50 protein-coding genes (2 of these 50 running past the window's edge) are annotated in these 57,671 nt (G+C 54.2%); 11 read left to right on the top strand and 39 right to left on the bottom strand.

What is annotated here, in order from left to right; genetic code table 11:
* From VN577_08610 to glgP, 4 genes are all read right to left on the bottom strand, one after another.
* Nucleotides 1-583, bottom strand: the 5' portion of a protein-coding gene (locus VN577_08610; GenBank protein ID HWR14876.1) for an ATP-binding protein. 554 nt of this gene lie to the left of the window's left edge; 583 of the gene's 1,137 nt are visible here — the first part of the coding sequence; it begins with the start codon at nucleotides 581-583; its stop codon lies beyond the left edge, outside the window.
* Between the two features lie 92 nt (nucleotides 584-675).
* Nucleotides 676-2,757, bottom strand: coding sequence for an isoamylase (locus tag VN577_08605; protein ID HWR14875.1), 2,082 nt, complete (start codon nucleotides 2,755-2,757; stop codon nucleotides 676-678).
* A 51-nt stretch (nucleotides 2,758-2,808) separates the two neighbouring features.
* A complete protein-coding gene (locus VN577_08600) occupies nucleotides 2,809-3,642 on the bottom strand; it encodes a PIG-L family deacetylase (protein HWR14874.1) in 834 nt (277 codons plus the stop codon).
* A gap of 205 nt (nucleotides 3,643-3,847) precedes the next feature.
* On the bottom strand, nucleotides 3,848-5,686 hold the full coding sequence (gene glgP, locus VN577_08595; protein HWR14873.1) for an alpha-glucan family phosphorylase: 1,839 nt from the start codon (nucleotides 5,684-5,686) through the stop codon (nucleotides 3,848-3,850).
* Between the two features lie 251 nt (nucleotides 5,687-5,937).
* On the opposite strand from glgP, the gene VN577_08590 reads away from it, so the two are divergent.
* Nucleotides 5,938-6,591 (top strand): class I SAM-dependent methyltransferase, encoded by a 654-nt coding sequence (locus tag VN577_08590; GenBank protein HWR14872.1) that lies wholly within the window; start codon nucleotides 5,938-5,940, stop codon nucleotides 6,589-6,591.
* 100 nt (nucleotides 6,592-6,691) lie between these two features.
* Here the strand turns inward: VN577_08590 and VN577_08585 are convergent, their stop codons facing one another.
* From VN577_08585 to VN577_08505, 17 genes are all read right to left on the bottom strand, one after another.
* Nucleotides 6,692-7,624 (bottom strand): VWA domain-containing protein, encoded by a 933-nt coding sequence (locus tag VN577_08585; protein HWR14871.1) that lies wholly within the window; start codon nucleotides 7,622-7,624, stop codon nucleotides 6,692-6,694.
* A gap of 23 nt (nucleotides 7,625-7,647) precedes the next feature.
* A complete protein-coding gene (locus VN577_08580; GenBank protein ID HWR14870.1) occupies nucleotides 7,648-8,094 on the bottom strand; it encodes a hypothetical protein in 447 nt (148 codons plus the stop codon).
* Between the two features lie 354 nt (nucleotides 8,095-8,448).
* Entirely contained in the window at nucleotides 8,449-8,982 is a 534-nt protein-coding gene (locus VN577_08575; GenBank protein ID HWR14869.1) for a hypothetical protein, read from the bottom strand.
* A 76-nt stretch (nucleotides 8,983-9,058) separates the two neighbouring features.
* Nucleotides 9,059-10,255, bottom strand: coding sequence for a methyltransferase (locus VN577_08570; protein HWR14868.1), 1,197 nt, complete (start codon nucleotides 10,253-10,255; stop codon nucleotides 9,059-9,061).
* Nucleotides 10,256-10,418: 163 nt separating this feature from the next.
* Nucleotides 10,419-11,063, bottom strand: coding sequence for a tetratricopeptide repeat protein (locus VN577_08565; GenBank protein HWR14867.1), 645 nt, complete (start codon nucleotides 11,061-11,063; stop codon nucleotides 10,419-10,421).
* Nucleotides 11,064-11,082: 19 nt separating this feature from the next.
* The gene (locus tag VN577_08560) at nucleotides 11,083-11,412 is read right to left on the bottom strand and encodes a hypothetical protein (GenBank protein HWR14866.1); all 330 of its coding nucleotides are present in this window, start codon (nucleotides 11,410-11,412) and stop codon (nucleotides 11,083-11,085) included.
* 9 nt (nucleotides 11,413-11,421) lie between these two features.
* Nucleotides 11,422-12,174: an ABC transporter ATP-binding protein gene (locus tag VN577_08555; GenBank protein HWR14865.1), complete on the bottom strand. Its 753-nt coding sequence runs from the start codon at nucleotides 12,172-12,174 to the stop codon at nucleotides 11,422-11,424.
* A gap of 11 nt (nucleotides 12,175-12,185) precedes the next feature.
* Complete coding sequence (locus tag VN577_08550) at nucleotides 12,186-13,427, bottom strand: FtsX-like permease family protein (GenBank protein ID HWR14864.1); 1,242 nt, start codon at nucleotides 13,425-13,427, stop codon at nucleotides 12,186-12,188.
* 9 nt (nucleotides 13,428-13,436) lie between these two features.
* A complete protein-coding gene (locus VN577_08545; GenBank protein HWR14863.1) occupies nucleotides 13,437-13,874 on the bottom strand; it encodes a DUF2318 domain-containing protein in 438 nt (145 codons plus the stop codon).
* 154 nt (nucleotides 13,875-14,028) lie between these two features.
* Complete coding sequence (locus VN577_08540) at nucleotides 14,029-14,397, bottom strand: hypothetical protein (GenBank protein ID HWR14862.1); 369 nt, start codon at nucleotides 14,395-14,397, stop codon at nucleotides 14,029-14,031.
* Between the two features lie 24 nt (nucleotides 14,398-14,421).
* Nucleotides 14,422-14,940: a Fe-S-containing protein gene (locus VN577_08535; GenBank protein HWR14861.1), complete on the bottom strand. Its 519-nt coding sequence runs from the start codon at nucleotides 14,938-14,940 to the stop codon at nucleotides 14,422-14,424.
* Nucleotides 14,941-14,945: 5 nt separating this feature from the next.
* The gene (locus tag VN577_08530; GenBank protein ID HWR14860.1) at nucleotides 14,946-15,716 is read right to left on the bottom strand and encodes a lytic transglycosylase domain-containing protein; all 771 of its coding nucleotides are present in this window, start codon (nucleotides 15,714-15,716) and stop codon (nucleotides 14,946-14,948) included.
* Between the two features lie 8 nt (nucleotides 15,717-15,724).
* Entirely contained in the window at nucleotides 15,725-19,036 is a 3,312-nt protein-coding gene (locus VN577_08525) for an efflux RND transporter permease subunit (GenBank protein ID HWR14859.1), read from the bottom strand.
* Nucleotides 19,033-19,524, bottom strand: coding sequence for a hypothetical protein (locus VN577_08520; protein HWR14858.1), 492 nt, complete (start codon nucleotides 19,522-19,524; stop codon nucleotides 19,033-19,035). The genes VN577_08525 and VN577_08520 overlap by 4 nt, the downstream gene beginning before the upstream one ends.
* A 9-nt stretch (nucleotides 19,525-19,533) precedes the next feature.
* Nucleotides 19,534-20,967, bottom strand: a complete 1,434-nt coding sequence (locus VN577_08515) for an efflux RND transporter periplasmic adaptor subunit (GenBank protein HWR14857.1) — start codon at nucleotides 20,965-20,967, stop codon at nucleotides 19,534-19,536.
* A gap of 171 nt (nucleotides 20,968-21,138) precedes the next feature.
* Nucleotides 21,139-22,491 carry a TolC family protein gene (locus VN577_08510; GenBank protein HWR14856.1) on the bottom strand — a complete coding sequence of 451 codons (1,353 nt, stop codon included), beginning with the start codon at nucleotides 22,489-22,491 and terminating at the stop codon, nucleotides 21,139-21,141.
* A gap of 116 nt (nucleotides 22,492-22,607) precedes the next feature.
* On the bottom strand, nucleotides 22,608-23,012 hold the full coding sequence (locus tag VN577_08505) for a hypothetical protein (protein ID HWR14855.1): 405 nt from the start codon (nucleotides 23,010-23,012) through the stop codon (nucleotides 22,608-22,610).
* Nucleotides 23,013-23,299: 287 nt separating this feature from the next.
* On the opposite strand from VN577_08505, the gene VN577_08500 reads away from it, so the two are divergent.
* Both VN577_08500 and VN577_08495 read left to right on the top strand, forming a co-directional pair.
* Entirely contained in the window at nucleotides 23,300-24,583 is a 1,284-nt protein-coding gene (locus VN577_08500) for an ATP-binding protein (protein ID HWR14854.1), read from the top strand.
* 20 nt (nucleotides 24,584-24,603) lie between these two features.
* Complete coding sequence (locus tag VN577_08495) at nucleotides 24,604-25,989, top strand: sigma-54 dependent transcriptional regulator (protein HWR14853.1); 1,386 nt, start codon at nucleotides 24,604-24,606, stop codon at nucleotides 25,987-25,989.
* A gap of 269 nt (nucleotides 25,990-26,258) precedes the next feature.
* Here the strand turns inward: VN577_08495 and VN577_08490 are convergent, their stop codons facing one another.
* The 4 genes from VN577_08490 to VN577_08475 form a co-directional block, all read right to left on the bottom strand.
* Entirely contained in the window at nucleotides 26,259-26,678 is a 420-nt protein-coding gene (locus tag VN577_08490; protein HWR14852.1) for a hypothetical protein, read from the bottom strand.
* A 42-nt stretch (nucleotides 26,679-26,720) separates the two neighbouring features.
* Complete coding sequence (locus VN577_08485; GenBank protein HWR14851.1) at nucleotides 26,721-27,803, bottom strand: methyltransferase domain-containing protein; 1,083 nt, start codon at nucleotides 27,801-27,803, stop codon at nucleotides 26,721-26,723.
* Between the two features lie 16 nt (nucleotides 27,804-27,819).
* Entirely contained in the window at nucleotides 27,820-28,872 is a 1,053-nt protein-coding gene (locus VN577_08480; GenBank protein HWR14850.1) for a trypsin-like peptidase domain-containing protein, read from the bottom strand.
* A gap of 109 nt (nucleotides 28,873-28,981) precedes the next feature.
* Nucleotides 28,982-30,079, bottom strand: coding sequence for a M48 family metallopeptidase (locus VN577_08475; protein ID HWR14849.1), 1,098 nt, complete (start codon nucleotides 30,077-30,079; stop codon nucleotides 28,982-28,984).
* Nucleotides 30,080-30,398: 319 nt separating this feature from the next.
* On the opposite strand from VN577_08475, the gene VN577_08470 reads away from it, so the two are divergent.
* Entirely contained in the window at nucleotides 30,399-30,851 is a 453-nt protein-coding gene (locus VN577_08470; protein HWR14848.1) for a DUF302 domain-containing protein, read from the top strand.
* A 542-nt stretch (nucleotides 30,852-31,393) separates the two neighbouring features.
* Here the strand turns inward: VN577_08470 and VN577_08465 are convergent.
* Nucleotides 31,394-31,792, bottom strand: coding sequence for a hypothetical protein (locus tag VN577_08465; protein HWR14847.1), 399 nt, complete (start codon nucleotides 31,790-31,792; stop codon nucleotides 31,394-31,396).
* A gap of 800 nt (nucleotides 31,793-32,592) precedes the next feature.
* Between VN577_08465 and VN577_08460 the strand changes: the two genes are divergently transcribed.
* From VN577_08460 to VN577_08450, 3 genes are all read left to right on the top strand, one after another.
* The gene (locus tag VN577_08460) at nucleotides 32,593-32,925 is read left to right on the top strand and encodes a hypothetical protein (protein HWR14846.1); all 333 of its coding nucleotides are present in this window, start codon (nucleotides 32,593-32,595) and stop codon (nucleotides 32,923-32,925) included.
* 162 nt (nucleotides 32,926-33,087) lie between these two features.
* Nucleotides 33,088-33,411, top strand: coding sequence for a hypothetical protein (locus VN577_08455; GenBank protein ID HWR14845.1), 324 nt, complete (start codon nucleotides 33,088-33,090; stop codon nucleotides 33,409-33,411).
* A 130-nt stretch (nucleotides 33,412-33,541) separates the two neighbouring features.
* Nucleotides 33,542-34,096: a hypothetical protein gene (locus VN577_08450; GenBank protein ID HWR14844.1), complete on the top strand. Its 555-nt coding sequence runs from the start codon at nucleotides 33,542-33,544 to the stop codon at nucleotides 34,094-34,096.
* Nucleotides 34,097-34,771: 675 nt separating this feature from the next.
* On the opposite strand, the gene VN577_08445 is transcribed toward VN577_08450, so the two are convergent.
* From VN577_08445 to VN577_08410, 8 genes are all read right to left on the bottom strand, one after another.
* The gene (locus VN577_08445; GenBank protein HWR14843.1) at nucleotides 34,772-35,743 is read right to left on the bottom strand and encodes a hypothetical protein; all 972 of its coding nucleotides are present in this window, start codon (nucleotides 35,741-35,743) and stop codon (nucleotides 34,772-34,774) included.
* A 632-nt stretch (nucleotides 35,744-36,375) separates the two neighbouring features.
* Entirely contained in the window at nucleotides 36,376-36,594 is a 219-nt protein-coding gene (locus tag VN577_08440) for a hypothetical protein (protein HWR14842.1), read from the bottom strand.
* 494 nt (nucleotides 36,595-37,088) lie between these two features.
* On the bottom strand, nucleotides 37,089-40,664 hold the full coding sequence (locus VN577_08435) for a carboxypeptidase regulatory-like domain-containing protein (protein HWR14841.1): 3,576 nt from the start codon (nucleotides 40,662-40,664) through the stop codon (nucleotides 37,089-37,091).
* Nucleotides 40,665-41,189: 525 nt separating this feature from the next.
* Nucleotides 41,190-41,606 carry a hypothetical protein gene (locus VN577_08430; GenBank protein HWR14840.1) on the bottom strand — a complete coding sequence of 139 codons (417 nt, stop codon included), beginning with the start codon at nucleotides 41,604-41,606 and terminating at the stop codon, nucleotides 41,190-41,192.
* 722 nt (nucleotides 41,607-42,328) lie between these two features.
* Complete coding sequence (locus VN577_08425; protein ID HWR14839.1) at nucleotides 42,329-42,643, bottom strand: hypothetical protein; 315 nt, start codon at nucleotides 42,641-42,643, stop codon at nucleotides 42,329-42,331.
* A 14-nt stretch (nucleotides 42,644-42,657) separates the two neighbouring features.
* Complete coding sequence (locus VN577_08420) at nucleotides 42,658-43,272, bottom strand: c-type cytochrome (protein ID HWR14838.1); 615 nt, start codon at nucleotides 43,270-43,272, stop codon at nucleotides 42,658-42,660.
* On the bottom strand, nucleotides 43,269-44,894 hold the full coding sequence (locus VN577_08415; GenBank protein ID HWR14837.1) for a TolC family protein: 1,626 nt from the start codon (nucleotides 44,892-44,894) through the stop codon (nucleotides 43,269-43,271). The genes VN577_08420 and VN577_08415 overlap by 4 nt, the downstream gene beginning before the upstream one ends.
* Before the next feature lie 9 nt (nucleotides 44,895-44,903).
* Nucleotides 44,904-46,382, bottom strand: a complete 1,479-nt coding sequence (locus VN577_08410) for a copper oxidase (GenBank protein ID HWR14836.1) — start codon at nucleotides 46,380-46,382, stop codon at nucleotides 44,904-44,906.
* A gap of 590 nt (nucleotides 46,383-46,972) precedes the next feature.
* On the opposite strand from VN577_08410, the gene VN577_08405 reads away from it, so the two are divergent.
* On the top strand, nucleotides 46,973-47,611 hold the full coding sequence (locus VN577_08405; GenBank protein ID HWR14835.1) for a DUF305 domain-containing protein: 639 nt from the start codon (nucleotides 46,973-46,975) through the stop codon (nucleotides 47,609-47,611).
* A gap of 278 nt (nucleotides 47,612-47,889) precedes the next feature.
* On the opposite strand, the gene VN577_08400 is transcribed toward VN577_08405, so the two are convergent.
* From VN577_08400 to VN577_08390, 3 genes are all read right to left on the bottom strand, one after another.
* Entirely contained in the window at nucleotides 47,890-48,369 is a 480-nt protein-coding gene (locus VN577_08400) for a hypothetical protein (GenBank protein ID HWR14834.1), read from the bottom strand.
* Nucleotides 48,370-48,438: 69 nt separating this feature from the next.
* Nucleotides 48,439-49,266 (bottom strand): hypothetical protein, encoded by an 828-nt coding sequence (locus VN577_08395; GenBank protein HWR14833.1) that lies wholly within the window; start codon nucleotides 49,264-49,266, stop codon nucleotides 48,439-48,441.
* A gap of 476 nt (nucleotides 49,267-49,742) precedes the next feature.
* Nucleotides 49,743-50,234, bottom strand: coding sequence for a tetratricopeptide repeat protein (locus tag VN577_08390; GenBank protein ID HWR14832.1), 492 nt, complete (start codon nucleotides 50,232-50,234; stop codon nucleotides 49,743-49,745).
* A 459-nt stretch (nucleotides 50,235-50,693) separates the two neighbouring features.
* Between VN577_08390 and VN577_08385 the strand changes: the two genes are divergently transcribed.
* On the top strand, nucleotides 50,694-51,140 hold the full coding sequence (locus tag VN577_08385) for a cyclic nucleotide-binding domain-containing protein (GenBank protein ID HWR14831.1): 447 nt from the start codon (nucleotides 50,694-50,696) through the stop codon (nucleotides 51,138-51,140).
* Between the two features lie 238 nt (nucleotides 51,141-51,378).
* On the opposite strand, the gene VN577_08380 is transcribed toward VN577_08385, so the two are convergent.
* Nucleotides 51,379-51,825, bottom strand: coding sequence for a Fur family transcriptional regulator (locus tag VN577_08380; protein ID HWR14830.1), 447 nt, complete (start codon nucleotides 51,823-51,825; stop codon nucleotides 51,379-51,381).
* Nucleotides 51,826-52,071: 246 nt separating this feature from the next.
* Between VN577_08380 and VN577_08375 the strand changes: the two genes are divergently transcribed.
* Nucleotides 52,072-54,435 carry a TonB-dependent siderophore receptor gene (locus tag VN577_08375; protein ID HWR14829.1) on the top strand — a complete coding sequence of 788 codons (2,364 nt, stop codon included), beginning with the start codon at nucleotides 52,072-52,074 and terminating at the stop codon, nucleotides 54,433-54,435.
* Between the two features lie 113 nt (nucleotides 54,436-54,548).
* Here VN577_08375 and VN577_08370 read toward each other — a convergent pair whose 3' ends face one another.
* Entirely contained in the window at nucleotides 54,549-55,700 is a 1,152-nt protein-coding gene (locus VN577_08370) for a glycosyltransferase family 39 protein (GenBank protein HWR14828.1), read from the bottom strand.
* 1,804 nt (nucleotides 55,701-57,504) lie between these two features.
* Here VN577_08370 and VN577_08365 point away from each other — a divergent pair.
* On the top strand, nucleotides 57,505-57,671 hold the 5' end (the start) of the coding sequence (locus VN577_08365) for a DUF302 domain-containing protein (GenBank protein ID HWR14827.1). It continues 241 nt past the right edge of the window; 167 of the gene's 408 nt are visible here — the first part of the coding sequence; it begins with the start codon at nucleotides 57,505-57,507; its stop codon lies off the right edge, out of view.

The following is a 57,671-nucleotide window of genomic DNA, read 5'->3' as shown; positions in this document are numbered from 1 at the left end:
CGGCTTCGCTCAGCGCGAGAGTCGAGAATTCCTGGCGCGTCTCATCAGGCAGTTGTGGCCGGGAGACGATGCGGAGGGCTCCTTCGACCGAACCCAGCGGGTTGCGAATTTCGTGAGCCAACCCTGCGGCGAGTTCGCCGAGGGTGGAGAGTCGTTCCGAGCGGTGCAATTGCTCAAATGCGTCGCTAAGCTGGCGATTTAGCCGTGCCAACTGCACTGCTGTCTCTTCGATTCTCTTGCGCTGCCGACGTTCATAGTCAGCTAAAATCCCAGCCGTGACGGTAACGGCAAGAAACATCGCCATTTCGATCAACTGGGAGACCATGTACTCTTCATGCTCGCCGGCCCACGCGTGCAGGACATGCGGTGTGTACAGGATGGTCGTCAGGCATGCGGCAGCGAGGCCTGCTCTCCAGCCCCAGGTCAGCGCTATCACGATGAGCGGGAAATAGTAGGCGCTCGCATATAGAGGATGCAGCCACATGTAGCTGGTCGGGGTCAGGTAGTGAAGAATCGAAATTCCCACGATGCCGGCGTACAAAACTGCCAATTTCCAGGTTCGTGGCCGCAACCCAGTGCTCATGTGCATGCCCCAATGATAGTCAAGTAAGGTAGACTTTACGTCTAGCCGAACTGGCCCTCCATGTGTCTAATCACAGCGGGATGTGACGCCCCTCACATCATCGATGGGAACGGATTATCGCCCAATGTCCGGAATCTCGTCAAAACAACAACTGATCGGGTACGAACAAGATATTGCGGGGCACCGATTGGCGCCTCTTCGCCTGGTTCACATATGTCGAGCGGGCTCGGCAAACTGGTGTCAACTGCCCGTTTCCAATCGTCCTCGTCTCTCACTTGAATGGCGAAGGTCACCGGCGTCGAACTGCCGTTGACCATCACGTAAAGATCGGCAGCCTCGCACGCGGTGCCATCGAGAAAGAACGCTACACAACGAGAATCAGGGGAGAGGTCAGGGACACCGGCCACCCCGTACCATCGGACATCGTCGCGCCAATAGCGGCTGCGGCAAATGGAAGGATGAGCCTTACGAAAAGCAATCATGTTCTTGAAGAAGCGAAACATGTCCCGGTTTTTCGCAAGTCTATCCCAGTCCAACCAGGTAGTTTCGTTGTCCTGGTTGTAAGGATTGTTATTGCCACTCTGCGTGTTCATGAACTCGTCGCCCGCACAGAACATTGGCGTTCCATTGGACAGCAACAACAGAGTGCAAAAATTCTTGATCTGTTGCTTCCGCAGAGCCATCACCGCATCCGGGACGCCGTCGTCTCCCTCCCAACCGCAATTCCAGCTTACGTTGTAGTCGGTCCCGTCGCAATTTCGATGGCCGTTGGCTTGGTTGCGCTTTTCGTTGTACGACACCAGATCGTAAAGGGAGAAACCGTCATGAGAGGTTACGAAGTTCACACTCTGATAGGGCCGGTAAGCACTCATGAGGTCGTCGGGAAACAAATCACAGCTTCCGTACAGTCGAGACATCAAGCTCGGAATCATGCCCGGGTCGCCTCTTACAAATGCGCGTATATCATCACGAAATTGCCCGTTCCATTGCAGCCATGAAATTCCTGGAAAGTTACGCCCGAGTTGGTACGTCGCCGGGTCCCAAGCCTCTGCAATCAACCTCAATTTCTCCAACTCCGGAGTGCCACTGATTTCCGCAATGACGGGAGGATCGGACAGATTAATGGTACCGTCCTCGTTCCTTGTGAAGATGGAAGCAAGATCAAACCGAAACCCATCGACATGCATCTGGCCTCGCCAGAAACGCATGCTATCCAGGATCATCTTTCTTACATATGGGTTGCCGCAATTCAAAGTGTTTCCCGTGCCGCTGTCGTTACGATAACTACGACGATGCTGTTCGAGCAGGTAATACGTCGTGTTGTCGATTCCACGAAAGCTGTACATGGGTCCATTTTCGTTTCCTTCGGCCGTGTGGTTGTAGACAACGTCCAGCAACACTTCGATCCCTGCAGCATGTAACGCCTTAACCATCAGGCGGAATTCTTTGAGCGCATCGAACGGCTTTTCGGCACTCGCATACTCGTGATGAGGAGAAAAGAGATTCAGCGGCATGTATCCCCAGTAGCTGCCTTCTTGTGGGTCTTGTTGCATGACCGGCAGCAACTCAACCGCGGTGACACCGAGATCTTTTAGATAGGGAATCTTATCGACAATTCCCAGAAACGTGCCGCGATGGGCAGGCGCCACTCCGGAGTTGTTGCGACGCGTGAATCCTCGTACATGCAATTCATAGATCACCAGATCCGATGTATGCATCGGTGTGATATCGCCCGGCGAACGATCTTCGGGTTCTGTCGCGATAAGGCCGAGTGGAGCCATGCCCCCATTCGCCCCAGGTTGAGATGCCGCTCTACGGCTGAACCGAGTAGGAAAGCAGACGCATCGGGCATACGGATCGAGTAGAACCTTTTGCGCGTCGAAGCGATGCCCCAGTTCAGGCTGGCCTGGTCCCATTACCCTGTATGCGTAGTAGCGGGCATCACGGAAAGCGCTTCTCGGCAAACGACAATGCCAGATCCGGCCAGACTTGTTCGCATTAGAATCCAACTTGTACTCATAGGTCGGGATTGAGAGATCGAGCTCGGAATAAAGCAGGAGGGTAACCGCGGTCGCATGTTTCGAATACAGCGCAAAGTTGTAAGCAGCCTCCCGCTCTATCCAAGTAACTCCCAGCGGAGACGGAGACCCTTCCTGAGCAAACCAATCACGCATCTAGACCTCTGTAGCGAGCTCGCAACTTTGCTTTTCCTGCAACCACCGCATTTATTGACTCTTACGTTCATTGTCCGGTTCGCCGGCCGTAGCTAATATTGGTGCGAGCTGCTCGAAGAGGCGGCGTGTCTTAGCGAGCGCTTTGGGGCCGGACACATCAAATATGAGAAATTCTTCTCGTTCGTAGCGATTGATATCAGCCTGGAGACGTCCCTGAGACTTATGTTCAGCAATTTCCCAGTTGGCGATAATTTGATAATTGAGGCCATCCCGGAAACCGAATTTCGAAGTCCGATCGAAGGTGAAAGGAGAGGAATCAACGAGCGGCGCTGGAGGCATACCTTTGGCAATCGTCCATTGCAGCTTTCCTTCTGTCTGCGGCGATGAGTTCTGGCAACCTAAGACAACTGGTTTCGGCCCTGGCAAGCTGGCGACTGATTGCAGGGCGAACATGGTGGCTGCCTTGTGGTGGCCATGTGTTCCGGCATTCGGAAACAGTGTCAGGACAAAATCGTAATGCCGGTTTGTCAAGATTTGGTTCAGCCGCTGCGCGATCAGTTGTTGATCCCAGGCCGCCAACGCTTCTTGAATATTCTCAGTGTAGCCAAGATCAGGTTGCCCGAAGAAAAAGAATTCCCGAATACCGAGGATTCGACCGGCGTTCAACAGCTCCTGCTTGCGAATCTCCGCCAGTCGTGTACGTCCCGAGCCGAGCGGTGTGAGCGGTAAACCGTAGTAAGTTTCGGCCAGAGTGGAATATCGATATCCACCTTCCCCGTTCGTGATCACAAGTTCATCGACATCGCCGCCCAGTTCCTTGGCAATACGATAGGTGGTGGAAGCGAAACACGATTCATCATCGGGGTGGGCAACCACGATCAGCACCGCCGGCCCCGCCGCAAAAAGAGGTAGACACCACAGCCAAATGAAACCTAGAAGTGCCCACCAGCGCTTTCCAGCGACGATACACTTACGACATGAAACGAATCTAAACCGTCGTATTTTAAGAGCGTGTGCCCAATGATTACCCGTCATCGACTCGGCCACCAAATATTCATATTGCTGGCTTGCGAAGTACTCTTCATGCTGTTCAGCCCAAGTACGCGTTAGTCACATACTGTTGCACCATTCGATGCGTGTTGAAGTAGGAGGCATTCAACGCGATCGTGTGGCGCATGACATCAATCCACTGAGCTCGCAGGAAGTAAAACGTTGGCACGATAATGGCTTCCAGTTTCTTGAGCAGATCTTCCGCATCGCGGTCCGGTGTTGTATCTGCTCGACCGATGGACCAACCCGTAACGCCTTCAATGTGACCTTCAATCCACCAGCCGTCGAGGGTGCTGAAACTGGGAACACCGTTGTGAGCCGCCTTCATTCCCGAGGTACCGGAGGCTTCCAGCGGACGCTGCGGGGTGTTGAGCCACAGATCCACGCCAGAGACCAACAGTTTTGCTTGCTCCAAGTCATAGTTCTCCAAATACACAACGTTGATGTCTCGCGCGACCTTTCGAGATACGGCAACAATATTTTCAATCAGTTGCTTGCCTCCCTCGTCTCGCGGGTGGGCTTTGCCGGCGAATACAAACTGTACTGGCCCGGCCAGTCTCGCGATTTCCGCCAGGCGTGCAACGTCACTAAACACCAGATCGGCACGCTTGTACGCAGTCGCGCGGCGTGCGAATCCGATGGTTAACGTTTCCGGCTTCAAGGAACGTCCCGTCCGTAGCCGAACATGTTCCAAGAGGCGGGACTTTGCCTCCAGATGTGCGTCCCATATCTTTTCGTTAGGGATATTCAAAGCTTTGCGAAGCATAGCGGGATCGCTGGCCCAACCTGGAATCCATTCATCAAAGAGCCGGCGAAAGCTGTCACAGGTCCAAGTCGCCGAGTGAACTCCGTTCGTGATGTGTTGAATTGGGTAGCCGGGGAACATTTCGCGGGAAACTTCTTCGTGTCGCTGCGCTACACCATTGACATAACGGCTTAGGTTGAGACCGAGCCACGTCATATTTAGTCGGTCGCGGCCGCCGAGCATGCGGATAACCTCGAATGGAACGGTTGGGCCAAGGATGCGCTCGACCGCTTGGTAATCAAATTGGTCGTGGCCAGCGGGTACAGGCGTGTGGGTGGTGAAGATGCACCGCTGTCTTACCCCTTCAAAATCCCATTCTGCCGGCTCAGAACCACCTTGCCAGTTCATCAGTTCCAGAACCAACAGACCAGCGTGGCCTTCGTTCATATGGAAGCGCTGAATCCCGTGGTAACCCAATGCACTGAGCATTCTGACGCCACCGATTCCGAGCACAATCTCCTGTGCCAGTCGGTAATCCTGATCTCCGCCATAGAGATGTCGCGTGAGACTTCGATCGTATTCGCTGTTCTCTTCGAAATCGGTATCAAGCAGAATAATTGGGACAACGGAACCGGAGCGGCCAATGATCTGGTAATGCCAAGCGCGAATCCGAACCATGCGGCCCTCAACTGTAACCACCACCCTTGCATGAAGAGGCTGGAGCCGCAGGTTGGGTTCGAAGTTCACCGGACGTTCGTGTTGTCGTCCATTTTCGTCAAGGAATTGGTCGAAGTAGCCCTGACGCCACAGGATGCTGACCCCGACCACCGGAACGCTGAGGTCAGCACAACTACGCAGCATGTCTCCGGCCAGCACACCGAGTCCGCCTGAGTAGGTTGGTATTTCATGATCGAGCGCCACTTCCATCGAAAAGTAAGCGACACGCCTTTTTTCCTTGGCGTCATCTGGAGCAGAGACGGCCATAGCGGTAGCATAGCGGTCGGGGTTTTGCTGAAACTTGGCGCGGCAGTACTCGGAGCAGAACAGGACGGGTTCTCCGTTCCAAACCAGTGACAGGCTGCTTTCCGACAGAACAATCATTCCGCAGACCGGGTCTTTTCGCACTTCGTTCATGGACATCCTTTGGATCTCTGCTGCAACATCCCGCACAAACTCCCAATAAAAGGGAACTCCTCGATTAGCAGTGCAATACAATTGCCAAGAAACCAAGTTCTTTTTGCGCGATAGGGTTTCTGTCTTCACCAGATAAATACGATTTCCGGCCGTATCGTCGGGGAAGGTGCCCGAATTGGGACAACGTGAGGCACAATTGGCTCATGTCGAGCTCACAACGAGGGAGAGAACCGTCCTGATTTAAAGGAAGCATGGCGAATAAACCTGACTACATACCCGCGCTTCGCTTCCACCGATTGACCAATTCCTACGATTGGCTAATGGATCGCCTGATGCACGACACGTCGACCAAGCGACGTCTGACGCGATTCGTCAGACTTGGAGAGACTCAGAAGGTAATCGATGTTGGCTGTGGGACAGGGACCCTGGCAATCCTGCTGCAGCAGCAATTCCCTTCCGCCAGGATAGCTGCAGCCGACATCGACCCTCCCACCCTGCGCATTGCCGCCGAGAAGTGTCGTAAAGCAGACCTAAACGTCGCGCTGGTTCAGTGCGCAGCCCAAGCATTGCCCTTCGCGACAGGCAGTTTTGATTACGCAATCTCCTGTTTACTCTTCCACCATCTGTCGCTACTGACCAAACGAACGACATTGCTTGAGATCGCTCGGATTTTGCGGCCAGGGGGTAAGTGTGTTCTTCTTGATTGGGGTAAGGGAGCAACCCCATACCATCGTGCAGCGTTCATGTTTGTCAGGCTACTCGACGGCTTCCAACCGACTCGTGAAAACGCCCGGGGCGAGTTGCCCTCATTAATAGCGGAGTCGGGTTTCTCCCAGGTGCGCGAAGCCTTCAATGAATCCACACCGTTGGGAACGCTTCGGTGCGTCGTTGCTGATCGTACCTGAAAACGTTACTGTTCAGGGTCTGCAGCCGACCATGTGCAGTCCCATCCCTTTTTTGGAAACTGCTCGGTCCTCAACCTTATTGTTACAGTGACTATTGTTATTACTGTCGGGGAGTGTAATAGCCGGCTCGGGTGCGGGCACGGAGTCCCTGGTCGTATAAATCCTCGGGAAGGGCTAGCTGCACCTGAATGGTCCGCCAGCTGCCATCGAACAACTTGGGACGGGGATAATAGCCCAGGCTGTACTGTTCCCGAAGGTCCTTGGCGATTGCGATACATGCTTCTTCACATTGCTTTACCGTTCGGGGAAAATAAGCCCGTCCGCCAGTGACCTCTGCGATCTGCTCCAGCAGTGCACGCAACTGGTCCTCTTCGGCACCCGGCATGGTTTGGTCAAACATTCCAACCATGTAAATGACGACTCCGTCGGCGCGGGCTCTCTCCAACACTTCTTGGAAGGAGTGCTTGCTGGAGTTATCTGCCCCATCGGTAACTACCAGAAGCGCCTTCTTGTCGCGTTGGTCTTGCTTCAGGCGATTGAGACCCACCAGAATAGCGTCGTAAAGGGCAGTGGAGCCAGATGCGACAACGCCCTTTAATTGTCGCTGCAACAATTCCTGGTCGCTCGTAACATCCTGCCTCATTTCGACGCGGTCATTGAATAGTTCGACGAAGAATTCATCTCCGGGCTTGCTGGCACGAACCGTATGGTACGCTGCGTTGTAAACATCCTGAATCATTTCGGACATGCTGCCGCTACGATCGAGGACCATGCCCAGGCTATAAGGCATGTCTTCAGCACTGAAATGGTGAATCGACTGCTCGACGCCATTGTCATAGATTCGAAACCTGTCCGCAGTCAGCCCGGTGTAGGTTCGACCATTCTTATCCAGCACGGCAACATTGAGATTCACCAGCCTGACATCAACACTGATAGACGGAGTCGTTTGCTGAGAAAACACTCCACTGACCAGTGCGACGACAATCACCAGGAATAGCCACTTGAATCGAGCTATTCTGTACCAGTTCCACACGCCAATGCCTCTCCATGCCGACCTTAAGCTTTTGCAAACTTCTTCGTCAGCAGCAGTTCCTCAAACCGCATATTTCCGTCTCGACGAGGCTTGGGAGCAAGCTCGCAGCTGTCAAACCTCCTTAAATCTCCGACATAATCTAAGTACTCCTGCAGATCCAAAAGCGCCTTCCCCCACAGCCGACACACGTCTCGATAGCTGGTCCCTGTAATCGCAGTGATCCAGGGCAGTTGGACTTCTAGTACCCCATGCAGGATAAAGACGGCACGTACTTCGGGAGCCAATCCGAGTACGGCTAACTCGAAGCGGGAGTAGACCTCAATTTCGCCACCCCCTCTCTGAACGCTTTGTAGGAGGGCGAGTGACATTAACGCGACGGGCACGTGGTCGAGCCGAAGCGGTAGTTCACGTCGGAAATAGTCGAGGAAGGCTTCCGCTGTCACGTACTCGGCGGTCGTTGCCTCACCCATATATAGTCGGCAAAAGGTGCTCACCAACGGTGCCCACCGATCATAAAACTGTCGAATTTCCAACACGCTCCGCTTGGCGCCCACACGGCACCTCCCGTTTAGTTAGCTGCCCCGCATGAATCTTTCGCACGTTCCGTGCCAGCCCGACGATTCTTGGTGCGGCACGCGTAAGTTGTTGTAAACAAGACAGGAATCAGACTTTCCAAGCAATAGACTAGGCTCTGCCCGCTATGTTCGTCGTTTTTCGGTCAGTAGGTGCTCCATTTGGGACAGTTGGAATAGGGGGGAAGTTACACGATACGGGATGAGGTTTAGCAGCTGGGGCGCTGGGTTACCTGCACAAAAGATCCATTCTCACTTATCGTGACGCCTCAACAGCAACGCCCCGATTCGCTTGTGCTCCGATCGCGAGCTGCGAAGCAGTTCTTTCAGATCGTTGAGGTAGTAGTGCACGTTTGCCCAGTCTGGCTTGGCGCTTGCTATCTCTGCTCCCAGCCCGTCGATCTTCTGTGCCAACTGGTTTTGAATACTGGTGACATGATCGAGCCTCGGCTTCACCAACTTACGCTGGTTATCATCCAGCGCGGCGACAAAGGCACTGTGTCGAGAAGACACCGTCTCTAGTGCCACGCGCATCGCTTCCGCCTCTTCGACGGACACCTGCGGGTAGAATGGCCATCGCGTCCCGGGACCAGCCAAGCGGCTTGCGAGCCTATAAGCACCCTGATCGGCTTTTAGACAATCCGCATACCCGGCTTGCAACGCACGGGGTCCATCGATTGGAGACTGCTGCGACGCTTCGGCCGGAGGCGAACCAGGAGTTTGCGTAGCCTCGACATAGAGGGTGAGAACCATCATCCAGAACGCGAGGCGAAAGAGAATCCGCATGGTACCCTCACTCAAGCTGCACTGTGCCAATTGGTGCCGCAGTTATGAGGCCAGAGTTGTCGAGTGTGTGGCATGATCAGAATATCGGCATCTTGATGTTTCCCCAGAAGCTTCGTCGAGGAGGAATGACAACCCCGATTACTCGCTGTTCGGAGAGCGATATGTCAGCGATGCATATGGCTGTCATTTTGCCCTCCAAAGAAAACACCTCTGCGCGACGAATCGGCATTCCTTGCGGGCTATCGACGCGGGAAAATACAACGCGGAACTCGTTCTGATTGGAACCCATCAGATCGACTCTTGGATCCTGTTGTGAAAAAGGAACAAGCCACCATCCCAGTTCCAGGATGGAGTGCAGGCTGATATCGCCCGCTTTCATGTGAGCGGAACCGACATCTGCAAACATACCCATCATGGCATAGTCCTGGGGAAGAATGTGGGATACGAAGGTAGCGCCATGCTCCTTGGCTAAAGCTTCCTGCACACCTTCGCCGGAAAGCGCCAGGCTGAGCGCCTCGCGTAGGGTGCCGGAGGGCATGGGATACACCGAAACAACCTCGATGCCGGACGGGGCGGTCAGTCGCGCAACGTGCTCCAAGGTGTAATAGCGGAGCCCGGCGATAACCAGCACCAGCGCCCACACCACAGCGATGAGCGCCAGACAACGGGCCCTGGTTGGGCTGTGTACCCGGCCGAAGACCATGCGATACAGCTTGCCGCCTGGATTTCCGGGGAGGAACATGGCCGTGCGCCCTCTATAGTCTGCGTATCCAGGATCGACCGTAAGCATATGCCGTTCTTCGATTTTGGCCAGCCAGTAATAGGCGATCAGCATTCCTACAAACAGTAAGAAAATGATGAGCCGGGGCCACATGGTGAATAGACCGAAACCGGCAATGGCCAGGCACACGTACTGAGGATGCCGAACATAACGGTACGCGCCCCAAGCCACAGTTTTCCGGCGTAGTAGTTTGGCTCCGTAGATTTGAATGGCACAGATAAAGAAACCAATCAGTCCCAAGCTGAATGCATAGCGACCGATGTTCCAGCGGAGGAATTCGAGCAAGATGCTGTTGGTCACTACCGAATGGGGCAACACGAAGCCCGTCAACCACGAGGTTGGCCCGTACCGGTCCAGCCACTTGAGAATCGGGCCGTAAGCAGAATAGAAGTAAAAGGCAATTGGACTCAGCATGATGACGACTTCAAACATCACCAAGCCATAGACGATGCTCGCAGCGCGCAACACCCAACGGGGAGTAAGCTTGCGCATCGGTTCTGCTTGTTGTACTCGGACGCTACTTTCGACTTTAGAGGTCATACCACTCCTGTGTACCCGCCACGTCATCGGCTATGGAGCAGCCCATCGCCCAAGCTAGGGACCGATAGACAAATCAAAGACAGACACTCACAACCCGCTCACCGGCCGCCAACCGCTAATCCCTTCCAGATTGCACTTGTTGAATTAGCTGCAGCACTCGGTCTCGCTCTGGGTAGTTTGGATTTGTGCTCAGCAACTTGTTCCAGGCCTCAAGAGTCCCCTTCGTATCCTTCTTGCCGTGCCATCTCACAATCCCCATATTGAATAAGGTGTTCGGATGGTTTGGCCGATAGCTCAATGCGCGCTCGTATTCTTTCAACGCATGGTCGGCATCGCCCGAATACCAGATTGCCGTTCCCATGTCCGTGCGCACATCGGCATCGTCCGGCTTGATGACGAGTGACTTTTCGTAATACTCAATTGCCTTCGGATATTCCTTGTGGTCGTAGTAGAGATTCCCAATCTTGCTTAGCAGCGTGGCATCGTTGGGCCTTGTCTTCAGCTCAATCAACAGCGGTTCGACCAGCCTGGATGTCAGTTCCGGTGTTGCCTTAGGCTGGATAAAGCTCTCCGAGGGAATAGACCCGGTCGCGGCAGATACCGAGGTGCTTACGTTCGCCGGACTGACTCCTTCGGAGCCTCGGACGAGGTACCCCACCGCAAGACCAAGGATCAGGGTGACTGTAGCCAGCACATATGACTGCGTAGAGGTCCAGTATCCGGCAGACGGGAGATCTGCCGGTCTTTTATGACGACTCATATCGAACTCCTGATCGTTGCTATTTGGTGGGAGTGATTTTAGAAACCTTGAGATTGGGGCCGTCGATCTCCCCAATGACTTGCACCTGCTTACCGGCAAGCTTTTCCAATTCCGTCGCCTGCGCCTGCAGGGTGTAAGTCTTGTCCGCTGTGACGAGCGCATACTTGCTCTTCGCCTTGATACATTCGCGAATGCACTCGGCGTCGGTTTTGCCCGGCATCATGTGCTTGCGGCCGCACATGGAATCCGAAACAACGCCTTTCAGTGTCTGCTCGGCCGCAACGAGTGGGTAAGCACCTAAGAACATGACGATCATGGCAATCACTGTTTTCGCGGTAATAGTTTTCATATTCATCTCCTATGTCTGTGTAGTGTGTTGAATGCTTGCTCTGCTGGAGGCAGGAGAGGGAAACGCAATTGTGCGCGCATCTCCGTTCGATCGCTCCTCAAGCTTCCCATCGCGGATGTGCAGCACCCGATGAGCTGCCGCAGCGTTGTCTGAGTTATGCGTTACCATGAAGATCGTCTGTCCTTCATGGTTGAGGCGGAGAAAAACACGCATGATCTCCTCCCCCGTCTTGCTGTCTAGTGTCCCGGTGGGTTCGTCAGCAAGAATGACCGGAGGGTTATTCACTAATGCCCGAGCAATGGCAACGCGCCCTTGCTCCCCTCCCGATAATTGATTAGGAAGACGATCTCGCTTTTCTGCCAGACCCACCTGAGCCAGTGCCGCCACAGCTCGTCGCGTCTTTTCCGCCGAATTGAGTCGCACTGTCGCCAGGGGCAGCATTACGTTTTCAATCGCTGTCAGGTACGGCATCAGGTGATGCTGCTGAAAGACAAAGCCCAAGTATTCGCGACGGAAATCCGCCCTCCGCTCGTCGGTAAGCGCATAAACATCAACTTCATCGATGAGCACGTGCCCCGCAGAAGGGTGATTCATCGCTCCGAGGATCGTCAGCAACGTGCTCTTTCCCGATCCCGAGGGGCCCATCAGGCAAACAAACTCGCCTTCCTCGATCGCGAGGGAAACATCGGACAACACGTATGTCTCTTGTTGCTCGCTGCTGCCGTAAAACTTTGTGATCTTATCCAGTTCAATAAATGACATATCCAAGTCCCTTAGATCGAACGCACCGCGTCAGCCGGGTCCATCCGCGAAGCGCGGGTGACGGGGTATAAACTGGCAGCAACACTCACCAGAATCGAAGTGACTACGGCTGCTGCCAGCAAATCGGGCCTTGCTTCAGGAGGCGCAGCGAATTCGGTAAAGTAAGGCAGCACAATCCAGCTGCCCCCGGTTCCAAGAATCCAGCCAACGGTTCCTCCCATTGCGCCGACCGCCAGAACTTCCAGAATGAGAGCCTGAATGATGTGCCACTTTCGAAAACCGATAGCTCGCAACACACCAAATTCCCGGGTGCGCTCGACGACCGAACCGGTCATCGAGGTGAGAATCATCAAGGTCGCAATCAGAAGCACTACAATGGAGACGACCGCTGAAAAGCGTGACAGACGCTGCACCATTTCCACTCGCGCTTTCACCGCCTGCTGAATCGCCGAGACCTTCGCATGAGGCAGCTTTTCGCGGATTTGGTTGACGATGTCATCGATTGGACAATCCTTACAGAGTGCACTCACCTCGATGGCGTCGATCTGTCCTTCCCGCTTCGCGATCTGCTGTATGTGCACAAGTTTTCCGAAGATCATCTTGTCTTCTGGGCCGCCCGTCGCGTGGAGCACGCCAGAAACACGGTGATCGACGCCAGCGATCTTGATGCGCTCCACCGAAATCCGGAATTGATCGTCGGGAGCAGCGGTGTGATGGGTACTGTCTGCCCCTTGCGCAACCGCGTTCTTGTTGCTCTCGCTTGCAATCAAACCGAGCGCCTTGGCGATCTCAAAGCCAACCAAAAGCTCCGTGTCGGATGCCGGCACAGTTCCTTCGAGCCGCCACCATCGTCGTAATCTTTGTTCATTCTTAAAATCAACCCCCGCCAGGATCACCTTCTGGCCATCTACATCGGCATAAGCGAGTGTTTTCGGCGCCACCGCGCTCAGGCGTCCTTTGTAAGGGATTTGGTGAATCCGCTCGAGGTCCTCATTAGTGAGTTGGTGGACATCAAACGCAACCCCACTCACCGGCACGCCACCGTAGTCGAGAGCCATCGTGTTCGACTGGGGAAGGATAAGAATATTGGCGCCGAAGCGATCCAGTTGGCCTCCTATCTCCTCCTGGATCGAACGGGTCAGCGTGGCGAGCGCCACGACAGTTCCCACACCGATCGCAATGCCGACTATCAGGAAGATGGCCTTGCCACGACGTCGGTTCAAGTTCGCAAATGCAATCGTACTAATTCGCATAAGTTAGACCTAAAAGAGCACAGTTCTTTGTTCGAGCTCAGCAGTCTGAATAACCAGGTCGCTCCCCTGAATGGCCCGCGGGATCCCGTCCGGGTTGCAGCCCCCGGTGACTTCATTCACCGCAGCCGACGGGAAGTGCCGGCCACACTTCCTGCAGACCATGTCATCTCCCTGCTGGTAGTAACCTTTCTTTCCGCGGAAACAGACATCGCAGGCATCCGCCGCGGCTCGATAGACCCCGTCGGAGCTCTTGATCACGAAGAAGCGGACCAATCGATTGTTGCTGGCTTTGTATTGATAGAATTTGGCGTTCCCATCGCTTACTTCAGATAGCGGTATCCTGACCTCGTTATTGACGGCGATAACCTGTTTGCCTTTATTATCTGCTCGTTCACCCCGGCCAAAGGCGAGGAATGCGATGACCAACACGCCGGCCACGACGACCATGCCGACTGCCCAGCGAAAACTGTTGTTTTGATTGCGACCAGAGAACTGCTGTCTCTTTGCTAGCCGTTGTTCATTATGATGATGCGACATACCTGACTCCGATAAAGAAATACCTATAAGTCGGAGGGCGGATTATCCGCGCCTCCGAATTCATTCACTCCGCCTTCTGGTCTTTCGCTTTCTTCCCCATGCAATTCATGTTCTCCATGTGCTGCATCGAATCCGCCTGCATCATGGGACACATGTTGAGGTGCTGCTTGAGTTGATCCACGAGCGAGCTGACCTCAGCCAATGCCTTCTGCTTGCCTTCCAGCGATTCCGCCTGCTGGGCGTCCATGACAGCGGCATCGAGCTTCGCCAAGGCGTCCTTAGCCTCCATCATGTGGTGTTGACATGCGGCTGTCGTCTCCTCCGATGAGCTCACGGCTGGTTTAGCCGCTGGGTTGTGGTTGTGCTGAGCCCATACGGACCCAGTAAGGACGACGACACCGAGTATGGTTAGAAATGCTTGCTTTACTTTCATCTGACTGTTCTCCTTCTTCCTGCTTCACTTCATCAAAGCCTGATCCGCAACTCGGACGACGTCTTTGGTTGCGATCACGATCATCCCGCGCTCTTCTGCAACCGGTACTTCCGGAAGAGGGCACTGGCCCTTCGCGATCCTTGCAGCCAATGCGTCCTCCGCAAAACGCATTGGCTGGTTGCATACACCGCAGAACAACTCGTTCTGTTGGGCATAGCTCTTATGACCATGACGAGAGCAAACCGTGCAGTTCGATAAAGCCACGTGAACCCGATCTGGCAATCGCTTCACCGCGAGAGTGATTCCGGTTCCGGAAACACGAAACATTCGCAGCTGGCCGGCCGGAAAATCCGCCGAGCGGAATCGAATCTCATTGCCCTCCGGTATATCCATGACTGCAATGTCGGAACGCTTGGGCCGCTGGTCCAGGTACAAGCGAACGGCTGCTGCCAGCATCGTTAGCGCAAGAAATCCGCAGAGCGCCCACACCGGCCAGAAGACGTACTTGCCACCGACACTCTTCTTTTTGGCGTAGAGTCCCATTCTGTTTAATCTCCGGCGTCCGTCGAGGCATATACCCGAGCGCTGTTGTCGAGAGACACTCGTGTAATCGGTTCAGGCAGCTTGGGTTCCCCGACGCTTCCGAGTTGCCTCATTACAGCCAGAACGGCGGGGACGTATTTGCGTGTCTCCTCCGGTAGCACTCGCTTCAGGCGCAACACCTCAAACTCACGCGATCCTGAGCGAGTGATGGCACGAGACACCGCGTCTTCTCCGGCGTTGTAAGCCGCCAGCGCCAGCCGCCAATCTCCAAACAGCTCCAGAAGCTCGCGTAGGTATTGAGTGGCGGCCCACGTCGCCTTCTCCGGATCCAAACGTTCATCCGTGGCGCCGTCCACAATCAGTCCGTAGCGCCGGGCCGTGTCCGGCATCAACTGCCACAGTCCCCTGGCGCCTGCGCGGGAGAGCGCATCCGGTTGGCCGCCACTCTCGACTTTCACCACTGCCAAAACTTCAATCGGCAATCCTTGCGCTTTCAAAATGGGTTCTATCTGTTGGCGCAGTTCCTGCCACCGGCGACTCCGTGCCATCAGACCGAGAGCTTCCGCTGGCTGTGGCAAGATAGCCGTACTAGCTACTGGGTTGGGAACAGCGGCGTCGTGAGCGGAAGCAGCCGTCAGGAGGCGATCGGCCGTTCCGCTCAGTGACTGCGTCAGGTCGGCAAACTGCTCCTCCACGGCACTGGAAGACTGCGCCAAGGCCCCGGTCGCCATCATTAGCGTCGCGAAAAGTAGAATCCGTTTGCCGTATTTGCTCATGTTCTCTGCTATGCGCTCGTCAGTTGCTCGACCGGTGTGGACGAGTTCTGCTCGTGTTTCAGTCTCGGTTTGACCTCGAAGTTCCACTTCCAGATCGCGAAGATCGGGGGATAGATGATCAGTTCCATCAAAAACGAAGTAAGAATCCCTCCAATCATCGGAGCCGCGATGCGCTTCATCACATCGCCGCCGGCTCCCACCGACCACATGATCGGCAGCAATCCGAACAACATGCAGGCCACGGTCATCACCTTCGGACGAAGGCGCTTGACGGCCCCCACCACGATGGCTTCACGGAGATCGTCCCAACTGCGCATCTTGCCTTTGTTGATCGCATCGTGATAAGCCAGATCCAGATACAGCAGCATGAAGACCGCCGTTTCCGCATCCACCCCAAGAAGCGCGATCAATCCCACCCAGACGGCAATGCTCATGTTGTAGTTGAGGAGATAGAGGAACCAAATCGCTCCAATGGCGGAGAAAGGAACCGCCAGCAGGATGATCATCGTCTTCACTGTCGACTTCGTATTGAAGTACAGCAGCAGGAACACGATGAACAGCGTTACCGGCAGCACGATCTTCAGCCGCTCCTTGACGCGGATCATCGACTCGTACTGACCGCTCCAGACAAGCTGATAGCCCACGGGGACACTAACCTTCTCGCTAACCACTTTCTTGGCTTGCTCCACGTAGCTGCCAATGTCACGGCCGGACACGTCGACGTACACGTAGCCGCTCAACCTGCCGTTCTCGTCGCGAATCATGCCGGGACCGGTTTTCAGAGAGATATCGGCAATCTGCCCCAACGGGATCTGCGCGCCCGACGGCGTTGAAACCAACACGCGCTGTAGCTTGTCAATGTCGCTGCGATAGTCTCGCAGGTACCGAACATTGACCGGGTACCGTTCGCGACCCTCTACGGTCGTGGTAACGTCTTCGCCTCCGACGGCAGACATCAATACCTCATTGGCATCATCGATCGTCAGACCGTACCGAGCGAGTTCGTCGCGTTTAAGATCGAAGTCCAGGAAGTATCCACCTGTGGTTCGCTCGGCGAACACGCTGGTTGTACCCGGAATGTCCTTGAGCGCCATCTCGATTTCTTCGCCAACCTTCTGTACCTCCCCTAAGTCGGAACCGAGGATCTTGATACCCAACGGCGTTCGCACGCCGGTAGTGAGCATGTCAATGCGTCCCTTGATGGGCATGGTCCATGCATTGGCAATGCCTGGAATGGTGAGCGCTTCGTTCAGACCGCCGGGACCATAGATCAATTCTTGTGTTGTTTTGTGGTCCGGCCAGAAACGGCGGAGCATACCCTGTAGCCAGTCAGGAGCCCATCTGGAGTACCAGCGTGAGCGCTTCGGCCATTGCTCCTGAGGCTTTAGAACTACTACTGATTCCATCATGGCGTACGGCGCTGGATCAGTTGAGCTCTCGACACGGCCCGCTTTGCCAAATACGCTCTGCACCTCCGGGAAACTTTTCATGATCTTGTCCTGGATCTGGAGAATGCGAGATGCCTCGGTAACCGACATGCCTGGCAGGGTGGTTGGCATGTACAGCAACGTGCCTTCATCCAGCGGAGGCATGAACTCAGAACCAAGCTTGAAGAACACAGGAACCGTGAGTACCATCGCTAGCACCGCAGCCGCAATCGTCTTCCACTTGTGTTCGAGGACAAACTCAACGACCGGGTGGTAGATCTTCATCAGTGGACGGCTGATGGGATGATCATCTTCGCTGTGAATCTTGCCGACCAGAACGGCATTCACGATTTTGGCCAGCCACTTCGGGCGGAAAGTGAAATTATCCATCCGGGTAAACAGCAACCGCATGGCTGGATCAAGAGTTACGGCCAGCACGGCCGCGATCGCCATGGAAAAGTTCTTGGTGTACGCCAATGGTTTGAACAACCGGCCTTCCTGCGCTTCCAACGTGAAGACGGGAAGGAAGGAGACGGCAATCACCAAAAGTGCGAAGAAGCTGGGTCCGCCCACCTCCTTAACGGCGGAGATAACCACCTGGTGGTAATCCCCCGGGCGGCCTTCGGCGTTCCAGTGCTCAAGTTTCTTGTGGGTCTGCTCAACTACCACAACGGCGGCGTCCACCATGGCCCCGATCGCGACAGCGATTCCTCCCAGGGACATGATGTTGGCTGTCATGCCGCTCAACTGCATGGGGATAAAGGCCAACACCACGGTGATTGGAATCGTGATGATGGGAATGATGGCACTGGGAAAGTGCCACAGGAAGATCATGATCACCAGGCTGACGATGATTAACTCCTCAAGCAGCGTGTGTTTGAGGTTTTCAACCGAGCGATCGATCAGATCGGAACGATCGTAGGTGTTGACAATCTTCAAGCCCTTCGGCAGAGTTGGCTCCAGATCTTTGATCTTCTCCTTTACGCGTTCGATGACTTTCTGAGCGTTCTCGCCGAAACGCATGATCACCACGCCACCAACCGTTTCACCACGGCCATCAATTTCGCCGACACCACGGCGAATCTCAGGCCCGTAGGTGACGGTGGCGATATCGCGCACGAGAACCGGTGTGCCGGTCTGGGGATTGTTCATGACCACGATCTTGCCGATGTCATCCAGCGACTTGATATAGCCGCGGCCCCGCACCATGTATTCCCGACCGCTCATTTCCACCAAACGCGCGCCCACGTCGTTATTGCCCTTCTGGACCGCTTCCACGACCATGTTGATCGGGATCTTGTATCCGAGCAGCTTGTTGGGATCGACATTGACTTGGTATTGCCGCACGAAGCCGCCCAGAGGAGCCACCTCGGCCACCCCGGGAACCGATTGCAGGGCGTAGCGTAGGTACCAGTCCTGGTAGCTACGCATTTGCTCCAGACTGTACTGACCGGCAGTATCGACCAGGGCATACTGGTAGACCCAACCGACGGCAGTGTCATCCTTGGCAAGCTCTACGTTCACTCCTTTGGGCAATCGCGGAGTAACGGAACTCAGATATTCCAGGGTCCGGGAGCGTGCCCAGTAGATGTCGGTACCTTCTTCAAAGATGATGTAGACATACGAGTACCCGAAATCCGAGAAACCACGAATGTCCTTGACTTTGGGTAAACCCAGCAGGGCTGACACAATCGGGTAAGTGACCTGATCTTCCATGATGTCTGGGCTGCGATCCCATCGCGAATACACAATGACCTGTGTATCGGAGAGATCAGGGATAGCATCCAGTTTGGTGTTCTTCAGCGAGTGCACGCCAAAGAGAAGGGCCACGCCAATGAAGAGAAACACCAGGAATTTGTTCTTGGCGCAGGCTTCGATAAGATGATCAATCATTGCTGAACCTCTTTTGCAAGCTCGGGAAGACGACGGATGACGCCCCCATTCTCTTGAACAAAACTGCGTGCCTGTTGCTCGGAAGTAAACGCAAAAGCTCCAGGAGCGCAGCGATCAAATGTCATTTGTAACGGCTGTTTACTCTCGTCAGTCATCGACATGTCGTGGTCGCACGCCATTGCTCGACTGTCTTCTACGAACCAGGCATCGGCCGGATTGATGGTTCGGCCGGATGTGTAATCGGTGACCGATACCAATCGCAGCGGTTGCTTCTCTTGACGGGCCTCGGTGACCGCACAACGAGCGCAACACACGTGCCGCTGTTTGCCTCCAAGTACGGCCACAACCGCCAGTTTCGGGTTTACGTGTCGCCGGCAGATCCCACAGAATTCACGTTCACGCCGACGCATCGACCAATCTCCGGCCATGAACAGACCACCCACGATAACCAGAACTACCAGCGACACGATGGAAGCTTTTTTCGCCATACGCCCTCCTCAGTGCTTCATGCCGCCCATGGCGCTCTTCAAACGGCTTTCCGAATCAACCAGGAAGTTGCCGGAGGTGACGATCGTGTCACCTGCCTCGAGACCGGAAAGTACGGCTACTTTCCCGTCCAACTTTGGACCAATCTCGATATTCCGCGGCTCGAATGTGCCTCCGTCATGCACCAGGAACACATACTGCTTGTCTCCGGAATCCATCACCGCCTCTTGTGGTACGACAACGTGAGTGCCGTAATTGATCTTCAATTCCACATTGGCGAACATCTGGGGTTTGAGTTCGAAATCCGGGTTTGGGACCTCGATGCGTACCTTGACCGTGCGGGCTACGGGGTCAACCGTCGGATAGATGTAGGTGATCTTGCCGGTATAGGTTTTGCCGGGATAATAGCTAAGCTGCATGTCGACGCTCTGGCCGACTTTGACGAACGGCACTTCATACTCGTACACGTCGGCATTGACCCAAACCTTCGATAAATCCGTGATCTGATACAGATCCATATCGGGCGTGATAGCCGTTTGCGGAAATGCCTTGCGCTCCATCACGAAACCGTCAACCGGGGAGTAAAACGTCATCGTGCGCGTTACTTCTCCCGTTCGATCCAAGCGGTGAATCTGTTCGTCGCTGATGTCCCAAAGTTTCAGCCGCCGACGGGCGGATTCGAGCAATGACTGGGCCCCTTCCGATACCTCCTTGAATTGAGAGCCACCCATCGTCTTGTCGCCCCGCTTGGCGATGAGATACTCCTCCTGGGTCGCCACCAAGTCGGGGCTGTAAACGGTGAACAGCGGTTGCCCTTTCTTTACCAGCTGACCGACGTAGTCGACATACACTTGGTCGATGTAGCCACTGATCTTGACGTGCACGTGCGCAATCCTGGTTTCGTCTGCCGTAAGTTGTCCGGTTGTGCGCACGCTGCGGACCAATGGCTTGCGCTCGACGGTCGCAGTACGCACGCCGATAAGCTGTTGCTTTTCGGTAGAGATCTTCACCGTTCCCACAGCCATCGCCGCCTCACCCGTATCCTCGTCGGCATACTTCGGCACGAGTTCCATGCCGCAATCGGGGGCTGTTCCAGGCTTGTTCGCCTTGTAGACGGGGTGCATCGGGTCGTACCAGTACAAGACTTTGCGTTCCTTATGTCCGGAATGGCCTTCCGAGGACGAGCTAGCGGCAACTTCCTCTTCCGCATACTTCGGGACCAGATCCATGCCGTCCGGAGCCTTCCCGGGTTTATCGTAGGTATGCGTCGGATTCATCGCGTCGTACCAATACAGCACCTTCTTCTCTCCGGGCGTAGCTGAACTGGAGGCCGTCTGAGTCGAGCGAAGCCGGTGAAATGCAGTAACAATCTTTCCTCGATAGATAAAACCGAGAACAATGACAGCGGTGAAGACCGCGGCAATGATTACGCTCTTGCGAACCATGAATGTGTGCTCCTGTCGTAAATTGCAGCTGACTTTCGCTCAGTGCGCTCAAGCTCTTTTCCCATTTCATCGAGCACGGCGATGAGCTGCTTCCTGATTTCTTTGGGCAATGTTTCGAATTGTTCCTTAAGATCAGTCAAAATCTTGGCACCTGTAGAGTTCCGCATACACTTACCTCTTTTCCGTTTGCACATCAGTCGTCGCCTTCGCCACCGTCGGGTCCACTCCCACCAGGGCTTCAATCCGAGCCAGAGCCGAATCGAAATTGGCGAGTTCGCGGTAGTAATCCACTTGGTAGTTCAAGAGTGTGGTGAAGTTACCGATCACGGTGAGGAAATCGACGTTGCCGACCTGATAAGCCGACATGGAAGATTCCAGGGCAAGCGAGGACTGCGGGACCACGCCTTCAGAATAGAGGCGCAACAGCTGGCTCGAAGCCTGGGCTGCGAGGTACTGCTGCTTCAACTCGAAGTTCAGTTCATTTTGCCGATTGTCGCGACTGCGCTCGGCGCTGATGCGCTCTTCCGCCGCTTGACGAACCGCCTCGCGCTGTTTCGTTTTGTAGAAGATCGGAATATTCACGCCGAACGTGAATCCATTCATGTCCGGCATATCAGGACGCTGCTGATACATGTAGCCGACCGTAAAATCCGGGTAGTAGTCCCGCTTGGCTAGACTGATGGCAACATTGCTCCGCTGCACTAGGGTCTGCTCTCGTTGCAGCAAGGGATCGGCCGCACGGGCTTGCGCATATAGAGCTTCCAGACTGATGGCCATCTCTGGCACCGGCAAATCGGCTGCTGGAGGCAACGGTGATTCCGGATCTCGTGCCAGCAGTGTGTTCAGGCGCACCTGAGCGGTCTTTTTCTGTTGCTCTAAGACCGTCAGCTTCTGCAAAAGCAACGAGATCTCAACCTGTGATTTCAGTACGTCCTGCTGAACACCTTTTCCGACGCGATAGCGAGCTTCGGCAATGCTGGCGAGCTTCTGCAGCAGTTCCTTGTTCCGTTGCGTGGTTTGAATTGCCTTGTCCTGGAAGGAATAGTCGTAATAAGCCACTTTGAGATCAGCGACAACGCGACGACGAACGGCCTCGTAGTCCCAAGTTGCGGCTTCCACTTCTTTGCTCGCCACTTCACCACGCAGCTTTAGCTTCCCTGGGTACAACAGCTGCTGAGACACGCTCACAAAACGTGAACTGGATGGGTCGCCATTTTGAACGCTGAAAGGAGTAATATTCCCGGCCCAGCCAGTAGAAACGGTTGGATCGGGCAGTGTGCGAACCTGTGGCACGCGGCGCCGTTGCGCTTCGACTTGGTGGAAGGCCGCCTGTACGGAAGGGTTCCTTTCGAGCCCTTCTCGAATCACATCATCCAGTGTCAGCACAGCCGCTGGTGGGTTCGCATTGGTTGGCGACGCTGGGGCAACCTCTACCTGGACCTGCGAACCGGCGCCTTTGTCGGCCGCAAGCGTCCAGCTTGCAGCCCCCAACACTAAGAACAGTATTAATCGTACCTTCTTCATTAAGTTCACTCGGAATCTGGAGTCACCACCAGGCGGTTACACAGCGCCCGGTGAGATTGAACACTTCACCGACTAGTTAATCGGAATTACGGAGCAGGATGATTAGAGAAACAAGATCAGATTCGAAGGACAAAAGCTGAGGAAAGACTTGCGGAATAACACGATTCCTGCACAGCTGGAGATGTGCCAGCAACCGCGAACACCAGAGCCACTGCTTCGGTGGTGCTGAAAACCATGTCTGCAGCCATCGTCGTTGGTACCTGGAGCTGTGCCACGGTTTCGGGACGTGAATTGGAGATAGTGCAGCAGTTCGTTCGCTCTGGAATGCTGTTCAGGGCTGACTGCAGATTGAACGATGTGTCAGCCGGCACGCCCGCGTGCGCCATCATCGGGCAATCGGGAGCGCAATGCTCGCGGCGTTCGCTTTGTTGGCTACGGTCACAACGCGCCGAAATCGGAACAGACCCAACAAAGATCAGGACCGCCAGCACCACCGTGACGAATTTGAATTTCCGTGCCATTGCTATTTTGATCAGAATATCCCGGTGAATCACCTGCGTCTGTGACCTCAATCACACCGGAGATTACGGTTTGAATCAGCTCGGGAGTTCGCCAGTATCAATGCAGTTGCCATGCCAAACGGTTGATCTTGTGTTTCCCTGTAACTAGCGAGGCAATCGTGGACCTATCTGTCCCCCGGTGCCCCAAATCGGGCAGTTGCGTGCCGCAAATAGTCCGCTCACGCTGGACAGAGTACTACGTGTCCTAAGAAAGATAGCGCGTGCGAAGTCGGGGATGAAGCTCTTCATTGATTCAATCGCTCTCGGTCCTAAACATGCAACGTTCAACACGTATGGCTCATTGGAATGAATGGAATGACGCCGCGAATTACTGCCTGACGGCATGGGTAAGGGCGGACACGGCTCTGGAGTCGTACCTGGATAGCCGTACCCGGCGGCAGTTGTTGTCCGGTGCTAGAATCCGCGTCAAGATCATGAACCGACATCTCGTGCGTATCCTCGTCGCTGGAGTCGCGGTCGTAGGCGTCTCGGCATTGCACTACTATGCGGCGACCTCTCATATGCTTCTCCATCAACTCCTGCAAAGAGCCTATTACATACCGCTTTCGCTCTTTGCACTCTGGTACGGATGGAGAGGGGGACTGATTGCCTCGGTCTTTTGCGGCATCGTCTATATCCCTCATATCTGGATGGCTTGGCATATGCATCCCGATTTCAGTGCCTCGCAATACATCGAGATTGGGATGTTCTTTCCGATCAGCCTCATTATCGGCATTCTTTCCGATCACGAACGAACGCAACGATACAAGGCGGAAGCTACGGCCCAGCAGTTAAGCGAGGTCTACAAGCAGCTGCAGGACAGTTTTGAGCAACTACGACGCGCCGACCGACTCTCGGCACTGGGCGAGCTGGCCGCAGGACTGGCGCACGAGATCCGTAACCCGTTGGGAGCAATCGATGGGGCCGTACAGATTCTTCGACGGGAAGAATTGCCGATCGCAACCAGAAGGGAATTCGCAACCTTGGCCGTGGCTGAAATCGAACGTCTAAAGAATCTGGTCAGCAATGTCTTGGACTTTGGCCGCCCCGCTCCGCCGCGCATCGTCGAAACCGATCCGCAAATACTGGTGGATTCGGTGCTCAAGCTGCTTGCTGAAACCGCCAAATTAGCCGGAGTGACCGTCAAGGCTGAGGTCGGTCAGGTCAAGGATACAATTCGTGTCGATGTGGATCAGATGAAACAAGTGCTGCTAAACCTTGGGTTAAACGCCATTCAAGCGATGGGACCTGGAGGAACGTTAACCTACAGGGCATTCAGCACCAGTGACTTTGTTGAACTGGAGGTTGTTGACCAAGGGCGAGGCATACCGGAGGCCGATCTGGAAAGGATCTTCAACCCTTTCTATACCACCCGGGCCGAAGGGACAGGAATGGGACTGTCGATTGCCTATCGAATCGTTAGCCAGCACAAGGGGCATATCCGGGTCCGACGAAATAATGATCGTGGAATGACCTTCACGGTAAGACTCCCGTTTCCCGATGCCCAAGTAACCGAGAGGTTGGGATCATGAAGCAAGGTTCGATTCTCATTGTGGATGATGATCCGGGACAGCGCAGGATCATTGAATTCTGGTTGCAGGAGGCCGGCTACGAAGTCACCACCGCAACCGATGGCTTAAATGGTCTGAAGGCGTTTCAACAACACTCGCCCTCCGTGGTGATCACGGACATGCGCATGCCAGCTATGTCCGGCCTGGACCTGATGGCCAAGGTCAAGGCGATTGATGAAGATGTCCCCGTTATCCTGATCACCGCGTTCGGTACGGTTTCCGATGCCGTGGACGCAATGCGACTTGGCGCCGCTGACTACATTTTGAAGCCAATTAATCCGGAAGAGCTGAAGCTAAGTGTTAGCCGGATGTTCGAGCGCCAGCAACTAGTCGACGAAAACCGTTATTTGCGAGACTTGGTCGGCACCGAGTTTCAGTTCTCGAGTTTGATTGGAAGTTCCAAGAAAATGCGGGACGTGTTAGCGATAGCTGGTCAAGTAGCTCGCCGTGATAGCACAGTGCTGATAACCGGAGAGAGCGGAACTGGCAAGGAATTGCTGGCCAAAGCCATCCATCAAAACAGCCTGCGAGCAGGAAAGCCGTTTATTGCGGTCAATTGCGGGGCTTTACCGGAAACGCTGGTTGAATCGGAACTGTTTGGGCACACGAAAGGCGCCTTCACCGGTGCCGCCGGTGATCGCGCTGGAAAATTTGAAGCCGCTAACGAAGGCACTATCTTTCTCGATGAGATTGGCGAACTTCCGCTCAACATGCAAGTCAAGATACTGCGAGTTTTGCAGGAGCGGGAGGTGGACAAGATTGGTAGTTCCCATCCGGTCAAGGTCAACGTGCGAATCATTGCCGCGACAAACCGGGACCTCAAAACGCAGGTAGAGGATGGAAACCTTCGTGGAGACCTCTACTACCGACTGAGTGTCATTACCATCGAATTGCCGCCCTTGCGTGAGCGTCGGGAGGATATTCCACCTCTGGCGGCGCACTTCTTGAAGCGGTTCTCCGAACGCTACAATACTGGCAGGCTGAGCTTGGCTGATGATGCCATGGAACTACTCTACAAATACGACTGGCCGGGAAACATTCGCGAACTTGAAAACGTCATTGAGCGGGTATCGGTCTTAGCCGTGGGCAACCAGATCAGTGCGTCTGATCTTCCTGCCGAAATCAGGACGGGCCGCAGCCGGATTGCCTCCATCGGTTTGAAACTCCCCGATGAAGGCATCAGTCTGGAAGAAGTGGAGAAGGAGATCCTTGTACAGGCACTCGAGAAACACCACTGGAACCAGACGCGTGCTGCCCGTTATCTCAACATCAGTAGAAAGACCCTGATCTATCGAATGGAAAAATTCGGTCTCGTCGAGCGAGATACCTCGACAGAACAGGAGCCTTTTTCCGAAAGCTCGGGTTAACCTGCCTTAAATCAGGAATCGATTGTCCGAAATGCGTCAGCGCCCAATCTCGCCAACCTACTTCGTCGGCAATTTCACTGGGTTCTTGATTGGAATCGAGATTGCATAGATGCAAGAGTAAGAGGCAACAGCAGCAGCCATGGGAAGAGCCGCCCTCCCCCACAGTACACAGACGGCTCACCACGAGCACCGCAAGGAACTGGCAGCCCCTCGCCCCAAAGCACAGTGCCTCCTTGCGGTGCTTTTCTTTCTTAAGAATTTGATCTTCTTTACAAATCTGAGGTGTCGGCCAGCACCCGCTGAATGGCACGCGAGTTTTCGTAAGCTGTCGAGATGAGTTGTGACGCATCCGGCGGGAACTGACTTTGGTAACTCGTGAGCAGCAACTGGAGATTCGTGTGGACAAGCATGGAAGGCGCGGCGATCCGTCGTCGGAGGGCGTCGAAAGAAGCTAAGAGCTGTCGAAAATCGCGTTCCTTGCGATTTCGTTGCCACAGGAGCACGCCGAGTCCTATTCCCAGCAAGAGAAACAGTGTACGGTACACTGCCATAACGAGCGAGGGTCGAGTCAACTCGGCCAGCCAATCACCTTCCCCCATGGTAGCGTGCATCGCCACATCAATCAGCGATGCGCCAATTCCAAACGAGATCCCAAAGACGATCTCTTTGTAAGTTCCAAGCCGAGACATTTCTTTCCCACCTCTTCACCACCGCATTCCAAGACTGCAAAGCTACGGCAGCGCCCTAGCTGGCTTGTGCCCCTCAATTGCGAGAAACACGTCCAAGTACGCGCTTCCGATTCGATCAATGACAAACCCCGCGTTTCTGACCGTCGTCGCTGTGTCCCGGTTGATACTCGGCCCTAAGAACCGCATGAAGAAGTTCATCATATCCTGATTCAGTGCCACCGCCGCGTTCCTGCTTCGTACGTGTTCAAACATCAGGAGGTTTCCTCCAGGCTTGAGCACACGATAAAGCTCTGAAAGTCCTAGGCCAGGATCGGGTACGCTGCAGAAGGTAGATGCAGTTGCGATCGTATCAAATGCTGCATCCTCAAACGGTAGCTTCTGAACATCTGCGTTCATCAGAACCAGTATTCCGTCATATGTCTTCGCCCGAGCGTGAGCTCGCTGCAACATCTCAGGATTGACGTCAACAGCAACAATGCTACGATGCGGTGGAAAGTTGGCGAAATTCAATCCTGAACCGGCAGCGACAAACAGAACCCGCTCTCCCATCTGCGCGAACAGCCGGCGCTGTGGACATGCCCTCCTGTGCGCACCAGCCTCTTCTAACAAGTCATACACCCAAGCGGGCGTGGGGATCGTGAAAGAAGGAGGCTTCGATACTGATCTGGTTTGCAATTTCGAAGCGACTCCATTCGGCCGTCGCCTAAGGATGGCATCCATCAGAACAAAGCCCGCACTGATCAAGAGGCCGACCGTCGCTCCGGCAACGAGCCTGCTTACTTGCCCCATCGGCATCAAGGCGACGATCATAGCGCCCATCGCAACGAAGGTCCCCGGAATCATTGCCTCCAGTGAGCCGGTTACGCCGCCGATCAACAGAGAGAACATGAACTGCAGCACCATTAGGATCGACATCGATGCGAGAAGGCTCCACGGAAGAGAGACGCTGTTGGGAATCAATAAATCATGGAGCGCGACAATCAAAAGTGCCAAGATCGTCCCAGAGGTGATGTCGAGGCACCAGAATCTGATCGAGACGTGCTGATAGTTGCGACAATGACGAATGTCTTCAACCGTCCGCGAACACCTCTGGCAATCGGACTGTGCTGTGGCCGCATCGCTCATAAGTTGTGCTCCCTTCTCAGAAACGCATGTCCATGGCTGTCAACGGCACGGTGGCTTCGACGGTCTTGCCCTGTCGGTAGAGCCGCAACTTGAGCAATTCGCCCGGGCGAGCGCGAAGGAGGGCTTTCGCAATGTCAGCAGACGTGGTCACTGCAGATCCATTGATCGCCACAATAATGTCCCCACCAAGCGTGTATGGCTTCTGCCCGACTACTACTACCCGTTTGCCGGTGCGCAAACCAGCGATTGCAGCAGGAGAATTCGGCAAAACCTCTTCCACCAGGAAGCCACGCTCCAGTGGAATTCCGAAGAGCTTGGCTATGCCGGGAGTAAGCTCACTTCCGCTGAAACCCAACAGCGGACGGTAAGCGTGACCCATCTCAATCAAATCGGGAATGACGGCCCGTGCCAGGTCGATCGGTATCGCAAAGCCGACATTCTGGGCACCGCGGATCACAGCGTCGTTCACCCCAATGACCTCACCCGAAGTATTCAGGAGTGGTCCACCACTGTTTCCGGGATTGATGGCGGCATCGGTTTGAATAATGGCGTCGGCCAATTCAAGTGCCGAGTCGTCCATCGTTCGCTGAACGGCGCTAATTACCCCTACACTGAGCGTGTTGTGCAGCCCAATCGCATTCCCGATTGCGATCACCTTTTGTCCAACCTGCAAGGATTCTGAACTGCCTAGTTTCAGTGGAACCAAATCTTCCGCTGGGGCCTCAATCTGGAGTAAGGCAAGGTCCAGCTGTGGAGCGGTTCCTATCAGCCGTGCGTCGAAGCGCTTGCGGTTCGACAGGGTTATGGCAATCTCATCCTTGTCTTTTACGACGTGAAAAGCTGTAATGATGCGTCCCGCTTTGTCGATAAGGAACCCGGTCCCAGTACTTTCCTCAATAGAACGCGACTCGAAGGGGGAAGACAGCATGAGTCGTGCCTTAATATGCACAACTCCTGGACTCGCCTGTTTGAATACCTGAATCGTGTTCTGCTCATCAGCCAGCAACGGCGCCGAGGAGATTTGCGCCGACACTAGCACCCGACTCATCAACAATATTGCCGCAAGCATGATCACTCTCGATGATCCATTCACAGTCACTCTCCTAGAGCTAGACCGGCTAACGGGTCCCTACAGTGCAATTTTGTCGCCAGGCTCTTCCGAAGTGAAATCAAGTAACTCAGCTTCCAGGTTGCTGTTGCTTTGCTGCCCACTGGGGCTGTGGCGACCCCTCGGATCCATGATCGTTGTCGCCCGGGTTGGCAGGGCCTGCCTGTGCAGGAGTTTTTCGACGTAGGAGGGGACCAGTTGAGTTTCTTCCCAGCCGTGCGCCCGCCTCGCGCGCAAGTAAGCGTTCGCGAATATTGTCGAATTCGCTGGTACTCACGATATAGGTCTCTCGGTCCGAGAGATAGTCGGCGATGACTGCTTGCGCTGCGATGATACGATCGCTCGTTGGCGGATGCGTCGAAAAGATGCGGGCCAAGCGAGAACGCGGCGCCGGATGGTCGACACTAACCCGTTCGAACAACTGCACTAGACACGTCGGGTCATATCCGGTGCTAAAGGCATATTCCATTCCCAGGAGATCTGCCTCAAGCTCTGCTTTACGGCTGAACCTCAACGAAGAGAGTGGGCCCGCGATTCCCGTGACCTGCCGGATGATGCCTCCCGCCGGAACGAACACTAGGGGAATGGTCGCGAGAGTCAGGAATACTCCTTTGGTTTCACTTTTGGTGCCATGTCGGGCAGCCACGTGCGCAACCTCGTGGGCGATCACTCCGGCCAGTTCCGCTTCATTCTGTGCTGCGGCGATTAGCCCGCTGTTCACATACAGGTAACCGCCTGGCAATGCAAACGCGTTCACTTCATCGTTGTCGAGAACTCTTATCCTGAACGGGATTGTCGCGTCTGAATGCCGAACAATGTTCTGTGCCAGGCGATTTACGTACTGAACAACTACATCGTCATCGAGAAACTTGCTTTCCTGATCTATCGCATTTGCGAGTTCGCGTCCCAGGCTTTGCTCTCTTTCGATGGAATAGATGTTGATTCCGCTTCCAATTCCCCGATCGCCGATTCGGTTGACATCGTATTTTGGGGACAGCTTGCGCCGCCGCTTTTCTTGCTTTTTCTTTCCCCCCGATGGAACGCCACGCTCTGCTTCTGCCGAGATATTGGAATCACGCGTTGAAACGCTTGCAGTTTGAGCGTTCACCGAACCGGACATCAGTACGGCGAGCACTACGGCGAGAGAATAGCCGATCACGGGTCGCATACATGCGTCCTCCCGTTCCATCGCTGCCCATCCTCGATGCACGTGTGCTGCCAGTTAACAGATTTCTTCTAAGGCTAACTCCCCACGATGCGGTTTATCGCTGTAATAGAAAGAACAGCGAATACCGAGGCGCAAGAGCCAACTACTGGGTGCCAAATACGCCAGTCGCTGGCCTATATGGGACAGAGGTTTCGCGCCGTTGCTACCTTTCGTGCTCACCACATGCTCGATTGAGCACGAATTAGCACGAACTACGGGCTGAGCTTCATAACCCGTGGTTGGCATTGTTCTTGCTTTGAGAAATAGCGAGGCAGGACCCATGACGATCATTACACCACCAGAAAATGTTATTGCGGTACAAACGGCAATGAGCTTTGAGCAAACGCTCGAATCTCTGCGCTCTGAATTGGCACTTCGGGAATTTCGCATTCTTTTGGAAGTGGATTTCACCAAGGAGTTGGATAGTCGTATTGGTGTTTCGGCCACCCGTTATGTCGTCTTGATTGCCTGGCATCCGTTTTCTGCGTATCAGGCGATCCTCAGTGACTCTAACGGAGGACTGGTGGTGCCGTTCAATGTGGCGGTTTATCAAAATGGGGGTGTTACGATTGTCTCCGTATTGGTTCAGCCCTCGCTAATGTCACATGCTTCGTTAGGTATGCGCGTGCTGGGGCAAGAGTTGAACCGGAAGATGCGAGATGTTCTACTGCACCTCGGAAAACATGAACGACAGACACTGGAAAACACGAATGTCGTTAGCATGCACAGGTGAATGGGTGTGATCATTCATGTCTCAGATCCCAAACGATTGGGGAAACTGCGTTGTGAACAAAGCATTCGAAGGGATCGATCCACCGGTGCGGGAACTGAGCGCAAGGTTTTAAGTGAGTTCTTAGCGCGCTGGGTATCGCAGGCCATCAGGCGGTGAAAACTGGGTCTTCCAGGGTAGCCACCAATGAGGGCCTGCGTACTCTTTTTGAGGGGGCTAGTCGTGAGCGGCCCGGAATCCTGTAGCGCCTTAATTTCCCTTATGATGCCGATGAGCAAAGGCCATCATGGATAACAAGATAGTCATCAACAGGATTCCACCCGCTGAAACATAACGCCAGTAGCCACCTTCACGCCACAGGTACATGAAAATAACCAAGGCAAACAGCCAACGCGCCCCTCTGCCGACTTGTTGTGCTGACAACATGTTGGTTTGTACCCCAGCGCCGCATCTGAGCGCAACTGCCAAACTTCATAAAATGCTTTCATTACGAACACCGGCGCCTGCTGCCAAGCAGGCGCCCAGATAGATCGAGGCTCCGCTCCTTAAAACACGTGCGCGACGCTCTCCCCCGCAATTTCAACACGCGTAATTCTGCGTTCGCCTGCGTTGTTCGTTGTATACACGGCGGTCTGCTTTGCCTTTTTGGCCAGAGGCTCCACCGAGCACTTGATTTCGCCTGCTTCTGAGGGCGTTGCGGGATTACTGGACATCATTGTGGTATGTCCCTTGAAAGCAATGAACTGCACGAAGTGATCAGAACCGGAATCGCGATGTTGGATCTGGTAATGACCAGGCTTAAGCGTGACATCTGCTACCTTGGTTTGCTCGCTTAAGACGATCTGGCCTTTCTTGCCAGCCTTGATGATTTGGTTTTGCGCGACCGCCGAACTGATAGCGGCAAGTAGGGTGAGAAAGACAAACAATAATCGTATTTTCTTCATTCTGAGTCTCCTGATTAGGTTGTAGTAATTCCTGTACTCTGCATCTCGATTCGTTGATCTCCAGCGCTTCTAATGCGGTCGATGAGGCCTGTATCTCAGCCAACCAAAGCGAGGTTTCAAAACAACATTAGGACGCGAGTAGTAGCCATAATGATTTGCATACAAACCCGGCGCCGGTCCGTAATGCCAGAACCCGAAAAACCCCGGTGTAGTCGTGTATGCGTGGGTGCGTCTGGGTGAAAACGCCGGGAACTGTAGATCATTTCCAATCCAATTTTGCTGGCTCAGTGCTGGTCGGGCTAGGTTTGCGTTCCAGACCGTCCGTCCATAAGGGGCGCTATTAAGGTTGCCGCATACTTGTGCATTTGCGGTCTCGGCCGACACGGCGAGCATGAGAACGAAGGCAACAGTTCCGATTGTGGTTTGTGCGGTGTTCATGCGGGCCTCCATCACTGCTCCTTTCTGCACACTGGCAATGCACCACTGTACAAGGCACGTGAAATTCCAAACTGATCCTTGCCTGATTGCGGCCAGTATCAGTCCAACTCTGCAGCCGTCTATCTGGCTGCTTTTGTTGTGTTCACGGAGTCAGCCGTGCAGGTCATCTACTTTGGGCGAGGATTGCCTCTGGTCTCAAGAAACCGGTTCTGATGCGGCACGCAGTGCCGGAATTGGGGCATTTGCGAATGGTTGCGGTTCTGAATCGGCATAAACCTGCTTAGATTCCTCAACTTCCCTCGTGAATTTCAGAAAGAAGGATTGGCCCTTCCCGTGCTTCTCCAAGAGTCGGGAGACGAGTTATGGAGAGCAATATCCAGGAAGCCGTAATTGCTGGAGGTGGTAAATATCAAGGAATCCAGCGCGGCTCACGTCAGAGAGGCATTCCGGACATGGTTCTCTTCAACGATCCACTTACCGGTACAACCCTTGCTCTGATCGTAAACGGCGGCAGGCCGATCACTGCGCAGCGAATCCGCGCGAAGATCGCAAGCTCTAGAGCAACATTTGCTAGGTATGGCGCTCTTGACCTGCACGCTAATGAGATCGGAGCAGATGTTCAGGCAGCTGGCACATCTCGCTCAAATAGCTATTCATCTGGCGAGGTCGAGTGCATGCCCCAGGAGACGGCATAGATGGCTAGCAGTCGGGAGATTCGAACATTTTATGAGAGGTGGTTTCCCATCATCCATTCATTTTCTCGACTCTTCCTGGGCAGCCGACCCCAAGGAACTGTCGCGGCCATTGAAGCTTTTTCAGAATACATGCGGACGGGCTTGCCTTACGAAGTGATTCAAATGCCTCTGGTTCTGTGGGAATGCGCGGTCGAGAGCGCACTAAATCGGCAATTCAGCTCCAAACCACTGGCAAGAACATCCCTGTTCGATACCGACGGTTCCAAATTCGATAAGGCTTTGATGTTCCTCAGTCCACAGGAACGATTGGTGTTCTTACTTCACACGGTCTACGGACTAACGCTTGACTGGATTGAACTCACCACGGGATGGCCCGGTGAGTCTGTTGCAGAACTCTGTGAAGCAAGTCGGGCGCAAATGCGACGCCTGCTGAACTGGCACAGCTATCCGACCAGGAAGGCTGATGCGCTGATGCTCGTGAGCTAAACAGGCAAGCGTCGCGGTCAGGGAGGTAAAGGCCGCGAGCACCTCGATAGGTTCCACGTTGGCATAGTTTTGGGAACGAAAAAGGAATAGACGTAATTCAACATCAAAAGGAGATCAAGAACATACTCTTATGAAACTCAAGACCGCAGTCTACCTTGGCACAATTCTACTGGCTTTGTTTTCACAACCTCTGCTTGCTCAGCACGCAGGACACAGCATGGGCGGGATGAACAGCGGTGGGAGTCATACTCACACGAACGCAACGAAGGCTATGGACCTTGCAATACAGACGACGGCGGAGCAAAAGAGCCACTTTCAGCACTGGAGTCAGAATACTCAGGCCTTCAAGCAACAACTGGAGGAGTTCCGTCGCCCATCCGTCGCCGCCGCTGACTACACCGGTCAACTGGAGGCACTAAGATCGGCGCTCGACACGAATATGACTGGGCACCATGAATTCGTAAAGAGCTTGACTCAGTCCCAGCTAGAAGGATTGAAGAAGACGATCAAGAACGTTGCCAAAGCCAACGAGAGCCTGGCCAAAGCGGCAAACAACGCCATCACCGAATTCAGTCAGCCGAAAAATGCTGGAAAGGGAGCAACCGAGTTGCAGAAGGTCGAAAAGGCGGTGGACAAGCTCCTCCGCGAACAGCAACAAATCGCCAGCGAAATGGGCATCGCATGAATTCCTAGTAGCGGGCTGATGACTGTGCCGTACTCGCCCGCCATCGCAGTTGTCAGCCCTGCTACCGGGATTCTCGGAAACAGAACCGAAGTAAATATGGAACCCGTTGCACCAGACACGCAATTTCTTTTATCGAGGTGGGTGCCTCTTTTATTGCGCTTCTTCCACTTGTTAACCGGAGCTCCGGAGTTAGCGGAATCACTCACTATCGAAACCCTTGTGGAACACCTGAAGTCGCCTTCACTAAAGACTCGCGACAATACTGTCGCAGTATTACGCTGCGCCCTAACCGTGCTCCATCGAGTAGCTGCACCGGCGTCCCGATCGACTGACCCGCTAGTTCATTCACTTCTGGAACTTTCTCCAGAGCAGCGCACAGTCGTCGTATTAGTGGGTGCGTTTTCGCTTAGCGTTCCCAGGGTTAGTGAAATCACAGGTCTCCAGAACCGAGAAGTTAAGCACATCTGCCAAGAAGCGCTTCGCAACCTCAGTTTCGGGCTCCGGCAATTCGATAAGGAGCCGCAGCGTATTCCAGCCAGCGGTTAAACAGCTGCGAGCCGCAGAACCTAACAATCGATTCGTACGAGAGTCTTCCAATGTCATCTAGATGATTCGAGGAAACAAGTGGGGAAGTCTTCCAAAAAAGGATGGCACGCTAGTGCGGAAGACCATGACTTATTTGAGCTGAGCTTTAAGCAACACCTCTTTGCCTTCTATAACTCTGGTGAAAGTAAAGCCCTCCTCGGCGGAGAAGCATACCAGGGAGTTCCCCAGTTCTTCCTCAGGGAGATAGAATCCCGTCTCGGTTCCGGTGTAGGCATTCAGAACAAGGTACCGTGACAAGAAGGGCTTTCCTTGCCCCACGTTCTTGTAATACTGGATCGCAATCAGCCCACCGGAGACCTGGATCGCATTGGGAAAGAAATCATCCTTGACCTTGCGTACAGGGAGCCTCCGAAGAAACTGTCCTGATTGGGAAACGACTAGGAGTTGGTCGTTCACAAGGAAGTACACCGCATCGTCTTCGCCGACAGCGGCCATGGCAATTGTGGCATACGGCTCATGTCCGAGGTCAATTGTTCCAAGATTCCTGCCCAGTCGCTTTACCAGCTTACCGGAAGGATCAAAGACAGCAGCATACCTGTGCCCCTTGTCGCGATCTTCCGCCGCTTTCCCGAAGTACCCTAGCAGCAACGTCGCACCAGAGTTAAAGCTTGCAAAGCCTGTGACTTTAAGATGCTTGGGTACATCGAGCCGAGTCTTCGTTGCCACGCTCCCGTCTTTGGCGAATTCGATAACCCGTAGGCCATCCTCCGACTCCGTTAACAGCCGCAAATCGCCCGAGGGAGTTGCACGAAACTGGATGAACCAGTTGGATTCAGCAAGGTCAGGCGGTAATCGATAGAACTTGTACTTGGAACCATCGGCAGAGAGTTCCAGGATCGTACTCGCATCAAGTGTCGATGAAGCATGGAAGTAAAGGGTGCCCCTTGAATCGCATTGCGCCGGACCAATGGATCCAAACGGAGGAACGCTTGCGACAATCTTAGAAGAGGCTTGGAGCAACCGCGCCTCTTCCACCCGTTGCTTTTGCTCACTTGGGTTACGCTGTTGTCCAACGGCAGCGAGCGCCCAAAGCAGCGGCACGAGACATCTAATATGCAAGCGAGTCATCATTGCCTACCAAGCAGCGGTGACGGCTGAGTTAAGTTGTTCCAGCGCGGAGTCTTTGCGTGTGTTGCTATGACGCTGCAAGTAGGGACGTCAGCCCACGCTGACTCCGCACGAGTATCATCCAAGAAAATATTGTCGAGATTTGGAAGAATGTTCGCTGGGGTACTGGTGGCCGGCCCTAACCAGCAGTTGGGTTGAGCGGACGAAACATAACAGTCCTTCGCTCCACTGCTTCCACAGTAGTTGCCTGGGTAGACATTCGTGCACGATACGTTCTCTGTAGTGGACCGGCAGGCAGTTGCAGGAACGCTCTGTCCGGTGCAAGAACAACTGGTGGTTACGTTGGTGAATTCTGCGCGAGGACAACCAGCCACGGCCACCATTGGCAAGAGTGGCGCCAACAATAGCAAAACGATGAGGCGTCTCATCTGTTTTCTCCTTTCTACTATGTGGACATAGTTGCGGATCGATGGGTGAGGAAAAGGGCCCCACCCTGCCAGCAAAGGATGGGGCCGAGGAGATCACTCTGAGCAGCCAGGGGCCTAAAAAGTAAGCCTAAGTGCCAACTGCACGTCGCGTCTTTCCTTCTGTGCAAACCATGGAAGTCAATACACCTCAACCCAGATTTCGTATATGTTCATTTCACCCCAGGCATATGCATCCCGGGCGGCGCACGTCACCAGTGCGCTAACTCCCAGCTTCGTTGTATCGAAGGTCGGTGGAAGAATGATTGTGTCCGTTTGTTCTGCCCGATCGAGGTTGTTCACCGAGTAGATGTTGTAAGGTGTTCCAGAATTGTCGGTCCAATACAGGCGAGCAGACACCCTCGTACCCTCATGCCTGACTTGGGATCGAACCTTTAGCACTAGAGAATCGTGCGGTGGTGCTTGCGGGAACCCCTGCCAAATTTCCCACAAACTCTCGCTGCCGTAGGCCTCACATACTGGCGAGGCTGTCGACGGTGTTGTCATGTCGCCGTCGAAGGCCAGAGCAGGATACCAAAAGCCATTTGATCCACCCTCTGCAGCAGCTGCGGAACTGGGACGAAGTATGGTTTGAGCCATGGCTGATGCAGCCGATATGAGAACAACAGCGAACCAGACTCCCCACTTGGCCATAAGATCTCCTTTCTGCCACATAGACGAATCCATGTGTCACCCAAGCTGCGCTAACTCCACCACAGCTGAGCTGTAACGGGCTAGGCTTTTCGTTCTGCTTTGCACTTCATCGCCGAACGTGAACCTCCTTCCGAAAACGAGCGAGAGATTAAGATCAGGCCAACCGCAAGGCCGGCCCGACAATATGCCTTGCCAACCGCCTAGAAGGTGAGCCTCAGAGCCAATTGCACGTCGCGTCTTTCCTGAGCGCCGCTCGGCCTATAACCCTTCTTAACAGTTACAAGGCCGACCTGACCCGTGGGATCCGTGGATGACGAAACATCGATTGTGCCGTTGTTCACATAAGCGTTTGGGTGGTTAAAGGCGTTGTACAACTCTCCCCGAAACTGCAGTTTCACTCTTTCCGTAACCGCAAAGTTTTTGTAGATCCCCAGGTTAAGGTTCCAGTATCCGGGGCCCGTGAACGAGTTGCGCCGAGCCATATTCGACGGCCACGGGCAGGGAGCCGCTGCACCCTGTCCGGGAACGGTACAGTTCCCGATCTCCGAGTTCAGGGTCAGCGGATTAATGTAGGTGTTAGCCGCGTCCACGATCGGAATGCTCAGGAATGAGTACTCGTTCGCCCCAACCGCACTTCCACGATAGATCTTGCTCGCCTGACCAGTCTCAAACGCACGCGGGCAGTAGAAGGCAGCTGTATTCGTGCAGTCGAACAGCGTAAACGGCGTCCCAGTCTGGGCGGTAAAGATTGGAGCTAGTACCCATCCGCCCAGTGCATGTTTGACAATGTGGTTTGAACTGTTCTTCGCCCATGGCAGTTGCCAATTGCCGGCGATCACTAACCGGTGGCGAAGGTCAAAGTCCGCATTGCCCTTGTCGAGAGCCGGGTTAAAGGGGTCCAGCAGACCGGTGTTGAAGTTGTAATAAGAATCACTGAAGGTCGAGCTGAGGTTGTCGATAGCGTGCGACCAGGTGTAATTCGTGATCAAGCTCAGTCCGGTGTGCCGGAAATCATTCGTCTGGAAACGAACGTTCAGACCGTTGTATGCAGAGAAACCACGGTTGCCGCGGTTGTACGAGCCGACGCCATACTGCATGTTCATTCGCGACTGGTTATTGTAGATTGGATCGCCATTGGCTAGGTACCCGATGATGGCGTCAGGATTGTCACCGTTGTAAATAACTCCTGAGCCGCGGCGGTTGTAGTCTTCCAAGGTGTACAGCTTGAGTCCACGTGATCCCGTGTACGTCACGGCCAGCACTGAATTGACACCAAGTTGCCGTTCCACACCGAGGTTCCAGGTCTCGTTGTATGCAGTCCGGATGTTCTGCGAGACGTTGCGCAGGCTGGGGGTCAGGATGTACTTGGTAGCACCGGTGCCGGCGAACGGTCCCAGATTACTGGTGTAGACGGGCAGATTCCCGCCCACATCGGCAGGAGTAATGGAAATCACGGCATAGTTCGGCGGGTTCTGGATCACGTTAAACGTGACGTTGCCAAAGTTGCGCTCGTAGAAAATTCCGAAGCCGCCACGAATGCTGGTCTTGCCATCTCCGAAGACGTCATAGGCGAATCCTACACGTGGGGCAAAGTTGTTCTTGTCGGGCGCCCACAGGCCGCCGACAGGAGAATTCGCCGTTCTCATCGCCAGTCCGTTGCGGTACTGCTGCGGGAAGTTTGAACCAGATCCATAGTAGAAATTAGCATCCAGGTTCGGATCTGCGTTGTGTTGGACGCCGAAGTACTCGTACCTCATGCCCAAATTCACGGTAAGGCGGTCGAGGACCTTCCATGAATCATTAGCGTACACAGCAAAATCATTGTACCGGTTATTGCGGCCGAACTTCGGAGTTGTTGCCGGAAGCGTAATCGCACAGCTCGAATCCTGAATATAAGGAAGGGTGCCGAGAGATGGATTGTTGTCCAGCGCAGCGTAATCAAACTTGCAAGCATTGGCTCCTTTCGGATCAATCGCACTACGGAAGCTGACGAGTTGCCCCAACAGGAAATTGTTGAAGCCTTGGGTCGTGTTACCTCCGAGCTGTTCCGGCGCCATTTGGTACGCACCGAAAACTCGGTTGTCACGCATCTGGATGTAGTTGCCGCCGAAGCGGAACTGATGACGTCCCCTCGTCCAGTTCAAGTCTTCATAGAACTGGTACAAATTCTGCGGTCCGCCGAATGGAATGCCCGACCCAGGAGAGCCCGGGAGATAACCCGGCAGCCATGCGCGCTTGCCCAGAATCAGCGCGTTCGATCCCTTCCAGAAGAGAGTCGGCACATTCGGGCCATTGACCGGCTGCAGGTTCTTCAAGCGGTTATAGACAATTTTGGTCTGGCTCACCAGATTGGGACTGAACACGTGTGTCAGCGATATCAGGTAATTGTTATTACGGTTCAGGTATCCCGTGTTGTACCCGGCATATGGGCTATACGAGTTAGACCCTTGAAACGCGTTAAGCCGGTCCACCGACCAACGAGCGAAGATCTGCGTCTTTTCGCTCAGGTTGTAATCGAAGCGGACTACTCCAAGAAGGGAATTCTGCGGGTCGCCACCGCCAGCGTCAATTGGCACCGTACTTGTTACTTGGCCGAGAACTGGGAACGTGCCCGGCAAATCACCCCACGGCGTACCTGCGGTTCCTGCAGCCAAGCCGGAACCGGCAACAGTCAACTGGCTCTTCGTGAAAACAGTGTCGATCGGTCTCACTAGGGTGCCGTAGGTAGCAAAGAATTGTTGCGTAGCAGGTGCTGCCTGCGCGATGAATTGGGGTGTCGGAACCAGGAACTGGCGGCTCGCGGCGCTGCGCACCCGGATCCACTCGATGTTGTTAAAGAAGAACAGCTTGTCCTTGATAATCGGACCACCAATGGAGTAGCCGAACTGATTGCGAACATAGCGATTGCGCGGCAGGTCATTTGCTTTGTTTTCCGGAGTGTTCGCTCCGAGCCCGGAACCGCGATAGTACTCATAGGCCGAACCATGAAAAGCATTGGTGCCTGATTTTGTCGCAACGTTCACCACCCCTCCCGAAGCACGGCCGAATTCTGGAGTGAAATTGCTGGTCAAAACGCTGAGCTCCTGAACGGAGTCCAAAGGCACGTTCTGCCCCACCACGGCCGTGAAGTAGTCCACGTTCTCGCCGCCGTCCAGCAGGATGTTGGTGCTGGCTGCGCGGGCTCCGTTGATGGAAACGCCCACGCCGCGACCGGTCGCAGCGCCCGCGTCCGAAGCCACACTTCCGGAGGTCGCGACAAAGTCGTAGGGATTGCGCGTGAGGGAAGGAAGCTCCGAGATTTGTTGGCTGCTGATCACCTGACTCGTGGTCTGGTTTTCGGTATTGACAGCTACGTCTTCTGCTTTCGCAGTGACCTCAACCACCGTTTCCGAAGAACCGGTTTGAAGTCGTGCATCAGCCGATACCCTTGAGCCGACGGCTACCTGGATGCGTTGAAGGTGAGCGCGAAAGCCGCTCGCTTTAATCTTCAGTTCGTAGCTGCCGGGCTGGAGGTTCGTGATTGTGTACAGTCCATTATCATTGGTTTCCGTTGATCGGACTGCGCCCGTTGTCGTCGACGTAGCGGTCACTGCCGCTTTTGGGACAACTGCACCAGTGGGGTCCACCACCGTGCCAGTGATTGCACCTGTTTCCGTCTGGCTGAACAGCGGCACCGAAACCAGCAGGATAGCCAGAAGGTAAATTGTTGTAACAGTGAGTTTGCTTTTCATCTTGAATTGGCCGCCGAATTGGCCAATTGAGCCACTGTGTCTCATATCTCCTCCAGAAACTCCAAGCTGAACTACGCGCCGTCGCGGTTTGTCAGCGTGTAAACATGCAATTGTTAGGGACTCGGGTTGGAAAGACCCCTTACGCAAAATGCAATTCCCACTCCAGCTCCGAATGGACGATTACAGGCAGCTCAGGAGACGGTCGTTTGGAGAGACTCCGCAGGTCGCTAGCGATCCCAACAAACTCGCACACGTTACGTAGTTGCTTGCCTGTCGACACGGCTCGAATGTTCGCGAGTGAACGGCACAGATCAGTTAGTGCGGGTTATAGAGAGTTGCATGCCGGAAAACGCACACCGAATTAGCAACACGAAGACAATTTTGGCTGGATGTTTTGCGGAATACGCTGTCCCAAATGGTACAGCAGAGGGGGATTTACCCAAGCAGCTTCCAAAGGTGGTAGACGCACCTACCTGCCCCGCAACCTTCTTGGAAGATCAGAACATTGCAGAGCAGGTCGACCCGTAACAAGAATGGCGGTCAGTCCCGACCGCCTTCACGCTGCTTGCATTACTTGGGGTTGGGATTGGATTGCTGGCCGGTCTGCGATCCTTTATGTCCGTGCATCATCATGCCCTGATGAGGCATGCCGCCTTGCATCATCATGTTCATGTGTTCCTGCATGCGGGTTGTGAATTTCTCCCATAAGTCCGCATTGTCTAACAAGGCGGCTTTCGTGCTCGGGTCCTGGACCTTGTTTGCTTCCGATCTCATCTTCGCGATCTGCGACTTCATCTGCTCCATGTCAGCCTGCATCTGCTGCATGTGTTGCTTCATGCCCATCATCTCCTGCGACTTCGGGGAAGACTCCATCTTCATCCCGGACATGCCAGTTGATGGGCTGGTGGGCTGTGAAGACTGGCTGCTCTGAGCGGCCATCATCCCGCTCGCAAGCAATAACGTACTCATGATTATCCGTACTTTCATTGTCATGCTCCTTTACTTATAGCTTGCGCTGATTGCGCAGGGACTATCCCCTTTTTGACGGCTGTTGCGATTTACGTGTTGGCCGTATCTTATTTGTTTACCTCTGGGCGTCGAGTACGAACCGAAATAGGCACTGGCAATCCTGATCGTCATCGTAAAGAGGGTCAGACCTGCGACCGCCACTTTCCTCGGCTTGCCTACGATTCCTTTGTTCCTAGTCCCATCGGCATCCGAGGCAACGACTACTGGAACCAGGGTGACGAAACGCACCATAGTTAGTCTGCCCCGTACATGGCTGCGTAAACAGCCATGTACAGGATTTGAAGATCTACGCTGCCCTGGTTTCCGGCTGCAAGGTCGACATCTCGCGGCACGACGCCGCGCAGCGGCGGCACTCGTCCGCACACCGCTTCATCACCTCGTCGTCCGCCAGTTCATCGCAGCTCCGCGCACAGGCTTCGCACACTTCTGCACAAACGCCGCACGTTCGGCCATGCAAGTCGGAGTTGCGTTGCATGAAATTCGCACTGGTCTGGCATATCTCAGCGCAATCCAGCAGTAAGCGTATGTGATCAGAAGCGGCATGTTTGCCACCCTTTTGCAGGCAATGCGTGACTGTCTCAATACACACCTGATGACAGGTCTGGCAATCTTGAATACAACGCTGCATGTCCATGTTTCTCTTCTCCTTGTTCTGATGACTTCGCCTGTGTCGCCAAACTTCAGTGCCCATGCGTACCAGAAGCTTTTCCGAATTTCACTTTCTCGGCCATCAACTTCCCTTCATGTTCGTCAGCTTCGATAACCACGCGTTCACCAATTGCGAGGTCGCTCGCCTTGGCCGGCTGACCACCGTTCAGAAACTTCGTTTCCGGTCCCGTTTCTATATTGCGTATCCGGCCGTCGGTGGTAGTAATTACGATCTGGTTCGCGGAGATCTCCTTGACCGTTCCCATGAACTTCTGCGGCTTGCCATGCGCGAAAGCCATCATCGAAAAGACAAGAACAACCGCGAACACCTGAATTGATTTCCTCATCTATCGTCCTCCATCTACTTTGGTTGTGAATGTTTTTGGGAGGGAGGCTTGGCCACTCCTCCCTCCAGGAATTCCTCTTCTTCCTTATCGCTTTCAACTTCGCTCGGGCTAACGGGATTCCACTGCTTCATTTGTTGCTCTTCTTCTGAAGTCAGCGACGGCAAATGCCGTATGAAGTAGACCAGATTCCAACTCTCTTCATCGTTGGGATCTCCGGCCTTGCCCCATGCAGGCATTCCACTCAGTCGTATACCGTTTTGGATGATGTAATAGATCTCACCATCGGTAAGGTTCTGCGTTTGAGCAGCTCGCATATCGGGGGCCTTGGGATACAGATTGCGCCCGATCTCCGTATTGCCGCTTCCGTCGTTGGCGTGGCACATGGCGCAGTGATCGGCAAAGTGTTGCATACCCTCACGTAGTCCGTCTGGTGAACGCTGCACAGGATTCTTCAGATCTTTCGCGTCGGCAGGAATAGCGAGTCTTCGTACACGGCGTGCTGTCCACGCTTCGAGGGTAGAGGGCTCGTCACGAGCACTAAATCCGTGATGAATGAGAACAACTCCATATACACCAGCTCCTGCGACGAGCAAAACGACAAGAGCTATCCAAAGTGTCCGTCTTCTCATTCATTTCCTCCTGAACCACCGTTAGGCAGATTGACTTGCGTGCTGGTACTACCGCTCGGTCGCGGTGCGCTCACCCCATCGGCCAGCAAGTAGTTCTGCAATTGTGCTGCCGTAGTCCAGAGTTGCCCTAGCACTTGGGCGTAATTCTCCTGTAATTGAAAATAGGTACGCTGGGAGATGATTACCTGCGGGTAGGCGGACGCCATGTTTCGGTACTTCTGCAAATAGAGTTCATAGGCGCGTTTCGCACGAGGAAGCAGCTGCGTCCGATACCGGTCAACTTCTAGCCGCTCCGTCGCGTATCGCTGCAAAAGCGGCTGGGCACTTTGTGCCAGGCTCAGTTTGACGCGTTCGACTTCCTGCCTGGCTCGCTCCAGCTCCAGCTTGGCTGCTTGCACATTGCCTTGGTTTCGATTGAATATCGGTATTTGCACGCTGGCCGTCGCAAAGGCTTGCAGCCCGATGGGCTGCATGGATTCGGGGTTGATCTCGCGGTTTTGCTGCATACCCGCTCGGAGCGTTAGATCGGGTATCGGTTCCCGCTTATCTCGCGCAAGGATGGCCTGGGCGCGATTTGCCTCCTGTATGGCCCGCTGCACGCTTGGACTTTGCTGAAAAGCCACGTCTACCCAGTGATCAATGTCGATCTCAGGCGGTTGTTCCAATTCTCCCTCCAAAAGCGAGATGGCCAGATCCGGCTGCCCGGAGATCGTGGCAAGCGTTCGGAAGGCCTGAATGTATGCCCGCTGCGCTCGTACGAAGTCGAGTTTCGCCTGTTCAGCTTCGACCTCGGTCTGGAGGATATCGGGAGCGTCGGCTTGGCCGACATTGGCAAGCTGATGCGCCGTCTCCGCGGCATCCATGGCGATCTTCAACAACTGCCGACGCACTTCTGCTGCTCTTTGGGCGGCCAAAGCGGTGTAAAACTGGACTTGAATCGCACCCTGAACATTGAGTCTTTGCTCTTCAATACCCAGGACGTCCGCCTTGTGCTGTTGCTCGAAAACATCTTGACGTCTGCGAAGTTTGCGACCGAGCACAATGCTCTGTTGAACAAAAGCGCCTTGCTGGCCACCTCTCGAGGACCCGCCTCGAATCTCTTCGCCGGAGTATCCAATCGTCGGGTTTGGCCACAGTCCTGCTTGATCTGCCAAAGCCGAGGACTGCGCGGCAATCGCCTCAGCTTGTTTCAATGTTGGATTGTTCTTAAGCGCGAGCTGTTCAAAGGATTCCAGCTTCATCGGGGCGCCTTTACGGGCGCCGGCTAGCAGATCAGCAACAGGAAGATCACTTCCGGTTTGTTGATTTGGATTCTCAGGCTCTTGCAGGCCGCTGATTTGCGATGGGGTTGTTTCAGGCGAGCGCATCTCCATGTTTTCCATCTTCATTTCATGTTGCGGCATCGCCTGTTGCTGTTGTTCGATCGTTGGAAGTGCACCTTGTGGCGTCTGCATACCTGGTGCACCAGCAGGACCTGGTTGTACGGTTTGCTTAGGTTTCTGTTCCGTACTAGTCGAGCTGGGCATTGGCATTCCCGGCATCGGATGTTGATGCTCTTGTGCGCGTACACCAACTGCAAGGAGCAGCGCAAATGATAGTGCAACAGCTTTCTCGGTTTTCATTGGCTCCTCCTATTTCGGGTGCTGCATGTTGGGCATCTCATGTGGATTCGTGCGCGGATTCTCGCCACGACGAATAAGCTCCATTACTTCTTCGTACTTATCCGGCGGAAGGACGCGAACCGTCGTCATCATTCCCTGCATAAACCCACTCCAGCCTCGAGGCAGTCCATAGGTTTGAGGCTTGGCCACCATCTCATCCATTGCCATCATCGAACCTTCCATGTAGGCGTCTTGGGGAAACCCCGGGACGGCATCTGCGTTGGGAGCAACCTCTCCCTGCATTTGCCCCATGCTCATCTCTTGACCATGTTGCTCAGCGTTTTGCTGAGAGATGGCGCCGTTGCTTTTGGGAAAGTCCCGAGTTGAGCCAAATCCCATGCCCCGGCCCAGACTGGGACCATAGTCTTCGCCTGTAGGAACTCCTGGTTCTCCGGTCAGCATGCCCATTCCGTTTTCCATGCTCACGCCCGCCGGAATACCACGGGTTACGCGCGACATAGGGCCAACATTTGAAGACATCTGGTTCATCATGTGGTGCGGCAGATGACAGTGCAGCATCCAATCACCCGGATTGTTGGCAACAAACTCAAAATCGCGCGACTGAGCTACCCCAACCAGAACGGTGTTGCCTGGAATCCAAGCCGATTCGGGAATGCGCCCACCTTCGGTTCCCGTAATCTGGAATGTGTGACCATGAAGGTGAATTGGGTGATGATCCATTCCGATGTTGACGAGTCGTACGCGGACCCTGTCACCGAGTCGCACGATCAACGGGGTGGTGGCCGGGCCTGCCTTGCCGTTGAACACGAGCCAGTTAAATTCCATGTTCATTGCATTTGGCACAACATTGTTCGGCAGGACAGCGTACTCTTGAAGAATGATCAGAAAGTCCTTGTCTACCGCCGGCCGATATGGCCGCTTGGGGTGCATGATGAAACCTCCGAGCATCCCCATCATTTCTTGCATTGCCATATGTGAGTGGTAGAAATAGGTACCTTCCTGATGGAGGGTAAACTCGTAAATAAACCGGCCGCCTGGCTTGATGGGCAACTGGCTGAGGCCCGGTGCACCATCCATGTTGTTCGGGATCTCGAATCCGTGCCAGTGCATCGAAGTCGGCTCTGGCAAATGGTTGTCGACGATGATGCGGACACGGTCACCTTGATTGACTTGAATCGTAGGTCCCGGTGCGGTGCCGTTAAAGCCCCACAGGATTAGCGTCTTGTTGGGCGCTACCTGTTGTTTCACTGGCTCTGCTATCAAATGGAATACCTTCACACCGTTGTCCACGGTGAATGGCAGATCCGTGACGTCGGGAGTTTGAACAGGTACATTGAAACCCGAGTGCTTGCCCGACTCATGTTCCTTACGAATCTGTTCGGCACCGCTCTGGTTTCGGCGTTGTTGGGCGTGGAGGAGTGTCGGCGCAGCAATCATGCCGGCAGACACGCCAACGGCTTCCTTCAGAAAGTCACGTCGGTTCTTCATCCTTACCTCGAACCATGAAGATGTGGAAAAACCTAATCTCGACGTGTGCAGAACGCACACCGGTCTGGTGCCAAGAGAATGCTGGCTAAATTCGGAGGGTAGTGAAGGGTTCTACCGGAGTTCCTGGTGGACTGTGTGAGGATGAACCGAGGGGATGGGTGTCAGCAATAAGGCTATCAGCGAGCCCGATATACTGCCCCGTGGTACTCGCCGTGGCACCTGACGCTTGTGCAGGCAGAGTGTTCACCTGCTGTGGATTAGCTACTGTTAGAGAGTCAATGGCGCCACAATCGCTGTGGTGGCTTGTGCTGGCGGTTACGTGGTTTAGCCCTTTATCGCCTGACGATCCGTTACTATCTTCATGGTGCTGGTGTTCGGTAACAACTGCGGCCCCCGAGGGATTGGATGCTTCCGAATGTTCTGCACATTGATACTCACAAAGCAGCCGTGACACGTCGCTCGCCGCTAACGTCACTCCAATTATGAGCAGAACCGCAGTCGTGTTGTGTAATGTCCGGACCATCCACACCGTCAAACGATTATAGATGCAAGCAACCAACGCATAGATGCAGCGGACGCAAGAACTCGTTTTGGCCAACTCCGATAGGTGCCAAGCATCCAACACGCCGTCTCACCCCCCCAAAAAAGAGGAGAATATGCCAAACCGAGTTACCGTTACCCTTCTGTTGATTGTTGCCTGCTCCAGCATTCCGGTACTTGCGAAACAACCAGCGCCGACAATGGCGCAGCGCCAAGTTGAGATTAACTTCATGCGAGGGATGATTGATCATCACTACCAAGCCGTCCAGTCAGCTCAACTCTGTTTGGAAAAAGCAGTGCACAACAACCTGCGAAAATTATGTCAAAACATCGTTGCTTCGCAGCAAAGCGAGATCGGCATGATGCAAGGTTGGCTGTCACAATGGTATGACGTCTCGTACTCGCCTGAACTCGATAGGGGTGCTCGAACCGATCTCCAGATGCTCTCTTCCAAGGCAGCTGGCGATTTCGAGAGTTCGTTCATGCAGATGATGACCCAGCATCATTGGCAAGCAATCATCCGTGCCTCCGCAATGCTACAAGAAGCCTCCCATCGGGAGTTGGAAAAAGAAGGCGAAAACATCATCAAAGGCCAGACGGTCGAAATCATCACGATGCAGAAGTGGCTCTGCGATTGGTATGGAAATTGTGATTGGACTGCTCATGGTGATCCTGAACGCAACAACTGAATTCGGCCGATAATTCCACGGGAGCCGACCCGCTCCCGTGAGAGCTATGTCGGTCATCGACAGAGCAACAGGGACTCGCACTCGTTCATACCGGCAATCCCTCAAACCATGTGCTGTGAGGGTCGACCCTCCGTGAATTGAGCCGCGCCCAGAACACCGCGCCGCTAATCCGCAAGAGCTGTCTTCTCTGTAGTCGTCTCAGTCAATCGCTACTTCGCTTAGCCTTATCAAGAACGGCTTTTTGCTCGGCACCAGCGATTGAAAAAGTTCTTGAGGTGCTAACCGCGAGACCCTTTCACTACACGCAAACTCCAGTCCAGAAGGACAATCTTCCACTTACCAGCTCTACGTTCGAGTACGTAAGCAGACCACAAGATCCCGTCAAGACGGCGTCCGGAACCGCCGCTTAGCTTCATCTCGGATCTCGTGTATGCCCAAGCCATTTCGGAGGTTGTTCTTAACTTGATCATCTCTGATTTGTTGATTTTGGAGGGCTCCTTCAGTTCAGGTATAAGGTGATTGTCACGAAAGTCCGTCCAACCGTCATTCCTGTGGCCGTTTTCAAGTACTACCAGGTCGCTTGCAACCACTGCCTCGATTTCCGCAATCGACTTCTCCGCGAGTGCCAGTTCAAAATGCCGAATAGTCGATCTGACCGCATCATCTTCACCTGCCAACTCCGTACTCTGTGCAACACTCCAGACAGGCAATCCCAGCAGGACCCCGATGAGGCCAACCATCAAGTGTCGTTTCATCATCACTCCCTTTGCAAGCGGTATGCGCCCGCAGAACCAGCGGGGGCGCATACCGGGATATACTCATTGGACTTAGCGGTCGTATCGATGATCACAACTGGCGCAGCGATCGGCTGCTTCGGCAGTCCAATAAACGTGCGTCACTGTCTTTGACCCATCGTTGTTGACGTTCTCGTAAGTGGAACTGCGGCCATTGGCGGACTGGCTTATCAGCATTCCCCAAGTGTTCGGGTCATTGGTCACCTCCGAGCGTCCTGCAACCGCAGCTGCCCTTGCGCCAATCGTAGTGGTGCTGTCTAAATGCGCGTAAATGGTTACCAGTTCATCGTAGTCATGGGCATTTGGCGTTGTACTTAACGTGCTGGCCGCGTTGGGCCCTGTGTTCGAAAAGTAGTCCATACAGGTATTCAACGAGGCACCGGAAGTGTCTTGGTGATCGAGTCCAAACGTGTGCCCAATCTCCTGACACATAACATGCAACCGCTCGTTGGCGTTGTTGTACGTTGGGGTCGAGAAGTATGTGTCATTCATTTTGGCTGAACCTTGAGTAATGTGGTTTGTTCCACTCGCAAGGTTAATCGACGCCAAGCCCAACCAGCCGTTGTTCCCATATTTGCCGTTACATACTTGTACGGTTCCGGAAACCATGGAACAACGCTTATTCGAGGTGCCGGCAATTGGTGACAACTGTAAGACGGTGGAGTTATTCCAATTCTGCACGGATGTACTGAATGCTGAACTCCAATCGGCAGTTAGGTTGTTGCCAACCTTTAGCGTGAAGGGATTGCTGGTGCGCGCCCAGTGATAACTACCCCACGAGTGGCTGGCAAGCAGCAGCGCAGGGAGAACCAAGACAGCCAGGGCAACTGCGACAGTTCGAGAAACGGACACCTTATTCATGTACAACACTCCTGAATTGGTATGCTTCCGCTATTACGAGCAATAACAAGCATGAAGCCAAAGAATTAGCAGAAAGAAAGAACATTTATGGCTTGTCCATCAACTCTCGCGGGAACACACTTTCTTCCCTCTCCCCTACAGTCTCGCCCGCCAATCAGATTGAGTTCAGTCAATCGCTGAAGTCGGCTGTTGGGGGCCAGGGGGTCAAAGCTCCCCCAAGTGAAAAAACAATCTAGTTCCTCAGTGCTCTCCCGTCGCAAACCGACGGATACGGTCCCGATCAAACTCAATCCTCTCCAAAACCCTCTGCAGATCCTGGCGGAGGCACGGTGGAAGCTTCGGGTCGTGAAGACGGGCGATCGCATCCGACGCTTGCAATGAGAGCACTTCTAGTAAAACGGCTAGCCGATCAGGGGTATTGGAAAACATAGAATGTTTTTGTTCAGGCATCACAGCCGGGTATATTTCGCCACGACTTACGGGTGTTGGATATGGTCCTCGGGGATTCGCAAAGCGGAGACACGTTCGGTCGCCTCCAGTAACTGCTTCTTGTTCAGCAAGCGAAGGAGCAGAGGCAGAAGAGTCCTGGCGGTCTGGTGCCCGCCTTTTGAGGCGACTGCCATCCAAACATACGCCGATACATAATCCCGGGGCACCCCTCGCCCTTCGATGTAAAGTCTCGCGAGTTGAAACTGGGCGGCAACAAGGCCCCGAAGTGCTGCTCGCATGTACCATTCAGACGCCCCAGTTTGGTCGGGTTCGTCAGCCAATCCCAACTCCAATATCAAGGCAAGCAGGCGCTGTGCTTCCGTATCTCCGCCCAAAGCACGCGACTTGATGGCTTCCAAGTGTCCGAAAGGTCTTGCCTCGGTCGGATGGCTCGTGCCTTCCTCTACTCCGTCAGCCCAGACGTGATCAGTCGAATGCAACTCTGCTGGCTCTGGCCGATATTTTTCCTGCTTAAGCAACGAGTTCTCCTTGCCACGCACACCTCAAATCACACATTTCGTCCGTCATCAGTTTGCCTCTTTTTCACCTATCCCCGCGACAGTCTCGTTGTGTGAAAGGAGGCAAATCGGTCCAACATCGGTAACCCGAAAGACGTGGTAACAAGTGAGTGCAATCGGAGTTCCACCCAGACTGCCTGGAGAGAAATGCCGGTTTGGTGCTTGCAGATCGCCACAGCCTCAGAAAGAAGTGGAGCTATCTAGACAGCGTGGCGCATATCGGGCAGGAGGATGCCGCAAATGGGGCACATTCGCGACCGTCGCCACTATCCGGCGGAGGTTAACGCCAGTGAAGGTGCGTCTCCGACAACGTGTGGTGCTTTGCCTAGGCGGAGTGGCAAGTGCTACAACCATTCGTGATTGAAATCACAGCAGCATGAAAATATCGGGCGCATACTGCGCCAATTTCGGTGCGGGATTATGAGTCGACTACCACTGCAAGCGTCTGTTGCATTGCAGCAAGCCCTTCGTAAGATCTCGGTCCCAATGCGCATTTCGAGATCATCCCTGCTCTTTGCTCAAGGAGATCGAGCAAAGGGCATTTACCTCATAGAGACAGGTTCGGTCGGCCTTTCATTGAAGATCCACCGTAGCGGGAGGACGGTATGCCAACGAACCCTGGGGAAACGATCAGTGCTGGGACTACCTGCTGCCATCAATGATGTGGGGTATAGTCTCACTGCCAAGGCAGTGGAAGATCTCGAAGTCGCGTTCATTTCGCGAGAGAAACTGATGGAAGAAATGAGCCAGAATATCTGGCTCGCGATGGAGATCCTGAGAATCCTGAGTTATGAGATACATGACATGCGCGAGATCGTGATAGGTCACGCTCGATTTGCCACTCGACGAACACCCGTCTGTCGCTGATAACCAGGTAAAAGAGATCGGGGGTCAACGGGGCATTCGACTTTATGAACCACGCAAGCAAACGCGTCAACTATCGTCACATACTGGAACATCGGCAAAGGTACTCGGCCGCATAGAGGCTTGTTTCGAAAACAAGCGAGCACCTCCACTCCTGCAAAATACTTTCCTCCAGATAAGCATTGGATACTTCCTCGGGCAATCCTCCCCTATGATCGGTGCCACCATAATGACTGTCGCATCAGCCCGTGCATTTCTGGCAGTAGCCACCAATCTCCAGGCGTGCCACGATGATCTGAAAGTTACCACGGCGACTGACCTCACGTTTCAGGCGCTCGAATAGCGGGCTTTCGAATTCGACGACCTTGCCGCAACGGATACAGGTCATGTGGAGGTGGTCGCGTCCGGTCCGGCGTTCGTAGAAGTGGCGCTCCCCTTCAACGTGCATCAAGTCGAGTTCATCCACTAGTCCCTGTTGCTTTAGCAAGGCAAGCGTGCGATAGACGGTGACGCGGTTCACGCCGGCATCCAGTTTCTGCGCCTTGCGGAGAATCTGGGCGGCGTCGAGGTGACGGTCGGCGGTCTCGATGATGCCGACGATGATGCGGCGCTGGTTAGTGAGGCGAATACCGCGAGAGGCGAGCAGGGTGAGCAGGCGTCCTGGCGATTCGGTCTGTGGTAGCGGCATCCAACGACCTCCAAAAAAAATGTTGCAAGTAGCTAGTTGCAGCTAGCCGGACGCCGAAAGCCCGATCTTCATCGGAATTCGCGCGAGGAACAGAGCCGACCTAAGGCGAGTTGCAAGTAAGTTGCAACTCGGTAGAGCACCCATCCTTGACAGCATTTACGGACCATCTCAATATAGCGCCTGTTGCAACTGAGTTGCAATTGAGAATAGGAAGAGACTTCTACATCTATTCTTCCTGAGGAATCCATGACTGTTCACCGGAGTACCCCATTCCCTGCCATCCTGATTGCACTGGTGACGTTCGTTCTCTCGACGTTAACTGGAACACAATTACTGTTCGGCCAAACAGAAAGCGAAGACAAAGCTCGCATCACTGGAAGGGTGCTCGATTCGTCGGGAGCTGCGATTGTGGACGCCCGAATCATTGCCGTGCCGCAGGACCCCGGCACCAACATTTCCACGCACTCGGATGAGAACGGTGAGTTTTCTCTGGCAGTTAGTCCAGGCAAATATACGATACGAGTCACCGCAAAGGGATTCCAAACAACGGATAAGACCTTGATGTTGCTTCCCAACGTTAGTGAAAGGCACGAATTCACCTTGCGTGTCGCCGGAAGCATCAACACCATCATCGTCACGGGAGACACTGGTTATCGTGTCGAGGTCGTCGGTAGTGCCACGAAGACTACACTGCCCATCCGTGATATTCCACAGTCGGTCTCGGTGGTAACGCGGGAACTGGTGCGCGACCAAATGATGATGAGCATGGCGGACGTGGTGCGCTACATGCCAGGAATAACGACGCAGCAAGGAGAAAATAACCGCGACCAGTTGGTCATCCGGGGGAACGCTTCATCTGCTGATTTCTTCCTGAATGGCATTCGCGACGATATGCAGTACTACCGTGATCTGTACAACCTGGAGCGGGTGGAAGCGCTGAAGGGTCCCAATGCCATGGTGTTCGGGCGCGGCGGTGGCGGCGGCGTAGTTAACCGGGTGACGAAGGAAGCGGGTTTCACGCCGCTACGGGAGATCGCAATTATGGGTGGCTCATACGGGTTCAAGCGGCTTGCCGGAGACGTGGATCAACCATTGGGAGAGAAGGTCGCTTTGAGATTTAACGGAGTCTATGAGAACTCCAACACGTTCAGGGATTTCGTTGGCCTGGAGCGGTACGGAGTGAATCCTACGCTCACCATTCTTCCCAGCAGCAACACCAGGTTGACCATCGGATATGAACATTTCCGCGACCATCGTGTTGCCGACCGTGGCATTCCCTCCTATCAGGGGCGGCCGGTGGATGTGGACATCTCGACGTACTTCGGCAATCCCTTCGACAGCAACGTACGCGCAAACGTAAACCTTGGTTCAGTCGGCTTCGAGTACCGCAAGGGACCGCTGGGGATCCGCAACAGCACACTGTTTGGCGCTTATGACCGCAGCTATCAGAACTACGTGCCCGGCGCGGTTACGGCCGATAAGCAAAGGGTAGCGATCTCCGCTTACAACAACACCAGCACGCGTCAGAATATCTTCAACCAGACGGACGTGACGTATGTTTGGTTCACTCGCCGCATCCGGCATACGCTATTGGCAGGAACTGAGTTCGGCGGCCAATCCACGGATAACTTCCGCAACACGGGCTACTTCAACAACACCATCACAACGTTTCTTGCGCCCTACGCGAATCCGGTCATAAGCGTTCCGGTAACATTCCGGCAGAGCGCAACCGACGCCGACAATCACGTTCAAGCGAATGTTCAGGCGGTATACATGCAGGACCAGGTCTCGTTGACCCGGCGTCTGCAATTGCTGGCGGGATTGAGGTTCGACCGCTTCAACCTGGACTTCCACAACAACCGCACTAGCAGCGACCTGGAGCGGGTAGACCATCTAGTGTCTCCTCGGCTGGGGATTGTTTTCCACCCGGCTCCAGTGGTTTCGATTTACGGAAGCTATAGCGTGTCGCATTTGCCGAGCGCGGGAGATCAGTTCTCGTCATTAACGAATGTGACACAGCAATTGAAGCCAGAGGAGTTCACCAATTACGAGATCGGCGCGAAGTGGGACATCAGCCGGTATTTGGAGCTGACCGTCGCCGGGTACCGGTTGGATCGCACGAACACGCGCTCCACCGATCCCAATGATCCCACTCGAATCGTACAGACCGGCAGCCAGCGAACGAATGGATTCGAAGTGGGCGTAAACGGGACTATGACTCGCAAGTGGAAGATAGTGGGCGGATACGCATGGCAGGATGCCTTCATCACCAGTGGAACGACCGTGGCGCGTACTGGAGCACAGGTGGCGCAGGTGCCGCACCACACCTTTTCGCTGTGGAACAACTACCAGGTGATCCGCAGGCTGGGAGTAGGACTTGGGCTGGTAGGTCGCACCAGAATGTTCGCAGCAGTGGATAACACGGTGACGCTGCCGGGTTATCTGCGGACGGATGCGGCGGTGTTCTTCTCGGTGACGGAGAAGATCCGGTTGCAAGCGAATGTCGAAAACCTGCTCGGCAAAACCTATTATGTCAATGCCGATAACAATAACAACATTTCACCGGGATATCCGGTGGCGGTTCGAGTTGGGCTCGTTTGGCGGTTCTGAGACGGCTCGTGTCTGGTCAGAACTGCGGGGCCGCAATCCAACTAAAACTGTCGCCCCTTCAAGATCGACCGATGGTGAACTGCGTCCGCAAATGTGCCGCATCAGGTTTGCAGCTAGTCGGCCGCGCATTCATCAATGTTCTCTGCGGCTGGCGTGACGGAAGGTGCTCCTGCCAAACGACGTAATCGATGCTCCAGACCGGCAATTCCAAGCAGGACCATGGCCGGATCGATGGCGTGCCGATACTCAATCGCCGGATGCGTCAGGTAATACACCGCTGGCTGGCAGACAACGAGCACCACAAAGGGAAAAAGTTCCGGTCGCCGCGCACGCCACGCCATGGCCATGCCCATTACAATAAGGATTGAAAAAGCAGTGTTGAAGAATATCAGCGGGATTTGTAGAGGCTCTGAAGCCAGATAACGTGGGTCCAAACTCCAAAATCCTGTCCATACAAACAGGAACCTTCGCGCAGTCAGCAGCAAAAAGGTCCCTGGGTGATTTCGAATGAAGCTCAACGACTGTTGCCGCTTGGCGGACATATAGGAGAGCTCGCCAAGGCGCCGATATTCTGACATTTCAATCGGGCTGGAGGCGGGGTGAGCATGCCAGTCCACGAGCATTACGGGAGTTCGCGAATTATTCGCAATATAAACCTCAAGCCAGAAATTACTTCGAAAAGGCAAAAATTGGCCAAAAACGGCATAGTTGCGCATGAACCATGGGGCGATGACTATAACGAGGCCCAGCGTTCCTATCGCAAGAGGGTTACGCCATGTTCTGCCGCGTCTTTTTAACCGCAGGCACGACCATCCCCACAGGCCGGGGATTACTGCCATCGTATTCGGGTTCGTGAGAGCGGCTAGGCCGACTAACATGCCGCCAGAGAACCAATACGAGGAACTACTCGTCCCTGCCATACGCAAGCTCATCAGTAGCACTACGGCCATAAGCAAGGCATCGAGCGGCTCTCCCCAAATTTTCGTTACGGGAATGAAGATCCCGAGCGGGAATAGTGACCATCCCCATGCGGCCCAGCGTGCGACCCGGCCATCGAATATCTCTTGTGCAATCACAACGAGAGGAATGATTGTGATGGTGGAGAATAGACTGTTGAGAGTAAGAATGGCGATCGCTGACTGGGCGCTATAGATTCCCAAGATTTTGAAGACTGCAGCCAGCAAGCTCGTGTACACAGGCGGCAGCCAAGCAGTAGGGCCAGTATCTCCCGTTAACGGTGAAGCGAAGCCGTTCCCCAAAACCATCGAACGAGCGACTCTCCCGACTTCCCAGCCAAATGCAAATCCCTCACGATCTGGGGAGAGCTGCTCGCCGTACAACAGAGCTACACAGACTAGCCGGATTCCTAGCCCGCCCAGCAGTACTGGCCAGTGCGCTCTCAGGATGTGAGACACGCCTGATGTTTTCGCGTGCACTGGAACCACGCTGCGATCGAAACTGGAGTCGGGGCTACTGAGGGTAATGTCTTTGTCCAGGGCGCTTTCGTTCGACATCGCAAACAGCCCTCCGTTGGCAAGCGCGAGCTTTGGCCGAAAGGCGCACTTGCGCATTTACAGAATTTCGCCGCATTGGCAGGTGCACCTGCGGGGCTGGAGGACTAGATTTTTAGGACTACCAAGGCGAGAAAGACTTCGGACGGCACGATGGGTGGGCCAGTACAGCTCTCACGTACACTCGAATGAGGAGGAATAGCAACTACGTTCGGTACGCCCAAACGCGGTGCTAGGGAGGGTTCCAACGTTTGCTGAACTGATGAGCGGGTGATGGGAACAAGAAACGGACCGCCACAGGAGTAGTCGCATGAGGAGTGCGGGGCGGGCGTGTGATCGCTCGCTTCGCCGTGGTTGGCGTTCGATCTTGGTTCTGATTGCGAAGGTTCAGGCACATGTTCCTGTCGCTGCGAGAGAAAATGCGAGAGCACTAGACAATCCTGCCAGCAGGCTATGTTCGTTGTCCCAGCGAGCACGACCAGCGCAAGCGCAGTTAACCCTCGTCCTCCCCCCAGGCGAAGCATGATGGTCAGAAGCCAGCAAGATTGATGCCACAATGCCGTTTATGCGAACCACGGCACCTCCGAGTAGAAAGTAAAGACGAAATCCGCATTATTAATTTTCGGAAAGCACTGCAGTCTGGCTGCGAATTTACGAGGGCTCAAGCCTCAGTCACCACAACGCTGCTTGCCAGATGTTAGGAATCCAACCGGAACACGTTCGAGTTTTCAATGCGGGGGCGAAAAACGTCTCCGAAACTGAGGCAAGATGCCGCATACAGGACAATCGCTGCCGCAAATAGGACATATTCGCAAGTACGCCCATAACTTGCCTCGCAAGATTCTAATTGTCTACGTTAAGTCTTTCCTGGTTCTTTACACGACAGCGAATATCATATAAGCAAGAACTAACACGCATATCTAGCCGCAGGACCAGCAATGCCAGACAGGGACTCAACCTCGCCACCGCGTCGCATTCTATTAGCCACCAAGGACGCGATTCTCAGAAGCACGCGTCAAGCGATCATCGCCGGGCTTGGTTATGATGTTGTCGCTCCCGCCACTGAAGACGAAGTGTGGAATCTGATCAAGACGCAACCTTTTGATCTCCTAATTCTTGGGAATACACTGGAACCGGACACATCCTTGCGTCTCGCAGCGGAGTGTCGGCGAAATCAGCCGCACGGCCGAATCCTAGAGATAGTGAAATTCGCTGGCGAATCAGCCTTCGGGAACCCTGACGGAACCGTTGGTAATTTGGATGGACCTCTAGCTTTACGCCGGGCGGTTGAAGATCAATTGGCGCGATGATATTCACGCGTTTAAGAAGTTCTGAATACCTCGTGAGGTCTGCTTCAGTTCTTGATGGGATCACGTGATTCCCGTCTGGTCCTACCGGAACAGAGCGAGAGAGCAAATCATCGCGGGTCCGCCAACAGCGATTGCCACTACGATCATCAAAACGGACATGACAGTGGCCCGCCCCTGAAATCAGCAGCGAAGATTACGAGCGTATGCTTAAACAGATTTGCCAGTGAAGCGGAAGTTTGGAGGAGAATGTGCAGGCTCACATAGTTACTCGCCAGGAGTACGGTTTCAGCAAAGTCATTCCTTTGCCGTTTGGAGCGGCGATTGAGAAAGTGAAGGAAAAACTGAAGCAGGAAGGATTTGGCGTACTCGCAGAGATTGACATAACAAAGTCCATGAAAGAGAAGCTGAATGCGGA

The organism is Terriglobales bacterium (assembly GCA_035561515.1).
Taxonomy (GTDB): domain Bacteria; phylum Acidobacteriota; class Terriglobia; order Terriglobales; family Acidobacteriaceae; genus DATMXP01.
Note: the sequence above shows the minus strand (reverse complement) of the source record. Positions and strands in the feature narration are given on the sequence as shown.

Coding starts and splice junctions, on each gene's coding strand:
- VN577_08605 (HWR14875.1), bottom strand. CDS start 2,757: ATGCGTGATTGGTTTGCTCAGGAAGGGTCTCCGTCTCCGCTGGGAGTT.
- glgP (HWR14873.1), bottom strand. CDS start 5,686: ATGAACGAAGTGCGAAAAGACCCGGTCTGCGGAATGATTGTTCTGTCG.
- VN577_08590 (HWR14872.1), top strand. CDS start 5,938: ATGGCGAATAAACCTGACTACATACCCGCGCTTCGCTTCCACCGATTG.
- VN577_08580 (HWR14870.1), bottom strand. CDS start 8,094: ATGGGTGAGGCAACGACCGCCGAGTACGTGACAGCGGAAGCCTTCCTC.
- VN577_08575 (HWR14869.1), bottom strand. CDS start 8,982: ATGCGGATTCTCTTTCGCCTCGCGTTCTGGATGATGGTTCTCACCCTC.
- VN577_08570 (HWR14868.1), bottom strand. CDS start 10,255: ATGCGCAAGCTTACTCCCCGTTGGGTGTTGCGCGCTGCGAGCATCGTC.
- VN577_08565 (HWR14867.1), bottom strand. CDS start 11,063: ATGAGTCGTCATAAAAGACCGGCAGATCTCCCGTCTGCCGGATACTGG.
- VN577_08560 (HWR14866.1), bottom strand. CDS start 11,412: ATGAAAACTATTACCGCGAAAACAGTGATTGCCATGATCGTCATGTTC.
- VN577_08555 (HWR14865.1), bottom strand. CDS start 12,174: ATGTCATTTATTGAACTGGATAAGATCACAAAGTTTTACGGCAGCAGC.
- VN577_08550 (HWR14864.1), bottom strand. CDS start 13,427: ATGCGAATTAGTACGATTGCATTTGCGAACTTGAACCGACGTCGTGGC.
- VN577_08545 (HWR14863.1), bottom strand. CDS start 13,874: ATGGTCGTCGTGGCCGGCGTGTTGGTCATCGCATTCCTCGCCTTTGGC.
- VN577_08540 (HWR14862.1), bottom strand. CDS start 14,397: ATGAAAGTAAAGCAAGCATTTCTAACCATACTCGGTGTCGTCGTCCTT.
- VN577_08535 (HWR14861.1), bottom strand. CDS start 14,940: ATGGGACTCTACGCCAAAAAGAAGAGTGTCGGTGGCAAGTACGTCTTC.
- VN577_08530 (HWR14860.1), bottom strand. CDS start 15,716: ATGAGCAAATACGGCAAACGGATTCTACTTTTCGCGACGCTAATGATG.
- VN577_08525 (HWR14859.1), bottom strand. CDS start 19,036: ATGATTGATCATCTTATCGAAGCCTGCGCCAAGAACAAATTCCTGGTG.
- VN577_08520 (HWR14858.1), bottom strand. CDS start 19,524: ATGGCGAAAAAAGCTTCCATCGTGTCGCTGGTAGTTCTGGTTATCGTG.
- VN577_08515 (HWR14857.1), bottom strand. CDS start 20,967: ATGGTTCGCAAGAGCGTAATCATTGCCGCGGTCTTCACCGCTGTCATT.
- VN577_08510 (HWR14856.1), bottom strand. CDS start 22,491: ATGAAGAAGGTACGATTAATACTGTTCTTAGTGTTGGGGGCTGCAAGC.
- VN577_08505 (HWR14855.1), bottom strand. CDS start 23,012: ATGGCACGGAAATTCAAATTCGTCACGGTGGTGCTGGCGGTCCTGATC.
- VN577_08490 (HWR14852.1), bottom strand. CDS start 26,678: ATGTCTCGGCTTGGAACTTACAAAGAGATCGTCTTTGGGATCTCGTTT.
- VN577_08485 (HWR14851.1), bottom strand. CDS start 27,803: ATGAGCGATGCGGCCACAGCACAGTCCGATTGCCAGAGGTGTTCGCGG.
- VN577_08480 (HWR14850.1), bottom strand. CDS start 28,872: ATGCTTGCGGCAATATTGTTGATGAGTCGGGTGCTAGTGTCGGCGCAA.
- VN577_08475 (HWR14849.1), bottom strand. CDS start 30,079: ATGCGACCCGTGATCGGCTATTCTCTCGCCGTAGTGCTCGCCGTACTG.
- VN577_08470 (HWR14848.1), top strand. CDS start 30,399: ATGACGATCATTACACCACCAGAAAATGTTATTGCGGTACAAACGGCA.
- VN577_08465 (HWR14847.1), bottom strand. CDS start 31,792: ATGAAGAAAATACGATTATTGTTTGTCTTTCTCACCCTACTTGCCGCT.
- VN577_08460 (HWR14846.1), top strand. CDS start 32,593: ATGGAGAGCAATATCCAGGAAGCCGTAATTGCTGGAGGTGGTAAATAT.
- VN577_08455 (HWR14845.1), top strand. CDS start 33,088: ATGCCTCTGGTTCTGTGGGAATGCGCGGTCGAGAGCGCACTAAATCGG.
- VN577_08450 (HWR14844.1), top strand. CDS start 33,542: ATGAAACTCAAGACCGCAGTCTACCTTGGCACAATTCTACTGGCTTTG.
- VN577_08435 (HWR14841.1), bottom strand. CDS start 40,664: ATGAGACACAGTGGCTCAATTGGCCAATTCGGCGGCCAATTCAAGATG.
- VN577_08430 (HWR14840.1), bottom strand. CDS start 41,606: ATGAAAGTACGGATAATCATGAGTACGTTATTGCTTGCGAGCGGGATG.
- VN577_08425 (HWR14839.1), bottom strand. CDS start 42,643: ATGAGGAAATCAATTCAGGTGTTCGCGGTTGTTCTTGTCTTTTCGATG.
- VN577_08420 (HWR14838.1), bottom strand. CDS start 43,272: ATGAGAAGACGGACACTTTGGATAGCTCTTGTCGTTTTGCTCGTCGCA.
- VN577_08415 (HWR14837.1), bottom strand. CDS start 44,894: ATGAAAACCGAGAAAGCTGTTGCACTATCATTTGCGCTGCTCCTTGCA.
- VN577_08410 (HWR14836.1), bottom strand. CDS start 46,382: ATGAAGAACCGACGTGACTTTCTGAAGGAAGCCGTTGGCGTGTCTGCC.
- VN577_08400 (HWR14834.1), bottom strand. CDS start 48,369: ATGATGAAACGACACTTGATGGTTGGCCTCATCGGGGTCCTGCTGGGA.
- VN577_08395 (HWR14833.1), bottom strand. CDS start 49,266: ATGAATAAGGTGTCCGTTTCTCGAACTGTCGCAGTTGCCCTGGCTGTC.
- VN577_08385 (HWR14831.1), top strand. CDS start 50,694: ATGAGTCGACTACCACTGCAAGCGTCTGTTGCATTGCAGCAAGCCCTT.
- VN577_08380 (HWR14830.1), bottom strand. CDS start 51,825: ATGCCGCTACCACAGACCGAATCGCCAGGACGCCTGCTCACCCTGCTC.
- VN577_08375 (HWR14829.1), top strand. CDS start 52,072: ATGACTGTTCACCGGAGTACCCCATTCCCTGCCATCCTGATTGCACTG.
- VN577_08370 (HWR14828.1), bottom strand. CDS start 55,700: ATGGTTTTGGGGAACGGCTTCGCTTCACCGTTAACGGGAGATACTGGC.